Origin of the sequence: Actinomadura opuntiae (assembly GCF_030283205.1) — a bacterium.
Classification (GTDB): domain Bacteria; phylum Actinomycetota; class Actinomycetes; order Streptosporangiales; family Streptosporangiaceae; genus Spirillospora.
This window is the reverse complement of record NZ_JASNWF010000004.1, coordinates 285,911-343,581: the sequence shown is the minus strand read 5'-3', so window position 1 is coordinate 343,581 and position 57,671 is coordinate 285,911. Positions and strand designations below refer to the sequence as shown.

General features: G+C 72.7%; 49 protein-coding genes (2 of these 49 running past the window's edge). 31 read left to right on the top strand and 18 right to left on the bottom strand.

The window, feature by feature from the left end; genetic code table 11:
• From QP089_RS10410 to QP089_RS10390, 5 genes are all read left to right on the top strand, one after another.
• Window positions 1-524 carry the 3' end of a glycosyltransferase family 4 protein gene (locus QP089_RS10410; protein ID WP_285911281.1) on the top strand. The gene continues 646 nt to the left of window position 1, outside the view, so 524 of the gene's 1,170 nt are visible here — the last part of the coding sequence; its start codon lies beyond the left edge, outside the window; it ends in the stop codon at window positions 522-524.
• A gap of 37 nt (window positions 525-561) precedes the next feature.
• The gene (gene manB / locus QP089_RS10405; RefSeq protein ID WP_285911280.1) at window positions 562-1,629 is read left to right on the top strand and encodes a mannose-1-phosphate guanylyltransferase; all 1,068 of its coding nucleotides are present in this window, start codon (window positions 562-564) and stop codon (window positions 1,627-1,629) included.
• A complete protein-coding gene (locus QP089_RS10400) occupies window positions 1,622-2,593 on the top strand; it encodes a DNA-3-methyladenine glycosylase family protein (RefSeq protein ID WP_353070563.1) in 972 nt (323 codons plus the stop codon). Before manB ends, QP089_RS10400 begins: the two co-directional genes overlap by 8 nt.
• Before the next feature lie 394 nt (window positions 2,594-2,987).
• The gene (locus QP089_RS10395; protein WP_285911279.1) at window positions 2,988-5,540 is read left to right on the top strand and encodes a bifunctional FO biosynthesis protein CofGH; all 2,553 of its coding nucleotides are present in this window, start codon (window positions 2,988-2,990) and stop codon (window positions 5,538-5,540) included.
• A 90-nt stretch (window positions 5,541-5,630) separates the two neighbouring features.
• Window positions 5,631-6,650, top strand: a complete 1,020-nt coding sequence (locus QP089_RS10390) for a substrate-binding domain-containing protein (RefSeq protein ID WP_285911278.1) — start codon at window positions 5,631-5,633, stop codon at window positions 6,648-6,650.
• 6 nt (window positions 6,651-6,656) lie between these two features.
• On the opposite strand, the gene QP089_RS10385 is transcribed toward QP089_RS10390, so the two are convergent.
• Together QP089_RS10385 and cofD are read right to left on the bottom strand one after the other, a co-directional pair.
• On the bottom strand, window positions 6,657-7,943 hold the full coding sequence (locus QP089_RS10385) for a coenzyme F420-0:L-glutamate ligase (RefSeq protein WP_285911276.1): 1,287 nt from the start codon (window positions 7,941-7,943) through the stop codon (window positions 6,657-6,659).
• Window positions 7,940-8,890 carry a 2-phospho-L-lactate transferase gene (gene cofD, locus QP089_RS10380; protein ID WP_285911275.1) on the bottom strand — a complete coding sequence of 317 codons (951 nt, stop codon included), beginning with the start codon at window positions 8,888-8,890 and terminating at the stop codon, window positions 7,940-7,942. Before cofD ends, QP089_RS10385 begins: the two co-directional genes overlap by 4 nt.
• 180 nt (window positions 8,891-9,070) lie before the next feature.
• Between cofD and QP089_RS10375 the strand changes: the two genes are divergently transcribed.
• The 4 genes from QP089_RS10375 to QP089_RS10360 all read left to right on the top strand — a co-directional run bounded on the left by QP089_RS10375 (window position 9,071) and on the right by QP089_RS10360 (window position 15,524).
• A complete protein-coding gene (locus QP089_RS10375; protein WP_285911274.1) occupies window positions 9,071-10,015 on the top strand; it encodes a hypothetical protein in 945 nt (314 codons plus the stop codon).
• Between the two features lie 223 nt (window positions 10,016-10,238).
• Window positions 10,239-10,502 (top strand): WhiB family transcriptional regulator, encoded by a 264-nt coding sequence (locus tag QP089_RS10370; RefSeq protein WP_021594342.1) that lies wholly within the window; start codon window positions 10,239-10,241, stop codon window positions 10,500-10,502.
• A 263-nt stretch (window positions 10,503-10,765) separates the two neighbouring features.
• Window positions 10,766-14,074: a glycosyltransferase gene (locus tag QP089_RS10365; RefSeq protein WP_285911267.1), complete on the top strand. Its 3,309-nt coding sequence runs from the start codon at window positions 10,766-10,768 to the stop codon at window positions 14,072-14,074.
• Window position 14,075: 1 nt separating this feature from the next.
• On the top strand, window positions 14,076-15,524 hold the full coding sequence (locus QP089_RS10360; RefSeq protein ID WP_285911266.1) for a DUF5719 family protein: 1,449 nt from the start codon (window positions 14,076-14,078) through the stop codon (window positions 15,522-15,524).
• A gap of 8 nt (window positions 15,525-15,532) precedes the next feature.
• Here the strand turns inward: QP089_RS10360 and QP089_RS10355 are convergent, their stop codons facing one another.
• A complete protein-coding gene (locus tag QP089_RS10355) occupies window positions 15,533-15,961 on the bottom strand; it encodes a metallopeptidase family protein (protein WP_285911265.1) in 429 nt (142 codons plus the stop codon).
• A 219-nt stretch (window positions 15,962-16,180) separates the two neighbouring features.
• Between QP089_RS10355 and QP089_RS10350 the strand changes: the two genes are divergently transcribed.
• From QP089_RS10350 to QP089_RS10320, 7 genes are all read left to right on the top strand, one after another.
• Entirely contained in the window at window positions 16,181-16,558 is a 378-nt protein-coding gene (locus QP089_RS10350) for a DUF3499 domain-containing protein (protein ID WP_214618398.1), read from the top strand.
• Between the two features lie 108 nt (window positions 16,559-16,666).
• Window positions 16,667-18,022, top strand: a complete 1,356-nt coding sequence (locus tag QP089_RS10345) for a phosphomannomutase/phosphoglucomutase (RefSeq protein WP_285911264.1) — start codon at window positions 16,667-16,669, stop codon at window positions 18,020-18,022.
• Window positions 18,023-18,029: 7 nt separating this feature from the next.
• The gene (locus tag QP089_RS10340) at window positions 18,030-18,212 is read left to right on the top strand and encodes a Trm112 family protein (protein WP_285911263.1); all 183 of its coding nucleotides are present in this window, start codon (window positions 18,030-18,032) and stop codon (window positions 18,210-18,212) included.
• Window positions 18,209-19,345, top strand: a complete 1,137-nt coding sequence (locus tag QP089_RS10335) for a bifunctional phosphoglucose/phosphomannose isomerase (RefSeq protein ID WP_285911262.1) — start codon at window positions 18,209-18,211, stop codon at window positions 19,343-19,345. Before QP089_RS10340 ends, QP089_RS10335 begins: the two co-directional genes overlap by 4 nt.
• Window positions 19,346-20,308, top strand: coding sequence for a cation diffusion facilitator family transporter (locus tag QP089_RS10330; protein WP_285911261.1), 963 nt, complete (start codon window positions 19,346-19,348; stop codon window positions 20,306-20,308).
• 393 nt (window positions 20,309-20,701) lie between these two features.
• The gene (locus tag QP089_RS10325) at window positions 20,702-22,279 is read left to right on the top strand and encodes a sensor histidine kinase (protein ID WP_285911260.1); all 1,578 of its coding nucleotides are present in this window, start codon (window positions 20,702-20,704) and stop codon (window positions 22,277-22,279) included.
• 36 nt (window positions 22,280-22,315) lie between these two features.
• The gene (locus QP089_RS10320; RefSeq protein WP_285911259.1) at window positions 22,316-22,987 is read left to right on the top strand and encodes a response regulator; all 672 of its coding nucleotides are present in this window, start codon (window positions 22,316-22,318) and stop codon (window positions 22,985-22,987) included.
• A 34-nt stretch (window positions 22,988-23,021) separates the two neighbouring features.
• Here QP089_RS10320 and QP089_RS10315 read toward each other — a convergent pair whose 3' ends face one another.
• Both QP089_RS10315 and QP089_RS10310 read right to left on the bottom strand, forming a co-directional pair.
• Entirely contained in the window at window positions 23,022-23,411 is a 390-nt protein-coding gene (locus QP089_RS10315) for a hypothetical protein (RefSeq protein WP_285911258.1), read from the bottom strand.
• Between the two features lie 64 nt (window positions 23,412-23,475).
• Window positions 23,476-23,841, bottom strand: coding sequence for a MerR family DNA-binding transcriptional regulator (locus QP089_RS10310; protein WP_285911257.1), 366 nt, complete (start codon window positions 23,839-23,841; stop codon window positions 23,476-23,478).
• 231 nt (window positions 23,842-24,072) lie between these two features.
• Between QP089_RS10310 and ahcY (QP089_RS10305) the strand changes: the two genes are divergently transcribed.
• From ahcY (QP089_RS10305) to QP089_RS10295, 3 genes are all read left to right on the top strand, one after another.
• Window positions 24,073-25,503: an adenosylhomocysteinase gene (gene ahcY, locus QP089_RS10305; protein ID WP_285911256.1), complete on the top strand. Its 1,431-nt coding sequence runs from the start codon at window positions 24,073-24,075 to the stop codon at window positions 25,501-25,503.
• 265 nt (window positions 25,504-25,768) lie between these two features.
• A complete protein-coding gene (ahcY, locus tag QP089_RS10300) occupies window positions 25,769-27,025 on the top strand; it encodes an adenosylhomocysteinase (protein WP_285911254.1) in 1,257 nt (418 codons plus the stop codon).
• Window positions 27,026-27,028: 3 nt separating this feature from the next.
• Complete coding sequence (locus QP089_RS10295) at window positions 27,029-27,610, top strand: hypothetical protein (protein ID WP_285911252.1); 582 nt, start codon at window positions 27,029-27,031, stop codon at window positions 27,608-27,610.
• Here QP089_RS10295 and QP089_RS10290 read toward each other — a convergent pair whose 3' ends face one another.
• Entirely contained in the window at window positions 27,611-28,486 is an 876-nt protein-coding gene (locus QP089_RS10290) for a LysR family transcriptional regulator (protein ID WP_285911250.1), read from the bottom strand. It lies immediately after the preceding gene.
• Window positions 28,487-28,588: 102 nt separating this feature from the next.
• On the opposite strand from QP089_RS10290, the gene QP089_RS10285 reads away from it, so the two are divergent.
• The 3 genes from QP089_RS10285 to QP089_RS10275 all read left to right on the top strand — a co-directional run bounded on the left by QP089_RS10285 (window position 28,589) and on the right by QP089_RS10275 (window position 31,286).
• Window positions 28,589-29,845 carry an MFS transporter gene (locus tag QP089_RS10285; RefSeq protein WP_285911248.1) on the top strand — a complete coding sequence of 419 codons (1,257 nt, stop codon included), beginning with the start codon at window positions 28,589-28,591 and terminating at the stop codon, window positions 29,843-29,845.
• Window positions 29,846-29,875: 30 nt separating this feature from the next.
• Entirely contained in the window at window positions 29,876-30,340 is a 465-nt protein-coding gene (locus QP089_RS10280) for a winged helix-turn-helix transcriptional regulator (protein ID WP_285911246.1), read from the top strand.
• A 64-nt stretch (window positions 30,341-30,404) separates the two neighbouring features.
• Window positions 30,405-31,286, top strand: coding sequence for an MBL fold metallo-hydrolase (locus QP089_RS10275; protein WP_285911244.1), 882 nt, complete (start codon window positions 30,405-30,407; stop codon window positions 31,284-31,286).
• Window positions 31,287-31,299: 13 nt separating this feature from the next.
• Here QP089_RS10275 and QP089_RS10270 read toward each other — a convergent pair whose 3' ends face one another.
• The gene (locus QP089_RS10270) at window positions 31,300-32,718 is read right to left on the bottom strand and encodes a cellulase family glycosylhydrolase (protein WP_285911242.1); all 1,419 of its coding nucleotides are present in this window, start codon (window positions 32,716-32,718) and stop codon (window positions 31,300-31,302) included.
• Window positions 32,719-32,887: 169 nt separating this feature from the next.
• The gene (locus QP089_RS10265; RefSeq protein ID WP_285911240.1) at window positions 32,888-33,955 is read right to left on the bottom strand and encodes an RDD family protein; all 1,068 of its coding nucleotides are present in this window, start codon (window positions 33,953-33,955) and stop codon (window positions 32,888-32,890) included.
• Between the two features lie 71 nt (window positions 33,956-34,026).
• On the opposite strand from QP089_RS10265, the gene QP089_RS10260 reads away from it, so the two are divergent.
• Window positions 34,027-35,022: a stage II sporulation protein M gene (locus QP089_RS10260; RefSeq protein WP_285911238.1), complete on the top strand. Its 996-nt coding sequence runs from the start codon at window positions 34,027-34,029 to the stop codon at window positions 35,020-35,022.
• A gap of 128 nt (window positions 35,023-35,150) precedes the next feature.
• On the opposite strand, the gene QP089_RS10255 is transcribed toward QP089_RS10260, so the two are convergent.
• From QP089_RS10255 to QP089_RS10235, 5 genes are all read right to left on the bottom strand, one after another.
• Complete coding sequence (locus tag QP089_RS10255; protein ID WP_285911236.1) at window positions 35,151-36,443, bottom strand: DUF58 domain-containing protein; 1,293 nt, start codon at window positions 36,441-36,443, stop codon at window positions 35,151-35,153.
• Entirely contained in the window at window positions 36,443-37,411 is a 969-nt protein-coding gene (locus QP089_RS10250) for an AAA family ATPase (RefSeq protein ID WP_285911460.1), read from the bottom strand. The genes QP089_RS10255 and QP089_RS10250 overlap by 1 nt, the downstream gene beginning before the upstream one ends.
• Window positions 37,412-37,500: 89 nt before the next feature.
• The gene (locus QP089_RS10245; RefSeq protein WP_285911234.1) at window positions 37,501-38,697 is read right to left on the bottom strand and encodes a DUF4350 domain-containing protein; all 1,197 of its coding nucleotides are present in this window, start codon (window positions 38,695-38,697) and stop codon (window positions 37,501-37,503) included.
• Window positions 38,691-39,374 carry a DUF4129 domain-containing protein gene (locus QP089_RS10240; protein ID WP_285911232.1) on the bottom strand — a complete coding sequence of 228 codons (684 nt, stop codon included), beginning with the start codon at window positions 39,372-39,374 and terminating at the stop codon, window positions 38,691-38,693. Before QP089_RS10240 ends, QP089_RS10245 begins: the two co-directional genes overlap by 7 nt.
• Complete coding sequence (locus QP089_RS10235) at window positions 39,374-40,480, bottom strand: hypothetical protein (protein ID WP_285911230.1); 1,107 nt, start codon at window positions 40,478-40,480, stop codon at window positions 39,374-39,376. The genes QP089_RS10240 and QP089_RS10235 overlap by 1 nt, the downstream gene beginning before the upstream one ends.
• Window positions 40,481-40,917: 437 nt before the next feature.
• Here QP089_RS10235 and mtrA point away from each other — a divergent pair, with 437 nt between their 5' ends.
• The 7 genes from mtrA (at window position 40,918) to QP089_RS10200 (ending at window position 49,918) form a co-directional block, all read left to right on the top strand.
• Window positions 40,918-41,595: an MtrAB system response regulator MtrA gene (mtrA, locus tag QP089_RS10230; RefSeq protein ID WP_021598338.1), complete on the top strand. Its 678-nt coding sequence runs from the start codon at window positions 40,918-40,920 to the stop codon at window positions 41,593-41,595.
• A gap of 172 nt (window positions 41,596-41,767) precedes the next feature.
• Window positions 41,768-43,321, top strand: a complete 1,554-nt coding sequence (gene mtrB, locus QP089_RS10225; protein WP_285911459.1) for an MtrAB system histidine kinase MtrB — start codon at window positions 41,768-41,770, stop codon at window positions 43,319-43,321.
• 83 nt (window positions 43,322-43,404) lie between these two features.
• Window positions 43,405-45,138 carry an LpqB family beta-propeller domain-containing protein gene (locus QP089_RS10220; RefSeq protein WP_285911219.1) on the top strand — a complete coding sequence of 578 codons (1,734 nt, stop codon included), beginning with the start codon at window positions 43,405-43,407 and terminating at the stop codon, window positions 45,136-45,138.
• A gap of 129 nt (window positions 45,139-45,267) precedes the next feature.
• Window positions 45,268-45,996 (top strand): ComF family protein, encoded by a 729-nt coding sequence (locus tag QP089_RS10215; RefSeq protein WP_285911217.1) that lies wholly within the window; start codon window positions 45,268-45,270, stop codon window positions 45,994-45,996.
• A 693-nt stretch (window positions 45,997-46,689) separates the two neighbouring features.
• Complete coding sequence (hpf, locus tag QP089_RS10210) at window positions 46,690-47,340, top strand: ribosome hibernation-promoting factor, HPF/YfiA family (RefSeq protein ID WP_285911215.1); 651 nt, start codon at window positions 46,690-46,692, stop codon at window positions 47,338-47,340.
• Between the two features lie 314 nt (window positions 47,341-47,654).
• Window positions 47,655-48,380: a response regulator gene (locus QP089_RS10205; protein WP_353070567.1), complete on the top strand. Its 726-nt coding sequence runs from the start codon at window positions 47,655-47,657 to the stop codon at window positions 48,378-48,380.
• Window positions 48,381-48,724: 344 nt separating this feature from the next.
• The gene (locus QP089_RS10200) at window positions 48,725-49,918 is read left to right on the top strand and encodes a winged helix-turn-helix domain-containing protein (protein ID WP_285911213.1); all 1,194 of its coding nucleotides are present in this window, start codon (window positions 48,725-48,727) and stop codon (window positions 49,916-49,918) included.
• A 168-nt stretch (window positions 49,919-50,086) separates the two neighbouring features.
• On the opposite strand, the gene QP089_RS10195 is transcribed toward QP089_RS10200, so the two are convergent.
• Complete coding sequence (locus tag QP089_RS10195; RefSeq protein WP_285911211.1) at window positions 50,087-50,425, bottom strand: HGxxPAAW family protein; 339 nt, start codon at window positions 50,423-50,425, stop codon at window positions 50,087-50,089.
• A gap of 183 nt (window positions 50,426-50,608) precedes the next feature.
• Here QP089_RS10195 and secA point away from each other — a divergent pair, with 183 nt between their 5' ends.
• Window positions 50,609-53,476, top strand: coding sequence for a preprotein translocase subunit SecA (gene secA, locus QP089_RS10190; protein ID WP_285911209.1), 2,868 nt, complete (start codon window positions 50,609-50,611; stop codon window positions 53,474-53,476).
• Between the two features lie 54 nt (window positions 53,477-53,530).
• Here secA and QP089_RS10185 read toward each other — a convergent pair whose 3' ends face one another.
• The 4 genes from QP089_RS10185 to QP089_RS10170 all read right to left on the bottom strand — a co-directional run.
• Window positions 53,531-54,070: an Rv3235 family protein gene (locus tag QP089_RS10185; protein WP_285911207.1), complete on the bottom strand. Its 540-nt coding sequence runs from the start codon at window positions 54,068-54,070 to the stop codon at window positions 53,531-53,533.
• A 359-nt stretch (window positions 54,071-54,429) separates the two neighbouring features.
• Window positions 54,430-55,842: a PTS transporter subunit EIIC gene (locus tag QP089_RS10180; RefSeq protein ID WP_285911205.1), complete on the bottom strand. Its 1,413-nt coding sequence runs from the start codon at window positions 55,840-55,842 to the stop codon at window positions 54,430-54,432.
• A gap of 24 nt (window positions 55,843-55,866) precedes the next feature.
• Window positions 55,867-56,607 carry a GntR family transcriptional regulator gene (locus tag QP089_RS10175; protein ID WP_285911203.1) on the bottom strand — a complete coding sequence of 247 codons (741 nt, stop codon included), beginning with the start codon at window positions 56,605-56,607 and terminating at the stop codon, window positions 55,867-55,869.
• Between the two features lie 196 nt (window positions 56,608-56,803).
• Window positions 56,804-57,671 carry the 3' portion of a PTS transporter subunit EIIC gene (locus QP089_RS10170; protein WP_285911201.1) on the bottom strand. The gene runs 449 nt beyond the window's last position, so the window shows 868 of its 1,317 coding nt (coding positions 450-1,317); its start codon lies off the right edge, out of view; it ends in the stop codon at window positions 56,804-56,806.

The window sequence follows — 57,671 nt, the reverse complement described above, 5'->3', positions numbered from 1 at the left end:
TGATCCGCGGCTGGGTGCGCTCCTGCGCCGGGCTGGAGGACCCGCCCGCGCTGGTGCTGGCCGGCGGCGGGGGCTGGGACGACGAGGTCGACGCGGCGCTGGCGACGGTCCCGCCCCGGCTGCGGGTGATCCGCCCGGGATACCTGCGGGTGCCGTTGCTGCCCGGTTTTTTCGGCGGCGCGCTGGTGGTGGCGCTGCCGAGCCGCGGCGAGGGGTTCGGCCTGCCGGTGCTGGAGGCGATGGCGTGCGGCGCGCCCGTCCTGACGACCCGCCGCGGCTCGCTGCCGGAGGTCGGCGGCGACGCGGTCGCCTACACCGAGCCCGACCCGGAGGGGATCGCGACGGCGCTGACCGCGCTGATCGGCGACCCGTCCCGCCGTGCCGGGCTGGCCGCCGCGGCGTACACGCACTCGCAGGAGTTCAGCTGGGCCGCGTCGGCCGAGGCGCACCTGGCCTCCTACGAGCGCGCCGTCCGGCAGCACGCCGCTTCGCGCGGGCACGGCTCGGCGCCCGCCAACCACTAGGCTTCGTCTCCACGACCGTGGCGGAGAAAGGAACCCAGTGGAAGCGATCCTCCTGGTGGGGGGCCGGGGCACCCGCCTGCGCCCGCTGACGATCTCCACTCCGAAGCCGCTGCTCCCCACTGCCGGCGTGGCCTTCCTGGCGCACCAGCTCGCCCGCGCGCACGCCGCCGGGGTCGAGCGGATCGTGTTCGCGACGTCCTACCGGGCGGAGATGTTCGAGGCGGCGTTCGGCGCCCACGCGCACGGCGTCGACCTCGCCTATGTCAGCGAGGCGCAGCCGCTCGGCACGGGCGGCGCGATCCGCAACGCGGCCCGCGCGCTGACCTGCGGACCGGACGACCCGGTGCTGATCCTCAACGGCGACATCCTGTCCGGGCACGACGTGCCGGCGCAGGTGAAGCTGCACGAGGACGCGGGCGCGGCGGTGACGCTGCACCTCACCGAGGTCGACGACCCGTCCCGGTTCGGCTGCGTGCCGACCGACGACTCCGGGCGCGTCACCGCGTTCCTGGAGAAGACGTCCCATCCGGTGACGAACCAGATCAACGCGGGCTGCTACGTGTTCCGGCGTTCGGCGATCGACACGATCACCGAGGACGAGGTCGTCTCGGTCGAGCGGGAGACGTTCCCGTCGCTGATCGCGTCCGGCGCCGTCGTCATGGGGCACGTCGAGTCGGGCTACTGGCTGGACGTCGGCACGCCCGAGGCGTTCGTGCGCGGCTCGCGCGACCTGGTCCTCGGCCGGCTCGCCTCCCCGGCGATGCCAGGCGAGCCGGGCGAGCGCCTCACCCTCGCCGGGGCGACGGTGTCGCCGGGCGCGGTGGTGCGCGGCGGCACGACGGTCGGCCGCGGCGCGGTGGTCGAGGCCGGCGCCACCGTGATCGGCAGCGTGCTGCTGGACGACGCGTTCGTCGCGGAGGGCGCGACCGTCCGCGACTCGGTGCTGAGCCGCGGCGCCCGAGTGGGCCCCGGCGCGGTGCTCGACGGCGTCATCCTGGGCGACGGCGCGGTCGTGGGCCCGGGCAACGAACTGTGCTGCGGCCTGCGCGTCTGGCCGGGCATCGAGCTTCCCCCCACTGCGGTCCGCTTCTCCACCGATGCCTGACGTCCCGCCGGGCACGGCCGCCGACGGCGTGGCCGGGGAGAGGACCGCTGGGCTTCTCCCCGGCCACGGGTCCGGGGGGATGCGGCGGGAGTGGGCGCCGCCGTTCACGGTGGACGTGGGGGCGACGCTTCGGCCGCATCGGCGCGGGCCGCATGACCCGGCGTTCCGCGTGGAGCGGGACGGGACGGTCTGGCGCGCGTCGTACACGCCGGACGGTCCGGGCACGCTGCGGATCCGTGCGCGCGGGGACGCGGTGGTCGCGGACGCGTGGGGGCCGGGGGCCGCGTGGCTGCTCGACGGGCTGCCGGACCTGCTCGGCGCGTCGGACGAGCCCGGGGGGTTCGAGGCGCGGCACGAGATCGTCCGGCGGCAGGCGCTACTGCGGCCGGGCCTGCGGATCGGCCGGACGAACCGGGTGTTCGAGGCGCTCGTCCCGGCGGTGATGGAGCAGAAGGTCCTGGCGGAGGAGGCGTGGCGGGCCTGGGGGTACCTGGTGCGCCGGTTCGGGAGGCCGGCGCCGGGCGCGCCCGCCGCGCTGCGGCTGCGGGTCCCGCCGCCGCCCGCGGTGTGGGTGCGGATCCCGTCGTGGGAGTGGCACCGCTCGGGGCTGGAGGCGGTCCGGGCCCGGACGATCATCGGTGCGGCGCGGGTCGCCGCCCGGCTGGAGGACGACCCCGCCGAGGACCGGCTGCGCAGCCTGCCGGGCGTCGGGGTCTGGACGGCGGCGGAGGTCCGGCAGCGGGCGGCGGGCGATCCCGACGCCGTCTCCGTGGGCGACTACAACCTGCCCGGCCTGGTCGGCTGGGCGCTGGCGGGCCGCAAGGTCGACGACGACGGGATGCTCGAGCTGCTGGCTCCGTACGCGGGGCATCGGCACCGGGTCACCCGGCTGCTGGAATCGTCCGGCGCGCGGCCTCCGCGGCGCGGTCCGCGTCTGCCCGTCCGCGACTACCGGAGCTTCTGACCGTCTCCTTGCGAGCCTTGGCTGACCGGCGCGGTAGCCAGAAGTGGTTCGGGGTCCAGCTCAGGCCGTCGCGGGTGTCGGCGCCGAAGATCGGCGCGAGGACGGCGAGGGCGATCAGGATGGCGAGCATGACCAGCATGGCGGTCTCCTCCGGCGAGGGCCGTGCGGCGGTGGTACCGCCCGGGGGGACGACCCTCTCGCAGCTATAGTTTGACTCAGTCCAACATTGAGGACAAGCGACCATTTCTAGACGCATTCATTAAGCTTCACTACATCCTGGGAGGAGTGCCGCCGCCGGGGAATAGATCCGGGGCGCCTCCGGCTCTCGTAGGTGGACGGCATTCCGCGGGCCCCGCCGCGTCGCAAAATATGACGATTGGCATAGAGTGCCCGCATGGAGGCCACGCAGAACGCGATCAGGCGGGCTTTGGCCCGTGCGCGTGACGGGAAGACGCTCGACCACTCCGAGGCCACGACGCTGCTGCGGGCCCGCGGTCCGCAGCTGGACGATCTGCTCGCCTACGCGGCGAGGACCAGGGACGCCGGCCTCGCGGCGGCGGGCCGTCCCGGGACCATCACCTACAGCCGCAAGGTCTTCATCCCGCTGACCCGGCTCTGCCGGGACCGCTGCGGCTACTGCACGTTCGCGACCGTCCCGCACAAGCTGGACGCGCCGTACCTCAGCCCCGACGAGGTCCTGGAGATCGCGCGGCAGGGCGCCGCGATGGGCTGCAAGGAGGCGCTGTTCACGCTCGGGGACCGTCCCGAGGACCGGTGGAAGCAGGCCCGCGAGTGGCTCGACGCGCACGGCTACGACGACACCCTGTCGTACGTGCGGGCGATGGCGATCCGGGTGCTGGAGGAGACCGGGCTGCTGCCGCACCTGAACCCGGGCGTGCTGACCTGGCGCGACTTCCAGCGGCTCAAGCCGGTCGCGCCGTCGATGGGGATGATGCTGGAGACGACCGCGACGCGGCTGTTCAGCGAGCGCGGCGGCCCGCACTTCGGATCGCCGGACAAGGACCCGGCCGTCCGGCTGCGGGTACTGGAGGACGCGGGCCGCACGAACGTCCCGTTCACCACCGGCATCCTCATCGGCATCGGCGAGACGGTCGAGGAGCGCGCGGACGCGATCTTCGCGATCCGCAAGACGATGCGGGAGTACGGCGCGATCCAGGAAGTGATCGTGCAGAACTTCCGCGCCAAGCCCGACACCAAGATGCGCGACACGCCCGACGCCGAGCTGGAAGAGCTGGCCGCGACGATCGCGGTGACGCGGCTGGTACTGGGGCCGAAGGCGCGCATCCAGGCGCCGCCGAACCTCGTCGCCGACCAGTACTCGCTGATGCTGCGCGCCGGGATCGACGACTGGGGCGGCGTGTCGCCGCTGACGCCGGACCACGTGAACCCCGAGCGTCCGTGGCCGCAGATCGACGAGCTGGCCGCCAGGACCGCCGAGTCGGGCTTCGAACTGCGCGAACGGCTCACGATCTACCCCGAGTACGTCAAGCGCGGCGAGCCGTGGCTGGACCCGCGGCTGGTCGGGCACGTGTCCGCGCTGGCCGACCCGGCGACCGGGCTCGCGCGCGAGGACGCCGTCCTCGAAGGGCGCCCGTGGCAGGAGCCCGACGGCGGGTTCGCGGCGTCCGGGCGCACCGACCTGCACACCGAGATCGACACGACCGGGCGCACGTCCGACCGGCGCGACGACTTCGACGAGGTCTACGGCGACTGGGACGCGCTCAAGGACCGCATGAGCGCGCCGCAGCGGTTCGACGCCGACGTCAAGGCAGCGCTCGCCGCCGCCGAACGCGACCCCGCCGGGCTGTCCGACGACGAGGCGCTCGCACTGCTGCACGCCGACGGCCCCGAACTCGACGCGCTGGCGAAGCTGGCCGACGACCTGCGCCGCGAAGCCGTCGGCGACGAGGTCACCTACGTCGTCACCCGGAACATCAACTTCACCAACGTCTGCTACACCGGCTGCCGGTTCTGCGCGTTCGCGCAGCGCCGCACCGACGCCGACGCGTACACGCTGTCGCTCCAGCAGGTCGGCGACCGGGTGGACGAGGCGTGGGAGGCGGGCGCCACCGAGATCTGCATGCAGGGCGGCATCCATCCCGACCTGCCCGGCACCGCCTACTTCGACCTCGCCCGCGAGGTGAAGCGCCGCGCCCCGGACATCCACCTGCACTCCTACAGCCCGATGGAGGTCGTGAACGGCGCGTCCCGCAGCGACCTGTCCATCCGCGAATGGCTGGAGGCGGCGAAGGAGGCCGGCGTCGACTCGCTGCCCGGGACGGCCGCCGAGATCCTCGACGACGACGTCCGCTGGGTGCTGACCAAGGGCAAGCTGCCCACCGACCAGTGGGTCGAGGTCGTCACCACCGCGCACGAGATCGGCATCCCGACGACGTCCACGATGATGTACGGGCATGTCGACACCCCGTCGCACTGGGTCGCGCACATCAAGCTGCTGCGCTCCATCCAGGAGCGGACGGGCGGGTTCAGCGAGTTCGTGCTGCTGCCGTTCGTCCACCACAACTCGCCGATCTACCTGGCGGGACTCGCGCGGCCGGGGCCGACCGTACGGGAGAACATCGCCGTTCACGCGCTCGCGCGGATCCTGCTGCACGGCGCCATCGCCAACATCCAGACGTCCTGGGTGAAGCTGGGCGACGAGCTGTGCACGCGCGTCCTGCAAGGCGGCGTCAACGACCTCGGCGGAACGCTGATGGAGGAGACCATCAGCCGGATGGCCGGTTCGGAGAACGGCTCGTTCAAGCCCATCAGCGACCTGGAGAGGATCGCCGCCCTCGCGGGACGCCCCGCCCGGCAGCGCACGACCCTCTACGGCGAGGTCCCCGCCGAGCGCGTCGAGGCCGCCCGCAAGACCGACGGCATCGGCCACTTCGGCCGCCCGTCCCTCACCCTCACCCCACGTTGAGTTGCGGCGAGTCGTCGTTATGGCACCGCTCATAACGACGACTCGCCGCAAGTGAACGCACGTTCATCGTCGGTCCGGTATGACTGACGCGTGAGGTGGAAGGTCTGGGTGCCGGCGGCGGTGCTGCTCGTCACCGTCGTCGGGGGCGGGGCGTGGGCGTTCGGCCTGCTGCCCGGGCCCTCGCCGTGCCGGAGCGGGACGGTGGAGGTGCGGGTCGCCGCGCAACCGGAGATCGCGCCCGCGCTGCGGGACGTCGCGTCCCGGTTCACCGTGGAGCGGCACCGGGTCGGCGGACGCTGCGTCCGCGCGCGCGTGACGGCCGTCGCCCCCGCCGAGTTCGCGCGCCGTCCGGACCTGCGGCGGCGCACGGACGCCTGGGTGCCGGAGTCGTCGCTGTGGCTCGGCATCGTCCGCGACGCGGGGGACAAGGGCGTTCCGGGGAGCGGGACGTCGATCGCCGCCACGCCCGTCGTCTTCGCGACGACCCGTCCCGTGGCCGACGAGCTCGCCGCCGGCCACGTCGCCATGAGTTGGAAACTGCTGCTGAAGTCCAAGGTCGACGGCCTGGGCCTCGCCCGCAGGGCGGCGGACCCGGGCGTCGGCATCAGCGGGATGGTCGCGATGCTCGCCCTCGACCAGGTCGGCGGCAGGACCGGCGACGTGACCGGCGACCTGCGCAAATCCGCGCCGTCACCGGCGGACGACGCGGCCGGCGGCGCCGCGGCCGTGCTCGCCGGCCTCACCGCCGCCGAACGCTTCGACCGCCCCCTCGTCGTCACCACCGAGCAGGCGACCGTCGCCTACAACGACGGGCACCGCCCCAACCCGGTCACCCCGATCGTCCCGGACGAGGGCACCCTCATGCTCGACCACCCGTACGCGGTCACGGCCCGCGACCGGCGGCACCGCGACGCGGCGGCGGCCTTCGGCGACGCGCTCGGGACGCGGTCCGCCCGCGACACGCTCCAGCGGGCCGGGTTCCGCGCCCCCGACGGCGGCTTCGGCGACGCCGCCGCCCGCGAGCACGGGCTGCCCGCGACGGCGCCGCGGTCACTGCGCCTCCCGACCCGCAAGGAGATCGACCGGGCCCTGGCGTCCTGGAAGGCGTGAACCCGGCTACCGCACCTCGATGAAGGCGTCCGCGGTGCGCGGCGGGCGGTCGCGCGGCGGCGCGGCCGGGTGGCCGACGCCGACGGCGCCCATCGGGTCCCACTCGTCCGGCAGGTCCAGGGCCTCGCGGACGACGTCGCGGCAGAACATCGTGCTGGACACCCAGCACGACCCGAGGCCCTCCACCGCCAGCGCGACCAGCAGGTTCTGCACGCCCGCGCCGGTCGCCACGACGAACATCTCCCGCTCGGCGGCGGCGCGGCGCGCGTCGGGGTAGTCGTGCGAGCCCTCCATGACCAGGCACGGGACGACCAGGAACGGCGCGCGGCGCAGCACGTCGCCGCGCCGCAGCCGCTTGGTGATCGACTCCTCGGAGAAGCCGTCGCGGCGCAGGTCGCCCTCCCACGCGTCGCGCATCGCGTCCAGCAGCCGGGTCCGGGACTCCGCCGACTCCAGCAGGACGAACCGCCACGGCGTGGTGTGGTGCGGCGCCGGCGCGGTGATCGCGGCGGCGACGGCCCGCCGCACCGCCTCCGGATCGACCGGGGCGCCGGTGAACTCGCGGATGGTGCGGCGCGCGTGCAGGACGTCCGCCGACCCGTACCGGAACATGTCCTCGTCGGGCGGCCGGACGAGCTGCCGCGCCCCCGGCCCGTCGTCGGCCGTGACCAGGTGGGCCAGCCCGCGCACGACCGCGATCGGCACCCCGTCGAGCTTGCCCTTGACCAGCTCGCCCGCCGCCGCGATCTCGTCCGCGACGGCCGTGATGGTGGCTTCGAGCCGGTTTCCGTACGTGTCGTCGCGCCCGCGCAGGTCGCTGAGCGGCGCGAGGCCCGCAACGCCGATCGCCGCGTCGGTCAGCCCGTTGCGCCAGGGCCGGCCGAGCGTGTCGGAGACGATGACCGCGACGTCCCGGCCGGTGCGCTCCCGCACGCCCGCGCGGATGCGCCGCGCGGAGGCGTCGGAGTCCTCCGGCAGCAGCAGCACGGTGCCGGGCGCGGTGTTGGACGCGTCCACCCCGGCGGCGGCCAGCACCAGGCCCTGCCGCGTCTCCACGATCCGGGTCTCGCCGCGCGCGTGCCTGCGCCGCGCCACCACCCGGACCGTCTCGGCGTCGATCGCCTTCTCCCGGTCGTCGGCGACCAGGACCCGGCCCTCCGCCTTGCTGACGATCTTGGACGTGACGACCAGCACGTCCCCGTCCTCGACCGCGTCGGCGGGGACCAGGGCGGCGATGTCATCGCCCTCGCCGACCTCCGGCAGCCCGGGGATCCCGAACACCCGGAGGTTCACGGCGCCTCCTTCTTCAGCTCGAGCGCCAGGTCGAGCGCCGCGCGCGCGATCGCCGCCGTCGCCTCCGGATCGCTCATCAGCAGCGGGCGGGACCGCACCTCGATGCCCTCCACCCGCACGTCGCCGTCCGCCTCGTCGACCAGCCAGCCGTCCAGCAGCCCGAGCCCGTAGTACTCGGCCACCGCCTTCGCCGAGGTCTCCACCCCGATCGCGGCCAGGCACGCGTCCGCCATCCCGCGCACCGGGGCGCCGCCGATGATCGGCGACACGCCGACGACGGTGTTCGCCGCGACCGCCTCCCGGATGCCGGGGACCGCCAGGATCGTCCCGACGCTGACGACCGGGTTGGACGGCGGGAACAGCACCACGTCCGCCTCCTCGATCGCCTTCAGCACGCCCGGCGCCGGCTTGGCCTCGTCGGCGCCGACCGGCGCGATCGACAGCGCGGGCAGCGACGCCCGCAGCCGCACCCACCACTCCTGGAAGTGGATCGCGCGCCGGCCGCGCTCGGGGTCGTCGACGACCACGTGCGTCTCGACCTGGTCGTCGGTCATCGGGATCAGCCGCACGCCCGGCTTCCACCGGTCGCACAGCGCCTCGGTCACCGACGACAGCTTGTAGCCGGCCTCCAGCATCTGCGTCCGGACGATGTGGGTGGCGAAGTCGCGGTCGCCGAGCCCGAACCAGCCGGGCCCGACGCCGTAGGCGGCCAGCTCCTCCTTGACGGTGAACGTCTCGTCCGCCCGCCCCCAGCCCTGCTCCTCGTTGATCCCGCCGCCGAGGGTGTACATCACGGTGTCCAGGTCGGGGCAGACCCGCAGCCCGAACAGGGAGATGTCGTCCCCGGTGTTGCCGATGACGGTGATCTCCGCCTCGGGGGCGGCGGCCTGGAGCCCGCGCAGGAAGCGGGCTCCCCCGATGCCGCCCGCCAGCGCCACGATCCTCATGCCGCTCAGCCTAGGACTCCGGCGGCCGGCTCTCGACGCGTGGTGCGTTTTCGTGCCCGCGGACGGCGCCGTCGCGGGCCTTTCCGGCGGTTTGCGTGCCAGCGGGGGACAGAGACGAGGGCGGGCGGGATGTGCAAAGCTTTGCCTGTCATCCGATTGCCTCGGTCTGGAGAAGACACCGTGAACAAGGAAGCCGTCCAGCGCCTGCGCGAACCGGCCGCCTGGGTACTGCTCGCGTCCGCGGGCGTCCAACTCCTCGCCGGCATCATTCTGTTGCTCGGCGGCAGCGGTGCCTTCACCTACCGCGCGTTCGCGGCGGCCCAGGACACCCTGTTCACGCAGATCGTCTGCGTCGGGCTGGTCGTCCTGGCGGTGCTGCTGACGACCTGGGGCGCGGCGACCGCGCAGGCGCGCACCATCGCGATGGGCGGGCTCGGCGTGCTCGGCGTCACCGCGCTGTTCGCCGTCGTCTCCTGGCTGAGCGCGATGGCCGCCGACGGGGTGGGCGCGCTCAGCAAGCTCGCGGTGTTCCTGGCCGGGGGCGGCAAGATCGCGGTGATCGGCGTCGGCGCCTGGTTCGTGTTCACCGTCTTCCAGGGCCTGCAGCCGGCCCGCCCGCAGCCGCAGATGCAGCAGGGCTACCCCGACTACGGCTACCAGCAGGGTCAGCAGCAGTACGGGCAGCAGGGCTACGGCCAGCCGGGGCAGCAGGGGCAGCAGCCCTACCAGCAGTACCAGCAGTACGGCCAGCAGGGCGCCGAGGGCCAGCAGGCCGCCCAGCAGCAGTACGGGCAGCAGCAGCCCTACCAGCAGTACGGGCAGCAGCCCTACCAGCAGTACGGCCAGCCGCAGCCGGGCCAGCCCGGTCAGCCGCAGCCCGGCCAGCACGGTCAGCCTCAGGGCGGGCAGGGGCAGTCGGGCGAGCAGCCGCAGCCGCAGCCCCAGCAGCAGCCCGCCGACCAGCAGGAAGAGATGGGCGAGTGGACGCGGGCCTACGGCGGCGGCTCCGGGCAGGAGGGCGCGCAGGGCCCGCAGGGCACCCACCCCGGGCAGCCGCAGGGCGAGCAGCGGCCCGAGGAGGGCGGCGACTGGTACCGCGACGACCGGCCCCCGCCGCCGCAGTGATCGCGGGCCGTTCCGCGCCCTGACCCGCGGATTAACTGATCTTCATCTGAGGTTCGGCGAGCGGTTCACCCCATAACCCGCTATGTCGCCCTGGAAACTCGTTCCGCTTGACGGGGCGGGCGCTACACGCGTGTAATTTCGTCGGTGTAGTTTCGATGCCTTCTCGGGGGAGAGATCTTGAGGACGGCATTGACCAGGGGGTTCCACGGGCAGGAGGTGCGCTGTGAGCGAGGTCGTCATCCCGCTGGCGCACGGCACGGACGGCGAAGAGCTGGGCTGGCAGGAGCGCGCACTGTGCGCGCAGACGGACCCGGAGGCGTTTTTTCCGGAGAAGGGCGGCTCCACTCGGGAGGCCAAGAAGGTGTGCCGGGCATGCGAGGTGCGGACGGAGTGCTTGGAGTACGCGCTGCAGCACGATGAACGTTTCGGTATTTGGGGGGGACTGTCCGAACGCGAGCGCCGCAAGCTGAAGCGCCAGGCCGTCTGACGCGCACGACCCGCGGGTCACCGGCGGGCAGGGTTCGCGGGCGCCGAAGGGGAGCGGCGCCGCGCTGAGCCCCTCCCGGACGCCCGCGGCGGCCGCCGCTCCGCCCGGATCCGGGGGATCCGGAGCATGCGGCCCCGGCCGCGCGTACAGTAAGCAGCCGTGCCGGCCCAGGGGGCCGGCACGGCTGCTGCGTTACCGGCAACGGCTGCCGCGTTACCGGCAGGAGAACAGGAAGAACCGTCGTCCCACAGATCGAGCGATCCTTGGCCCCCACACTCGATCGCCACGTCGTCACCGCCGTCCTCGTCGCCCATGACGGCGCGCGCTGGCTGCCGGAGACCCTGAAGGCGCTGCTGACGCAGGCGCGGCCGGTGCAGCGCCTGGTGACCGTCGACACCGCGAGCCGCGACCGCGGGCCCGCGGTCCTCGCCGAGGTCGTCGGCGGGCGCGAGGTCCTCACGCTTCCCCGCACCACCGGGTACGGCGAGGCCGTCGCCGAGGCGCTCCGCCAGGACGCGGCGTCCGCCCCCGTCCCCGACGACGACCCGGGCAACCCCAGGACCGAGTGGGTCTGGCTGCTGCACGACGACTCGATGCCCGACCACGACGCGCTCGGCCACCTGCTGCGGACCGCCGAGGCCGACCCGAACATCGCCGTCCTCGGCCCCAAGCTCCGCGACTTCGGCGACCGGCGCGTGCTGCGCGAGGCCGGGACGTCGGTCGACGGGGCCGGGCGGCGCTGGACCGGCATCGACCGGCGCGAGTTCGACCAGGGCCAGCACGACGGCGTCCGCGACGTGCTGGCCGTCTCCAGCGCCGGGATGCTGGTGCGGCGCGACGTGTGGGACCGGCTCGGCGGCTTCGACGTCGAGTACGGCATCTTCCGCGACGACCTGGACTTCTGCTGGCGGGCGCACGCGGCCGGGCACCGGGTGGTCGTCGCGACCGACGCGGTCGTCTACCACGCCGAGGCCGCCCGCCGGGGGCTGCGCGAGATCGGCATGACGTCCGAGCACCCGCTGCGCCGCGACCGCCGCAACGCCCTGCACACGCTGCTGGCGAACCAGCCGTTCCGCGCCATGCTGCGGACGCTGCTGCGCAACATATGGGCGTCGCTGGTGCACGCGCTCGTCCTGACGGTCACCAAACGGCCCGCCGCCGCACGCGCGGAGCTCGCCGCGCTCGCCGACGTGCTGCGCGATCCCGGCCGGCTGCGGCGGGCCCGCGCCGCCCGCGCCGAGGGCCGGGCGCGGGTGCACCGCAGCGTCCGGCGGTTCCAGCCCCGGATGGTCGTGCTGCGCCGGATCGGCGAGGCGCTCTCGGAGTTCTTCGCCGCGCACGAGCACGACCGGGAGTCCGAGGACGAGATCACCGACGAGCCGGGGCCGATCCGGCGGCTGCTGGCCCGACCCGGCGTGCTCGTCGTGCTGGCGCTCGCCGCCGTCACCGTCGCGGCGGAGCGTTCGCTGATCACCGCGGCCGGACGGCTCGGCGGCGGCGCGCTCGTGCCCGCGTGGGGCGGCGCGAGCGACCTGTGGGAGCAGTACCTGGCCGGATTCCACCCGGTCGGGCTCGGCACCGACGCGGGAAGCCCCCCGTACGTCGGGTTCCTGGCGCTGCTGTCGACGGTCCTGTTCGGCAAGCCGTGGCTGGCGGTGTCGGTGCTGCTGCTCGGCAGCGTCCCGCTGGCCGGGCTGACCGCCTACCGCGCGTCCCGGCTGCTGGTGCTGGAGCCGCCGCGGACCGGGCGCCGCGCCCGCCGCAGCGGCCGCCGCATCCCCGTCTCCGCCGTCCGCGTGTGGTTCGCCGCCGTGTACGCGCTGCTGCCCGCCGCGACCGGCGCCATCGCTGGCGGGCGCCTCGGTACCGCGGTCGTCCTCGTCCTGCTCCCGCTGGTCGCGCTGCAGGTCGCCCGCATGTACGGGCTGCCGCGCTTCGCCGCCGACGCCGCCACGCTGCGCAAGCGCGCGGGACGCGCCGCCTGGGCGGTCGCGCTGCTGCTGACCGTCGCGATGGCGTTCGTCCCGCTCGCGTGGCCGCTGGCCCTGGCGGGCGGCGGGCTGGTCTGGGCGCTGTTCGACCGGCGCCGCCGGCAGGAGCGCCGCAACCTCGTCATCGCGCTGGGCGTGCCGCCGCTACTGCTGTTCCCGTGGACGATCGGACTGCTGGCGCACCCGTCCCGGTTCCTGTTGGAGTCGGGCCTGAACCGGTCGGCCGAGCCCGCGACCGCGACCGAGCTGCTCGCCCTGAACCCCGGCGGCCCGGGGACGCCCGCGTGGTGGACGCTCGCCGGGCTGCTCGCCGCCGCCGTCTGCGCGCTGCCGCTGCGTGGCCGCCGGACCGCCGTCCTCGCGGGCTGGCTGCTGGCCGTCGCGGGACTGCTCGTCGCGATCGTCACCAGCGCCGCCACCGTCACCAAGGGCGCGGACGCGGTACCGGCCTGGCCCGGCGTCGCGCTGCTCTTCGCGGGCGCCGGGGTGCTGCTGGCCGCGACCGCCGCCGTCCAGCGCGGCACCGAGGTCCTCGCCGGCGACCACCTGATCTACAAGGCGGGCGGCGCGGTGGTCGTCCTCGCCGCGCTCACCGCGCCGCTGCTGGCGGCGGGCGCGTGGGTCGCCCGGGGCGCGGACGGCCCGCTCGGGACGGTCGGCGCGGACACCGTCCCCGAGTTCGTCAAGGCGCCCGGCGGGCCGCGCACCCTCGTCCTGCGCGGCGGGCCGTCCGGAGGCGTCGCCTACACGCTGCTGCGCGGCGACCGCCCGATGCTCGGCGAGGCCGAGACCCAGGCGGACGGGCCCGGCGAACGGCGCCTGGACGGTCTGGTCGCCGGCCTGGCCGTCAACCGGGAGGGCGACGACGGGCCCGCGCTGTCGCGTATGGGCGTCCAGTACGTGCTGGTGCCGCACCCCGGTTCCGACCCCGTCACCAAGGTCCTGGACGCGGCGCCCGAACTGACCCGGCTCAGCCGGACGGGCACGTTCGCGGTGTGGCGCCTGCAAGCGAACTCCGCACGCATGATGCTGCTGCAAGGCTCCACCATCACGCCGCTGCGGGCGGGCAAGACCGACGCCCGCGTCCGCATACCGGCGGGCACCGGCGCCCGCACGCTGCTGCTGGCCGAACCGTCCGACGGCGGCTGGAAGGCCGAACTGAACGGCCGCGGCCTCAAGTCGCGGACCGTGGACGGCTGGGCGCAGGGCTACGACATCCCCGCGTCCGGCGGCGAGTTCACGCTGGCGCGCGGCATGCGGATGCGGCACGCGTGGGTCATCGTCCAGGGCGTGGCGGTGCTGCTCGTCGCCGTGCTGGCGCTTCCCGGCGCGCAGGCCGACGCCCTGATGGCGAGCGGCGAACGCCACCGCGAACGGCGCGAACGGCGCGAGGGGCGCGGCCGGCGTGCCAAGCGCGGCGGGCACCGGGCCCGCGTCCGCCACGAGCCGCCGCCCGCCGCCCCCGCGAAGCAGGAGCCCGCGAAGGAAGAGCCGGCGAAGGACGAGCCCGCGCAGGACGAGCCCCCGAAGCAGCCGGTGCCGGAAGCCGGGCCCGAACCCGTCGCGTCCGAGGAGAGCTGACATGGAGAAGGTGCTGAAGCTCCTCGGCATGCGCTACGCCATCGCCGCCCTCGTCCTGGTCGGCCTCGCCGCGCTCTATGGAGCCGCGTCCTTCTCCCGGCCGGGCAACGCCGAGGAGAAGGACCGGACCGAACCGGTCAACGCCGCGGTGATGGTCTGCCCGGGCCACGAGAGCGGCCGCGTCAGCGTCCAGTCCCTGCCGCAGAAGCGGACCGGCGGGCGCCTCGACGTGGCCGACACCCGCGGCGGTTCCCCGATCGCCTCCATGACCGCGCCGGGCCAGGGCTGGACCAAGGACACGGACACGACCGGGAACGCGTTCACCGTCCGCGCGAGCGGCGCCCTCGCCGCCGGGCTGGAGGCCGAGCAGACCACCTACTGGCCCCACGGCGACGACCGCGGCCTCGCCAACGCCCGCTGCGCCCGTCCCGGCACCGACCTGTGGTTCCTCGGCCCCGGGCCGCTCGCCGCCGACGGCCTCGACCTCTACCTCACCAACGTCGACGCCCAGCCGGCGTCCGTCGACCTCGCCGCGATGTCCGGCGAGGGGCCGCTCGACACCACCGACGGGCGCGCCACGCCCGTCGCCCCCTACGGCACCACCGTCATCAAGATCGGCGGGCAGCCGGAGGGGCTCGGCGACATCGTCAAGACCGCGCGCGACCTCGCCCTCAACGTGCACACCACCGCCGGACGCGTCGCCGCGTCGCTCCGCGTGCGGATCGGGAAGAAGAAGGGCGTCGAGTGGCTGCCGCTGTCGCCCGAGCCCGCCACGTCCCTGGTCGTGCCGGGCGTGCCCGGCGGCGACGGCCAGCGCCGGCTGCTGCTCGCGGTGCCCGGCGAGAACGACGCCCGGATCAAGGTGCGGGCCGTCACCGCCGACGGCGCGTTCGCCCCGCAGGGCCAGGACGAGGTGGACGCGCCCGCGCAGAGCGTCACCGCCATCGACCTCGCCGGCGTGCTGTCGGGCCGGGCCGCCGCCGTCCGGCTCGACTCCGACCAGCCGATCATCGGCGGCTTCTCCGCCGAGCGCGGCGCCGACGTCGCCTACGGCACCGCGACCGATCCGCTCGGCGGCGCGTCCGGCGCCTCCGCGGTGATCGCCGACGACCGGTACGACGCGTCCGTCGTCCTCACCGCGCCCGCCGGCGCCGCCACCGTCCGGATCACGACGATGGACGGCCAGGGCGCCGGCTCCCCGCAGGACGTCCGGATCGCCGCCGGACGCACCGTCGAGACGAAGCTCCCCCCGCCCCGCGACGGCGACGACGACAAGGGCTACGGCGCCGTCGTCACCGTCCAGCCCGGCTCGGCGCCGGTCTACGGGGCCCGGACCATCGCCAAGGGCAAGGGCGACGGCTACCTGTTCACCGTCCTGCCGCTGATGCCCGCGCCCACCGCCGTCAGGCTGCCGCCCACCGACGACAGCCACACCGCCCTCACGCCCTAGCCGGAGCGCTAGTCGTCGGGGGAGTCGTAGCTGGGGTCGACCGACTCGGGAGACAGGCCCAGCAGGTCGGCGACCTCCTCCACCAGCAGGTCGCGCACCAGCCGGCCGAGCTCCTGCTCGCCGGACGCGCGGGCCTCCACGGGCCGCCGGAACACCACGATCCGGACGGGCCGGCCGTTCTCGCCCGGGACGGTCCGGCCGAGCGGCACGGGACCGTCGAACCACGGCTCGACGTCCGGCACCTCCTCGACACCGAACTCCACCCGGGCCAGCTCCCGGCCCCAGCGCGCGCCGAGCCGCCGCACCTCGTCCTGGACGAGGTCGTCGAACCTCTCCGCGCGGGTCCGCGAGATCGGCGCCTGCGGGGGCGTCAGAGGGCCACGGAGGCCGCGACCGTGCCGATCGCGGCGCCGTACGCCTGCCACACGGGATCGCACCTCACCAGGGTACCTCCCGCCGCACGCGGATCCCGGCCCCGCACCGGGAACACCCGCCTCCACCCCCGGCACGGAGCCCTGGCGTCCCGGACATGTCCCGCACGGTCGGAGTTCGAGTCCATACGGTATGTAGTTGTTACCTCGGAAATCGGGCGGTAACGGCGACACGTGCGCCCGGGTGGTGGCGGAGGCGGCGGGAGCGAGGTACGGTCGGCCATCGTGAGCCCCGTCCGCACCTGCTCCCGCACCGCCTGCAAAGCGCCGGCAGTCTTCACGCTCACGTACGTCTACCGCGACTCGACCGCTGTCCTGGGGCCCCTCGCCACGTACGCCGAGCCGCACTGCTACGACCTGTGCGCGGAGCATTCGGAGCGGCTGACCGCTCCCATGGGCTGGGAGCTCGTCCGGCTCCCCGTCGAGGAGGAGTCCGAGCCGAGCGCCGACGACCTGGAGGCCCTCGCCGACGCCGTCCGCGAGGCCGCCCGGCCCGCGCCCGGCCCCGGCCAGGAGCCGGTCGGCCAGGGCACCGAGGTCGGCCGCCGCGGCCACCTGCGGGTGCTGCGCTCCGAACCCGCGGGCACCCAGCCGCAGGAGTGACCCCCCTCACGCGGGGCACCGGCACCGGATCGGGCCGCCGCCGCGCTTCCCGGTAGGCTCGGTGGCCCGCCACAAAACCGGTCATCACTTGCGTACAGGGGAGCAGGAGTGGGCGACCTCGCCAAGATATTCAAGGCGTACGACATCCGCGGTGTCGTGCCCGACGAGCTGGACGCCGCCGTCGCCGAGGCGGCCGGCGCCGCGTTCGTCCGGGTGACCGGGGCGGAAGCCGTCGTCACCGCGCACGACATGCGCGAGTCGTCGGTCCCGCTGGCCGCCGCGTTCGCCCGTGGCGCCACCTCCCAGGGCGCGGACGTGGTCGAGGCCGGCCTCGGCTCGACCGACATGCTCTACTACGCCAGCGGCGACCTCGGCATCCCCGGCGCGATGTTCACCGCGAGCCACAACCCGGCCAAGTACAACGGCATCAAGCTGTGCCGGGCGGGCGCGAAGCCGGTCGGCCGCGACACCGGGCTCACCGAGATCCGCGAGATGATCGAGAACGGCGTCCCGGCCTACGACGGCGAGCCCGGCACGGTGTCGCAGCGCGACGTCCTGCACGGCTACGCCGACCACCTCAAGACGCTGGTCGACCTGTCCTCGATCCGCCCGCTGAAGGTCGTCGTCGACGCCGGCAACGGCATGGGCGGCCACACCGTCCCGGTCGTCTTCGAGGGGCTGCCGATCGACCTCGTCTCGCTGTACTTCGAGCTGGACGGCACCTTCCCCAACCACGAGGCCAACCCGATCGAGCCGGAGAACCTGCGCGACCTGCAGGCCAAGGTCCGCGAGACCGGCGCCGACATCGGCCTGGCCTTCGACGGCGACGCCGACCGCTGCTTCGTGGTGGACGAGCGCGGCGAGATCGTCGCCCCGTCCGCGATCACCGCGCTGGTCGCGACCCGGGAGCTGGCCAAGCACCCCGGTGCCCCGATCGTGCACAACCTGATCACGTCCAAGGCCGTCCCGGAGATCGTCACCGAGAACGGCGGCACCCCGGTGCGGACCCGCGTCGGGCACTCGTTCATCAAGCAGACGATGGCCGAGACGGGCGCGGTGTTCGGCGGCGAGCACTCCGCCCACTTCTACTTCCGCGACTTCTGGTTCGCCGACTCCGGCATGCTCGCCGCCCTGCACGTCCTGGCCGCGCTCGGCGAGCAGGACGGGTCGCTGTCGGAGCTGCTCGCCGAGTACACCCGCTACGCCGCGTCCGGCGAGATCAACAGCGAGGTCGCCGACCAGGACGCCGCCGCCGGCAAGGTGCGCGAGGCGTTCGCGGGCCGCCCCGGCGTTACGATCGACGAGCTGGACGGCCTGACCGTCGGCGACGAGTCCGCCGGCTGGTGGTTCAACCTCCGGCCGTCCAACACCGAGCCGCTGCTGCGCCTCAACGCGGAGGCCGGCGACGAGGCGACCATGGCGGCGATCCGCGACGAGGTCCTGGCCATCGTGAGGGAGAAGTGACGCTGCTATGACCATGAAGCTGGACTCCTGGCTGCTGGAGATCCTGGCCTGCCCGAACTGCGGCGGCGAGCTGCGCGCCGACGACGCGGCCGCCGAGCTGGTGTGCACCGGCTCCTGCGGCTACGCCTACCCGGTCCGCGACGACATCCCCGTCCTCCTCGTCGACGAGGCCCGGGCGCCCGCTTCGTGAGCACGCTGGACCCCGGCCGGCTGGAGGACGCGCAGGACGTCGAGGCGTCGGACCCGGGCGGGATGCTGCGGCAGGTCGCCTCGTCGGCGGCGCAGATCAGGGAGGGGCGGCGCGCGGCGGCCGAGGCGGGCGTCAGGGCGCTCGCCGAGGACGGCCGGCCGCGCGCGATCGTCGTCACCGGCATGGGCGGCTCCGGGATCTCCGGGGACGTGCTGGCGGCGGTGTGCGGCCCCGGCTGCCCGATCCCGGTCGTCACGGTGCGCGGGTACCGGCTGCCCGGCTGGGTCGGCGCCGCCGACCTGGTGATCGCGGTGTCGTGCTCCGGCTCCACCGAGGAGACCCTGGAGGTCGCCGCGCAGGCGGCGCGGCGCGGCTGCCGGCTGCTGTGCGTCGGTGGCGCCGGCTCGCCGCTGGCCGAGCTCGCCGCCCGCAACCGCGGCCTGTTCGTCCCGGTGCGGTCGGTGGGGCAGCCGCGCTCCACGCTGTGGGGGCTGACGGTCCCGCTGCTCGTGGCGGCGCGCACGCTGCGCCTGGCGGACGTCCCCGACGAGGTGCTGGAGTCCACGGCGGTCCTGCTGGAGGACGTCGCGCACCGCTGCCGTCCGGACAGCGAGCCGTTCGTGAACCCGGCCAAGCGGATCGCCCTCGACCTCGCCGGGGACGTGCCGCTGGTGTGGGGGACGTCGCAGCTCGCCGAGACGGCCGCCTACCGCATGTGCTGCCAGCTCAACGAGAACGCCAAGTACCCGGGGGTCTTCGGCGCGCTGCCGGAGGCCGACCACAACCAGGTGATGGCGTTCGACGGCTTCTTCGCGGGCGGCGGCTCGCCGGCGGACCCGGACGACTTCTTCCGCGACCGCACTGAGGACGCCGAGCACGGGCTGCACCTGGTCGTTCTGCGCGACACCGAGGAGCATCCGCAGACGGCCAAGCGGCGCGCGGCGTCGGTGGAGATGGCCCGCGACCGGGGCGTCGCGGTGACCGAGATCCTCGCGGAGGGGGCCCACCCGCTGGAGAGGATCGCGACAATGATCGCGCTGGCGGACTATGTCACGGTTTACTTGGCCATCACACTGGGCGTCGACCCGACGCCCGTGCGGGCCATTCAAGAGCTCAAAGCGAGGATTGCCTAGATGAGTGCTGAGGGTGGGACGAAGGCCATCATCGCGGCCCTGGCCGCCAACCTCGGAATCGCCGCGTCGAAGTTCGTCGCGTTCGCGTTCACGGGGTCGTCGTCGATGCTGGCGGAGTCGATCCACTCGGTCGCCGACTCGGGGAACCAGGGCCTGCTGCTGCTCGGCCGCAAGCGCTCCGAGCGCGACCGCACGCCCGAGCATCCGTTCGGCTACGGGCGCGAGCGCTACTTCTACGCGTTCGTCGTCGCGGTCGTCCTGTTCACGGTCGGATCGGCGTTCTCGCTCTACGAGGGCTACCACAAGATCTCCCACCCGGAGGACGTCGAGTCGCCGATCTGGGCGTTCGCGGTGCTGATCGTCGCGATCGGGATGGAGGGCTTCTCCTTCCGCACCGCGATCAAGGAGTCGAACACGCTGCGCGGCGCCAACTCGTGGTGGGCGTTCATCCGCCGCGCGAAGGCGCCCGAGCTGCCCGTCGTCCTGCTGGAGGACGCGGCGGCGCTGATCGGCCTGATCCTGGCGCTGTTCGGCGTCTCGATGGCGGTCGCCACCGGCAACGGGCGCTGGGACGGCATCGGCACCGTGGCCATCGGCATCCTGCTCGGCCTGGTCGCCACGGTGCTGGCGATCGAGACCAAGAGCCTGCTGATCGGCGAGGGCGTCGACGCCGAGCAGGAGAAGCGGATCATCGCCGCGCTGGAGTCGGTGGAGCAGGTCGACCACGTCATGCACCTCCGCACCGAGTACATCGGCCCGGAGGAGCTGCTGATCGCCGCGAAGATCGCCGTCTACCACGACGACACCGCCGCCGAGGTGGCCCGGGGCATCGACGCCGCCGAGGCCAAGGTCCGCGCGGAGATCCCCGAGGCGGGGATGATCTACCTGGAGCCCGCGCTCGACGAGGCGGACCGCAAGAACGCCGCCAAGGCCGCCGGGAAGGCCGCCGGCGAGAACGTGTGAGGCCCCCGGGCGGCCCTTCGCGGGCCGTCGGGGGCGTCCGCACGGGATCCCTCGCCGGGCGTCCGCCACCGGATGCCGGCCGAACCCCAGCCCAGGCGAGACCGGCGAGTGCCTCCGCGGAGGCGGGCGGCGCGGCCGTCCGGCGAGGTGCTTCCCGTGCGTCCCCGCCCGGACCCCTGAAACCGGGCGGTTGGCGTGACCGCGGCGGCTCCGCCGAACCCCCTACGTCGGCGGCGCCGCCGTCCCGGTCACGGTTAAGACACTAGGTCTCCGACCGGGTCCCGCACGTCCCCCGCAAGGAGGGAACGGGGGTCGTCCTCCAGGGGGATTCCGGCCGTGCGCATACCTCCGCACGGTGAGGTGTCGGGCCCGACCAGCGGTCAGTATGGAGAGGTGACCAGCGATGACAAGGCCCGGTCCGGACCCGATCCCGCGGGGTTCGGCCCAGCCCTCGCCCACCAGGCGTGGCGGCTGTCCGGCCGGATCGTGGCGGGGGTGGGGCAGCTGCTGCTGTGGATCCTCACCGGTATCGGGCGGCTGCTGCGGCCCCTGGCCGTCCGGCTCGGCGCCCGGCTGAACGGCGGCGCCGCGCGCCCGGTCCCGGGGGCGCCGCCGCGCGCCGCCGGTGAGACGGCGCCGCTGCCCCGCTGGATCAACACCTGGACCGAGTTCACCGGGGCCTGGTACTTCGCGCCGCTGACCGGCCTCGCGCTGACGATCGCCGCGCTGGCCGAGCTGGCGCCGGGCACCGGGTCCCCGCTCAGCCTCGCCGGCGGCTTCGCGGTCGCCTCGACGCTCCCGCTCGTCTGGCGCCGGGAGAACCTGCGGCCCGTCGCGGCCGTGGTCCTCGGCGCGTTCGCGGCCGGGCTGCTCACCGGCCAGCAGCTGCTGATCACCACCACCTTCGCCGCGCTGTACACCCTGTACGCGCTCGGCCGGCAGCTGCCGCGGCAGTCGGCGGGCGTATTGGCGGCCGGCAGCGTCGCCACCGTCGCCGTCGTGTACCTCGCGACGGGCACGCTCGACGACGTCCCCTGGCCGGCCGCGGTCGTCGCCGTGCTGGCCGCCATCGGCCTCGGCGACGCGCGCCGCGCCGTCGAGTCCGCCGGACGCACCGAGGCCGAGGCCGAGGAGCGCACCAACGAGACCCTCACCCGGCTCACCGCCGTCCAGCGCGAGCAGGCCGTGATGCGGGAGCGCGCCCGGATCGCCCGCGAGCTGCACGACGTCGTCGCGCACTCCGTCTCGATGATCGCGGTGCAGGCCGAGACCGCCCCGTACACGATGGACGACCTGTCGCCCGAGGCCCGCGTCGGCTACACCGAGATCGCCAGGACGGCCCGCGAGGCGCTGGTGGAGATGCGCCGGCTGCTCAGCGTGCTGCGCGCCGACGCCCAGCCCGAGCCGGACGCCGCCAACTCCCCGCAGCCCCGCCTGGACCGGCTGCCCGACCTGATCGAGCAGCACCGCGGCGCCGGCGGCGCCGTCGACCTCGCCGTGCACGGCGACCCGCGCGCGCTGTCCACGACCGTGGAGCTGTCGGCGTACCGGATCGTCCAGGAGGCCCTGACGAACGCGCGGCGGCACGCTCCCGGCTCCGGGGTGCACGTCGACCTCACCTTCCTGCCCGACCGGCTCGCCGTCCGCGTCCGCGACGACGGTCCCGCCGCGCGCACCCGCGTGCTGAACCGCGACGACCCCTCCGCCCGTACCGCGGTACTGGACCCCGCGGCGGACCCCGCCGGGCCGACCCGGATCGAAGGCGCGCCGCCGCGGCCGGGCGGGCCGGGCGGGCCGGGCGGCGGACACGGTCTCGTCGGCATGCGGGAACGTGCGACCATGCTGGGCGGACGGTTCTCCGCCGGCCCGGCCACCGAGGGCGGGTTCCTGGTGGAGGCCGAGCTGCCGCTGACGAGGGAGGGGAATTCCACCGGTGGACACGGCTTCGAGGCGCCCCCCGGCCGCCGCTGACCGCGCTCCCGCCCGCCGCGGAACGGGGACCCGGCGGTGATCCGGGTGCTGGTGGCGGACGACCAGACGATCGTCCGCGCCGGGTTCGCCGCGCTGCTCGCCGCGCAGGACGACATCACCGTCGTCGGCGAGGCCGGCGACGGCCGGGAGGCGGTCCGGCTGGCCGGGCAGGGCCGTCCCGACGTCGTCGTCATGGACATCCGGATGCCCGGCATGGACGGCATCGAGGCGACCCGCCGCATCCTCGCGCAGCCCGGCTCGGAGGGCGTCCGCGTCCTGGTGCTGACGACCTTCGACGTGGACGAGTACGTCTACGAGGCGCTCGCGGTCGGCGCGTCCGGCTTCCTGCTCAAGGACGCGACCGCCGACGAGCTGGTGTCGGCCGTCCGGGTCGTCGCGCGCGGCGACTCGCTGCTGGCGCCGCAGGTCACCGGGCGGCTCATCCGCGAGTTCACCAAGCAGCGCCGCAACCGGCCGCAGGCGCCGTCGGAGCTGGCCACGCTGACGGCCCGCGAGAACGAGGTGCTCGTGCTGATCGCGGGCGGGCTGTCCAACGCCGAGATCGCCGCGCGCCTGGTGGTCAGCGAGCACACCGTCAAGACGCACGTGGCGAGGGTCTTCACCAAGCTCGGCCTGCGCGACCGCGCCCAGGCCGTCATGCTCGCCTACGAATCCGGCGTGGTCGTCCCGGGCGAGAACCAGAGCTGAACGCAGATCGGCCGGGGCGCCGCTATCGCGGCGGTCACGCGGGCGGGTAGGGGCCCGGCGGCGGGTGCGGAGAGGTGTGGCCGGGCGGGGGCGGCAGGTTGGCCGGGTGCGCGGTCGGCGGTGGCGGCTGATAGGCCGGGGCGCGGCGGCGCTTGAGGGACGGGCCGAGGAACACCACGCCGGAGCCGACTGCCAGCAGCGGACCGAGGATCATCAAGATGACGCTCTGCCGCCCGTCCTTGGACTTCTGCTCGTCGAACGACCGGTTGGTGGCGCGCCCGTGGCGGATCGTCGTGCACGTGTCGCCCCGCGACATCACGCGCCCGCCGCACTTCACCGTGTCTCCCGGCATGGTCATCAGGCCGAGCAGGAGCATGCCGATCCCGGCCACGAGGCCGAGCACCCCGTACAGCGAGATCTTCACGCGCCGCCTCCGTCCGTCCAGCGGGGATGGTAGCGGGTGGCGCCGACGGAACGCGGCGCGCCGGTCACCGGCGGCGCAGCAGCCGCAGCGCCTTCTCCTTCTCGAAGTCCAGCGCCCGGGTGGGCGGCGCGGACAGCCGTCCGATGCGTTCGCCCAGCTCGCGGACGCCCGCCTGCACCTGCGGCTCGGCCAGCACGCGCAGCCCGAACGCCAGCTCGGCGGGGCCGACGTCGTAGCGCTTCTCGAGCGCGAGCGCGAGCGCGACGGCGCGCAGCTCGGCGTCGCCGAACCGCCGGTGGCCGCCGCCCCGCCCGGTCCCGCCGGGGGCCGGCGCGGGGTCGCGGGTCGCGGGCAGCAGCCCGAGCGTCTCCCGGTAGCGGAGCATGCGGGGCGAGGTACCGAGCCGCCGGGCGGCCTCCGTGATGCGCATCCGTCGATTCTGACAAATCCGTGTCAGAAATGCCTCCCTGACCGTGCCTCCGGCACGCCCCCGCCCGTAGACTCGCTGAGTCGGCCGGCCCGCGGGGGCCGGCTCTCGCGGACGAACGACGCGCCCCGCGGGCAAAAGCGGACCTGCTGCGCGCGAGCGGACCTGCTGCAAGCAAGCAGACCCTGCTGCCACAAACCTGCTGCCACAAAGCAGACAAGGAGCAACGAAAGCATGGACTACAAGGTCGCCGACCTGTCGCTGGCGGACTTCGGGCGCCGGGAGATCCGGCTCGCCGAGCACGAGATGCCCGGCCTGATGGCGGTGCGCGAGGAGTACTCCGCCGCCAAGCCGCTGCGCGGCGCCAAGATCATGGGCTCGCTGCACATGACGATCCAGACCGCCGTGCTGATCGAGACGCTCGTCGAGCTCGGCGCCGACGTCCGCTGGGTGTCCTGCAACATCTTCTCCACCCAGGACCACGCCGCCGCCGCGATCGTCGTCGGCAAGGACGGCACCCCCGAGGACCCCAAGGGCGTCCCGGTGTTCGCCTGGAAGGGCGAGACGCTCGAAGAGTACTGGTGGTGCACCGACCAGGCCCTGCAGTGGCCGGACGGCACCGGCCCGAACATGATCCTGGACGACGGCGGCGACGCGACCCTGCTCGTCCACAAGGGCGCCGAGTACGAGAAGGCCGGCGCCGTCCCGCAGGCGACCGAGGACGACCCGGAGGAGTGGGGGATCATCCTCGAGACCCTCCGCCGCACCATCGCCGCTAAGCCGGGCCGCTGGACCGAGACCGCCGCCGCCATCAAGGGCGTCACCGAGGAGACCACCACCGGCGTCCACCGCCTGTACGAGATGGCGAAGGCCGGCACCCTCGCCTTCCCGGCGATCAACGTCAACGACTCGGTCACCAAGTCGAAGTTCGACAACAAGTACGGCTGCCGGCACTCGGTCATCGACGGCCTCAACCGCGCCACCGACGTGCTGATCGGCGGCAAGGTCGCCGTCGTCTGCGGCTACGGCGACGTCGGCAAGGGCTGCGCCGAGGCGCTGAAGGGCCAGGGCGCCCGCGTCATCGTCACCGAGATCGACCCCATCTGCGCCCTCCAGGCCGCGATGGACGGCTTCCAGGTCACCACCCTGGAGGACGTCGTCGAGATCGCCGACATCTTCGTCACGACGACCGGCAACTTCAACATCATCTCGGCCGCGCAGATGAGCCGGATGAAGCACCAGGCGATCGTCTCCAACATCGGCCACTTCGACAACGAGATCGACATGGCCGGCCTCGCCAAGATCGACGGCATCGAGAAGATCGAGATCAAGCCGCAGGTGCACGAGTGGCGGTTCCCGGACGGCCACTCGATCATCGTGCTGGCCGAGGGCCGCCTGATGAACCTCGGCTGCGCCACCGGCCACCCGTCGTTCGTCATGTCCAACTCGTTCACCAACCAGGTCATCGCGCAGATCGAGCTGTTCACCAAGACCGACGAGTACCCGGTCGGCGTGTACGTGCTGCCGAAGCACCTGGACGAGAAGGTCGCCCGCCTGCACCTCGACGCCCTCGGCGTCAAGCTGACCACCCTCACCAAGGAGCAGGCCGCCTACATCGGCGTCCACGTGGAGGGCCCCTACAAGCCCGACCACTACCGCTACTGAGTCTTATTGCAGTGCCCTTGGCGGTCAGGCGCTGGAGCGCCCTCCCTTCGGCGGGCACTGCGTGCGATCGCTGCATCGCTCCGGCTCGGCCCTGGGGGCCTCGCTGCGCGATCGGATTCTCGCTTCGCTCGAATCCGGCTTCGCACGCGATCGCGACGGGCGGGGTCTGCGAAGGTAGGGGCGAAGCAGGGCAGCGTACGGCCGGGCAGGCGATCTCGCCTGCCCGGCCGCCGGTGTCTGGCGCTGCAGGCAATCTAAGGAAGACATGAGCGATATCGCGGATGTGTCGCTGGCGTACGAGGGCGTCAAGCGGATCGAGTGGGCCGACCGGAGCATGCCCGTGCTGCGGCAGATCCGGGAGCGGTTCGCCAAGGAGCGCCCCCTGGACGGCCTGCGCGTCGCGGCGTGCATGCACGTCACGACGGAGACCGCCTGCCTGATCCGCACCCTGCAGGCGGGCGGGGCGAGCGTGGCGCTCGCGGCGTCCAACCCGCTCTCCACACAGGACGACACGGCCGCCGCGCTGGTTCAGGAGGACGGCGCGGAGGTGTTCGCGCGCGCGGGGATCGACCGCGAGGGCTACTACGCGCACATCCACCAGGTGCTGGAGACCGGGCCCGATCTGGTGCTGGACGACGGCTGCGACCTCGTCAACACGCTGCACATAGACCGCACCGATCTGCTGCCCACGGTGAAGGCGGGATGCGAGCAGACGACGACGGGCGTCATCCGCCTGCACCAGATGGCCCGTGAGGGGGCCCTGCGGTTCCCGATGGTCGCGGTCAACGACACCGATACGAAGCACATGTTCGACAACCGGTACGGCACCGGCCAGTCGACGCTGGACGGCATCATCCGCGCCACCAACACGCTGCTCGCCGGCAAGACGGTGGTGATCGCGGGCTTCGGCTACTGCGGACGGGGGCTCGCCGAGCGCGCGCGGGGGCTCGGCGCCCGCGTGGTCATCACCGAGATCGACCCCGTGAAGGCGCTCGACGCGGCGTTGCAGGGGTTCGCCGTCCAGCCGATGGCGGAGGCCGCCGTGAACGGTGACGTCTTCATCACCGTCACCGGCAACCGCGATGTCGTGAACGCCGGGCACCTCGCGGTCATGAAGGACGGCGCGATCCTCGCGAACTCCGGCCATTTCGACGTCGAGATCGACGTCCGGGCGCTGGAGGACATGGCGGTCGCCGTGCACCGCGGCGTGCGGCCGCAGGCGGACGAGTACGTCCTCGCCGACGGCCGCCGCCTCGTCCTGCTGGCGGAGGGCCGCCTGGTCAACCTGGCGGCCGCCGAGGGCCATCCCGCCGCGGTGATGGACATGTCGTTCGCCGACCAGGCGCTCACGTGCGCGTGGCTGGCGGAGTCCCACGGGTCGCTGGCCGCCGCCGTCCACGACGTCCCGAAGGAGATCGACACGGAGGTGGCGCGGCTCAAGCTGGCCTCCATGTCCATCGCCATCGACCGCCTCACGCCGGACCAGGAGGACTACCTGCATTCGTGGCGTCTGGGCTCCTGACCCATGCCGTCCGGTACCTACCTTCATCTGGACGACGGGATCGAGGAGCGCTTCCAATGCGCGCCCGGCCCCGGCGGCTGGCGGTACGTGTCCCAGCGCTCGGACGGTCGGCGCCTTGACCTCGTCGTCGACTCGCGTTGGCGGCAGATCAGGGTGGAGCTGGTGGCGTCCGACTGGTGGATCCGCGGGGGCGTGACCGGCCCCGACCTGACGTGGGTACGCGCCGCGTCCGGGGAGGGCTCCGAGCACTCCGAGCGGGCCTACGGGTTCCTGGGCGACTCGCCTGCGTTCTCCATAGCCGTCGCGCGTTCTCTCGCACTGGAGGAGCCGGGCGCGGAGGCGACGCTCCGCCTCGTGCGGGTGGGTGGTGCCTCGTTGTCGGCCCTCTCCGGTCTGTGGAGATGGCGGCTTACGGAGACGTCTGTGTACGAGACCGACACTGCGCCGTTGCCGGTCTCGGAGTATGAGATGACGGACCTCTCCACGGGGGAGTCGACCGCGATCCATGTTGCCGGTGACGTCCTGCTGTCCGGCCCGGACATGGAACTGACCGCGTTGGAATCACCGCCGAACTTCATTGCCTGACTAGGCGCGCGGGAGCAGCGCCAATAGGGCCTCTACCGCCGGCGATAAGGGACGGGTGGCGGGAGTGACAGCGACAAGGGCGCGGTGCAGCGGGGGATCGGTCGGGACCGCGGCGACGCGGTCGGCGGCGTTGCGCAGGGCTTGAGGCGGGAGCAGGGACACGCCGAGCCCGTGGCCGACGAGTTCCACCAGGTACTGGATGGTGTCGACCTCGGCGGCGACGCGGCGGTCGAGGCCGGCCCGGGCGCAGGCCGCGTCGATCTGGGCGCGCAGCGCGGAGTCGGCGCGGTACTCGACGAAGTCGCGGCCGGCGAGCACGGGATCGGCGAGGCGGACCGCGCCGCGCGCGGCCAGCGGGTCGTCGCGGGAGACGGCGAGGACGAGCCGGTCGCCGCCGAGTGGATGCTCGGCGAGCCCGGGCTCGCCGGTCGCCCCGTCCACGAACGCCAGGTCGAGCGTGCCGGCGGCGGTCTCGCGGGCGAGGGCGGCCGCGCCGGCGTGCCGCAACCGGACGGTGACGCCCGGGTGGCGGCGGTGGTAGCGGGCGAGCAGCGCGGGCAGGTCGAGGACGCCGAGGGTCTGGATGGCGCCGATGGTCAGCCGGCCGCGCACGAGGCCGCGGACCCCGGCGACGGCGTCGCGGCCGCTCTCGGCGGCGGCCAGGGCGCGGCGGGCGGACGGCAGCAGGGCGCGGCCCGCCTCGGTCAGCGCCACGCGCCGGTTCGTGCGGGTGAACAGCCGGGCGCCCAGCTCCCGTTCCAGGGCGCCGATCGAACTGGACAGGCTGGACTGGACGACGTGGACGCGTGCGGCGGCGCGGGTGAAGTGGAGCTCCTCCGCGACCGCGACGAAGTATTCGAGCTGGCGCAGCTCCATGGATCGACGGTACCGATGATGACCATCGAATTCATGTGTTGGACTGATGATGGTCGCCTCCGCCACCCTGGGAAGGGTGATTTGAGGGGTAGAGGAGGATTCATGGGGATTCGGGGGACGGGGTCGGGGCGGGACGTGCGGGCCGGCATCGGCCCGGCGTGCATGGCGTACGCCTTCTGGGCCGTCATGCTCGGCACGACGCTCGCGACGCCGCTGTACCCGATCTACCAGCAGCAGTTCGGGTTCGGGAGCCTGGTCACGACGGTCGTCTTCGCCGTCTACGCCGCCGGAGTGATCTTCGCGCTGCTGTTCGGGCGGTCGTCGGACGCGCTCGGCCGCCGCCGGGTGATGCTCGCGGGCGTCGCCGTGTCGATGACCGCGGCGGTGGTCTACCTGGTGGCCGGGGACGTGCCCGTGCTGCTCGCGGCGCGGGTGCTGTCGGGACTGTCGGCGGGCGTCGTCACGGCGACCGGAACGGTGACGCTGGTGGAGCTGGTCCGGCCCGAACGGCGGGGCGGTGCGGCACTGCTGGCGGCGGCCGTCAACATGTTCGGGCTCGGCTGCGGCCCGCTGCTCGCCGGGCTGCTCGCCGAGTACGCGCCCCATCCGCTGGCCATACCGTTCGTGGTCGACCTCGTCTTGCTGGCCCTTGCGTTCGTGGCCGTTCTGGTGGCACCGGAGACCGTGCGGGACCGCCGGACCATATGGCCGCGTGCGCAGCGTCCCGCCGTCCCCGCCGAGGTCCGGCCGGTGTTCGTCCCTGCGGCCATTGCGGCGTTCGCGGCCTTCGCGGTCTTCGGCCTCGTCACGGCGGTCGTCCCGGGGATCCTGGTCGGCGTGCTGCACCGCCCCGATCGGGCCCTTGCGGGACTGGTCGTGTTCGCCATGTTCGGCGCTTCCACGGCGGGACAGGTCATGTTCGCCAAGGTGCCGGAGCGGATCGCTCTGCCTGCGGGGTGCGCGGTGCTCGTCGTCGGGCTCGCCGCCATTGCCGGGGCGCTCCTGGCCGAGTCGCTCCCATTGCTCGTCACCGGCCCGATCGTGGTCGGCCTAGGGCAGAGCCTCGGTTTCCGTGCCGGCCTGGCCGCCGTTACCGCGGGCACTCCAGCCGCCCAGCGCGCGCAGACGGTGTCGAGTTTCTTCCTCACCGCCTATGCCGGCATCTCCCTGCCGGTGGTCCTCGTCGGTGTCGCCGCCAGCGCCTTCGGGCTGCGCAGCGCCGCCGTGGCGTTCACCGCAGCCGTCGCCGTGCTCGCGCTGGCCGCGCTGGTGGCCTTGCTCCGGCTCGAACGCCGCCATCCTGTCTCGCAGGGTCCGGAAACCGATCGGAGCCCGGCAGCGCATCACGCCGGCCGCTGAAGGACACTCTCTAATGGTTAGTGTGGCGGCATGCCGAGAACGCCGCGCACCCGCAGACCGCGTCCGGGAACGCCGGGACGCTCGCCCCTGGCTTGGCTTCCCAACGGCGAACCGGCCGACGTGTACAGCGCGCCGTGCCCGTCCCGTGCCGCGCTGGACCGGATCGCCGACAAGTGGACGGCGCTGATAGTCGGCGCCCTTTTCGAGGGGACACGGCGCTTCTCCGAGCTCCGCGCCGACATCGACGGCATCAGCGACAAGATGCTCACCCAGACGCTCCGCAGCATGGAGCGCGACGGGCTGGTGGTCCGGCACGTCCACCCGACGGTGCCGCCGAAGGTCGAGTACCGGCTGACCGACCTCGGCCGGACGCTGGAGGAACCGCTGGCCGCCGTGCGGAGCTGGGCGGAGAAGCACATCAACGAGGTGGAGCGGGCCCGGCTGGAGTTCGACTCCGGCAAGGGCGCGCACTTGCAAGTGCGTACTTCCCATTAGTTAGTGACTCTCCGATAGTGGGTGCAGCGGCCTCCGCCGGGGGCCGCCCCACGAGAGGATGGTCATGGTCCTACCGGCTTCCCGCGCACAGGTCCGCCTTGGCGGCACCACCGTCACCTTCCTGCCCGACGGCCACGCAAGAGTCGTCCCGACGGCGGTCTTCCCCGCGAGCGCCCCGACCGGATGGGCGACGCACAGCGAGTTCCTGGACGCTGATGGGCGGCTGCCCATCAGCATCGGCTCGTTCCTCGTACGCGCGCGCGACCGCGTCCTATTGGTGGACCTCGGCTTGGGTCAGGTGGACTTCGAGGTCCCCGACCTGGCGTCGTTCAAGGGCGGAACCCTGCTTCGCAGCCTCGCCAACGAAGGACTCGCCCCGGAGGACGTCGACACGGTCGTCTACACCCATCTCCACCACGACCACGTGGGCTGGACCACGGATGTGGCGCCCGGTCCCACGCTGCCTGAAGGAAGCGCCCCCAGCGGCTTGACGTTCCCGAACGCGCGCCACCTCGTCGCCGAGACGGAGTGGAAGCACTGGACGGGGACGGAGGAGGTCATAGGCCCGGACCCCGTCGCCGTACAGGGGCCCTTGTCGGGCCGCGTCGAGTTCGTCGAGAACGGTCAGGACATCGCGCCCGGAGTCCGCGTCCGCGCGACGCCCGGGCACACACCAGGACACCAGAGCCTCGTCGTCACCGACCCCGGCGACGACCGCCGCCTCATCATCCTGGGCGACGTGATGCACTGCCAGGTTCAGGTCACCGAGAGCGAGTGGGGGTTCGTTTTCGACGACGCCCCTGCGGAGGCCGCGGCCACCCGGGAGTCACTGCTCACCGAACTGGAGGACGAGCGGACGCTACTGGCCGGCGGCCACTTCGCGGGTCACGTCTTCGGTCGCGTCCTGCCGCCTGTGGCGCGCCGTGCCTGGAGCAGCGCCGCGTAAGGCCGTGTAGCGGCTACGGCGTGACGGTGACGGTGTGGGCGGGAGTGTCGGGGTCGGCCCACACGGACAGGATGTGGCGGTCGGCGTCCCAGGCCGTCCTCCACTTGCCGGCCGGATCGGTCGAGGTGACCTTGGGAGTGGACGGGAACCAGATCTCCGTGGGGCTCGTCACCCCGGCCTTGTTAAGCCACGACACCGTCAGGGTCTCCGAGGAGTACGCCATCTTTAGCGGGGTGCCCGCTATGGCCCTGGCATAGGGGCGCGCCAGGAGCTTGGCGAAAAGCGTCGGCCGGCCATTGCCGTCGGTCACGCCGGACGAGCCGGGATCGTTGGACCAGTAGGCCCAGCCGATGCCGAGGTCGTCCGCCATGGAGAGCCAGTCCCCGGTGAAGTCCGCCGCTCCCGGGGCCTCCTGCCCCATCCCGCCCACTTCTCCCAGCCACATCGGGGCGTTCAGGCGACGCGCCGCAGCGGGCATGTTGCGCTTCCACAAGGCGAACTGCGCCTGCACGAGCAGTTTCGTAGCGCCGTCATAGGAGCCGCCGAGGTCCACGCCGCCCGGATAGAAGTGCGGAGCCAGAACGATGCGCGGCGTGCCGGGACGCGGATCCTTGACCACGCCGATGGACGATTCGGCGCCCTCGTTGGACCCGAGCGCCTGCGGCTCCACGAACACCCAGTTGTCCGTGTCGACCTTTCGAATGGCGTTGACGACGCGCTGGTAGAAGGGGGTGAGGATGGGGCCTTCGAAGAACCCGAACTGCCTGGTCCCGCCGAACGGCTCGTTCATCAGGTCGTAGCCCAGGACGGCGGGGTCGCCGGCGAAGCGCTGCGCGACGTGCTGCCACATCGCCGCGTACCGTTCCATCAGCTCCGGGTGCTTGCCGGTGTTGTTCCAGAAGTTGTCGTACGCACGTAGGACGGCGGGCTGCAGGTAGGTGAGCACCCACGGGTCCTGCGGTGTGCAGGGCAGGCCGTCGGTGAAGGTGGCCCACGCCGGGGCGCCGTTACCGGCACCAGTGCACGCGGCGGGGCCGTAGATGTCCTGGTGCATGTCCAGGACGACGTGGATGCCCTGTTCCCGGTACCAGGCCACACGTTCGGCGACGTCGTCGAGATAGGCGTCGTCGTACTGGCCGGGCTCGGGTTCGACGTTCTTCCACTGGATCAGGTACCGGACGGAGTCGGTGCCCATATCGCGGGCCTCGCGGACGACATCGTCCTTGCCGATCCAGGGCAGGCCGCTGGGGCCTTTGGCGCTGCTCGCGGTGTTGAGCCCGTGCAGGATGAGCGTCCGGCCCTGGTCGTCGGTGATCGTGGGGAGCGGTGCGGTGCCCGCGCGCGCAGGGGCGTCGACCGCGGTGGCGGCGGCTCCGGCGAGGGTGAAGGCAGTGATGAGGGTGATCCGGCCGAGAGTAGTGCGGACGCGCATCCCCGCCTCCTGAACGTGAAATTTGTTCGGATATTAGGAGGCGGGAGGGAGCCGGGGAAGTCGGAGAAATGCACAACAAGCACGCCGGGTTACGGCGCTTGCTGACAAAACGCCGGTCTCGGTGCTGGTCGGACGGGGCGCCTGGAACGACCGGGCGCTGCGACGCTCGTTACCGGCCCGGCTGCATCCCCCCGGGCGGGTACGGGGCCGGAGGCACGCCCTGCGCCGGGTACGGGCCGGGAGCGTACGGGCCGCCGGGATTCGGGCCCATCGGATAGGCGCCGGTGGGGTAGCCGCCGGTGGGGTAGGCGCCGGTCGGCTGTGGGACCGGCGCGTAAGGGCCGGGCAGCGGAGCACCGGGAGGCGGTCCCTGCCATCCGGGCGGAGGAGCCTGGCCTGTACCGGCCATGGTCATCGCCGGCACCGGGACGGGAGCGGGGCCCTGCGCCCAGTTCGCCTGCCCGGTGCGGCGCAGGCGGCGGGCGCGGCGCTCGGCGAGCCGCCATTCCTCCCGGCGGCGGCGCTCGGCGAGCACGGCGGACAGCAGGATCTCGGGGCGGACCCCCGCAGGCGGCGGCGGGCTGACCACCTCCACGACCTGCGCCGCGATGCGCTGCCCCAGCGAGTCGCGCGCTTCCGGCAGCAGCTCCCAGAAGCGCGCCAGGTACTGGCGGGCCGTCATCGCCAGCTCGTCCGACAGCATCGACAGCTCCAGCGACTGCCCCCACCAGGCGAGCTGCGGCGGCATGACCGCGACGGGGCCGAGACGGCCGGACGCGGGGTTGCGCTCCTGGATGACGATCGTCCCGGCGAACAGGTCGCCCAGCCGCTTCCCGCGCCGGTTGCAGAACGAGGTGATCAGGGCGGGCGCCCCGTAGAGGGTCCAGAACTCCAGGAAGCCGGCCAGTGCGCGCACGAGCGCCTGCCGGAACCTGATCGGGCCCCCGTCGTCGGCCACGACCCTGATCCCGACGGCCATCTTGCCCAGCGTGCGCCCGCGCGACAGCGTCTCGAACGCGCACGGGTAGCCGACCATCACGGCGACGACGGCGATCAGCGACAGCCCGATCGTCCACGCCTCGTCCGCCACCAGGGCCGTCAGGCCCGTCACGTAGATGGCGAGGTTCAGCAGGATGAGCTGGATCAGCAGATCCAGCAGCAGGGCACAGCCCCGGCTGGCCAGGCGCGCGACCCGGATGTCGAGCGCGACGGCCTCGCCGGTGACGAGTTCGGCCATGTCCTGTTCCTCCAATGCCGGGGGCCGGTCCATTTTGCCGTCTTCGCGGGCCGAGGCGTTAGTCTCCCCGGGTGGACGTCGACGCCTATGTGGCCGCGCACAACGCCGACTGGCAACGGCTGGAGCACCTCATCAACCGCGGCCGCAGGCTGACCGGCGCGGAGGCCGACGAACTGGTCGAGCTCTACCAGCGGACGGCCACGCACCTGTCGGTCGTGCGATCGAGTTCGCCGGACCCGGACCTCGTGGGGCGGTTGTCGTCGCTCGTGGCGCGGGGCCGGGCCGCGGTGGCGGGCGCGCAGGCACCGATGTGGCGCGACGTCACCAGGTTCGCGACGGTGTCGTTCCCGGCGGCCGCCTACAGGATGCGGTGGTGGTGGCTGGGGAACGCGGTCCTCGGCAACCTGCTCGCGCTGGCCCTGGCGATCTGGGTCGTGCACAGCCCGCACGTGCAGTCGAGCATCGGCACGCCCAACGAGATCCGCGACCTGGTCGAGCATGACTTCGCGAACTACTACACCGAGCATTCGGCGTCGTCGTTCGCGTTCCAGGTATGGACGAACAACGCCTGGGTGTCGGCGGTGGCGCTCATCTTCGGCATCCTGCTGGGCATCCCGACGGTCTACGTGCTGCTGATGAACCAGATCAATCTCGGTGTCACCGGCGGGCTGATGTTCGCCTACGGCAAGGGCGACGTGTTCTTCGGGCTGATCCTGCCGCACGGCCTGCTGGAGCTGACCGCGGTGTATCTCGCGTGCGCGGGGGGACTGAAGCTCGGCTGGACGGTCGTGGACCCCGGGCGCCGCCGCCGCGGCCAGGCGCTCGCGGAGGAGGGCCGCGCCGCCATCAGCATCGCCATCGGCCTCGTCGGCGTGCTGCTGGTGTCCGGGCTCATCGAGGGCTTCGTCACCGGCTGGGTGCACATCACCTGGCTGCGCATCGCGATCGGCGTGGTCGCGGAGACGGCGTTCCTCAGCTACGTGATCGTGCTCGGGCGCCGCGCCACCCGCCGGGGCGAGACCGGCGACGCGGAGCTGCGCCCGGACCTCGTCCCGGTCGCCGGCTGAGCGAAGGACCCGCACGTCGGACGGCATTTCCGGCGAACCCCCATCAAACGGCACCCGCGCCTGTCGAGGCGGGTGGGCTGCTGCGACCTGTGTCCGTCCAGGCGCTTCTGAGAGCGCCGCTGAGCCGTTCAGAGACGTCCGGCGGCCTTGAGCGCGAGGTAGGCGTCCGCGAGCGCCGGAGCGATGTCCTGAGGCGGCGCGTCGACGACCTCGACCCCGTGCTTGCGGAGCTCGGCGGTGAGGCGGCGCCGCTCGGCCCGGGCCCGCTCGGCGGCGGCCGCGTCGTACACCGCCGCGAGATCGCCGCGGCCGTCGGCCATCTCGCCGACCCGCGGGTCGGCGACGGCGGCGATCATGACGAGGTGGCGGGCCGTCAGCAGCGGCAGGAGCGGCAGCAGCCCCTCCTCGATCGCGGCGGTGTTCAGCTCGGTCAGCAGCACGACCAGGCAGCGCTGCCGGACGCGCGCCATCAGCGTCGACACCATCCCCGCCGCGTCGAACTCCAGCAGCTCCGGCTCCAGCGGGGCCATCGCGTGCACCATCGCGGGCAGCAGGTCGGTCCGGGACGCGCCCTCGACGCGCGTACGGACGCGCCGGTCGTAGGCGAGGAGGTCGACCCGGTCGCCGGCCCGGGACGCCAGGGCGCCCAGCAGGAGCGCCGCGTCCATGGAGCAGTCCAGCCGCGGGATGTCCCCGACACGGCCCGCCGACGTGCGGCCGGTGTCGAGCACCAGATAGATCCTCCGGTCGCGTTCGGGACGCCACGTCCGGACCACCACGTCCGCGCGCCGGGCGGTGGCCCGCCAGTCGATGGAGCGGACGTCGTCGCCGTCGACATACTCGCGCAGGGAGTCGAACTCGGTGCCCTGGCCGCGGATGAGCGCGACGTGCGCGCCGGTCAGCTCCCGCAGGCGCGCCAGCTTCGCGGGCAGATGGCGGCGGGACGGGAACGCGGGCAGCGCCCGCACGGTCCAGGGCGCCGACCGCGACAGCTGCCTGGCGGCCAGCCCCAAGGGGCCCACCGAGCGCACCACGACGGTGACGGCGCGCCGGTCGCCGCGCCGGGTCGGCGTCAGGGTCATGTCCACGCGGCGGCGCTCCCCGGCCGGAACGTCCACGTGCACCATCCGGGGCGTGGCGGCGGCACTGGGCGGCCACACGTCCCGCAGCCGCGCCTTGAGCCGGCGCCGGCCGAGGTTCTCCACGACGAGCGTCACTTGGGCCGTCTCGCCGAGGCGGACGGCGGTGTCGCCCGACCTGTGGAACCGCAGCGCCCGCACGTTGCCGGCCAGCGCGAGGTCCGCCACGACGCCGAGCAGCAGGACGCCCCAGATCGCGAACAGCGTCCGCCAGCTCGGCAGCAGGATCGGCGCGACCGCGCCGAGCAGCGCCAGCAGCCCCAGGCGTCCGGTGAGCGCCATCAGCGCGGGGCGGGGACGTGGGCGAGGATGCCCTCCAGCACGCCGTCGGCGGTCGCGCCCTCCAGCTCGGCCTCGGGGCGCAGCTGCACGCGGTGGCGCAGCGTGGGCCGCGCCAGCGCCTTCACGTCGTCCGGCGTCACGTAGTCGCGGCCGGACAGCCACGCCCACGCGCGCGAGGTGGCCAGCAGCGCCGTGGCGCCGCGCGGGGAGACGCCCAGCTGGAGCGAGGGGGACTGGCGTGTGGCGCGGCACAGGTCCACGACATAGGCGGCCACCTTGGGATCCAGATGCACCGCCCGCACGGCGGCGCGCCCGGCCGCCAGCTCGTCGGCGCCCGCCACGGCCTTGACCTCCGACAGGTCGCGCGGGTCGAAACCTGCGGCGTGCCGCTGCAGCATCCTGATCTCCTCGTCCCGCGTGGGGACGGGGACGGTGAGCTTCACCAGGAACCGGTCGAGCTGCGCCTCCGGCAGCGGGTAGGTGCCCTCGTACTCGATCGGGTTCTGCGTCGCGCACACCACGAACGGGTCGGGCAGCGCGCGCGCAGCGCCCTCCACCGACACCTGCCGCTCCTCCATGGCCTCCAGCAGGGACGCCTGCGTCTTCGGCGGGGTCCGGTTGATCTCGTCGGCCAGCAGCAGGTTGGTGAAGACCGGGCCCTCGCGGAACTCGAACTCCGCGGTCCGGTTGTCGTACACCAGCGACCCGGTCACGTCGCCCGGCATCAGGTCGGGGGTGAACTGCACGCGCTTGAAGCCGAGGTCGAGGGCCCGCGACAGCGTCTTGATGAGCAGCGTCTTGGCGGTGCCGGGGACGCCCTCCAGCAGCACATGGCCGCGGCACAGGAGCGCGATGACGAGCCCGGTCACCACCGCGTCCTGGCCGACGACCGTCTTGGCCACCTCGACGCGCAACGCCGCGAGCGCCGCGCGGGCGGTCTCGGCCTGCCGCCGGGCCTCCTCCGGCAGGCCCTCGGCCCCCGGCGGGGTGTCGCTCGGTGCGGCGCCGCCCGGGGCGAGCCCGGGCCCGTCGTCCTTCCCGAGGTCAACAGGGTGGTTCACGACTGGCGTACCTGCCTTTCCAGGTCGTCGAGGACGGCGGTGAGGGCGATCAGCCCGGCGTCGTCCAGGGGGTCGGGACCGTACAGGGCCGCGCCGACGTACGCCTCGTCGTGGGCGGTCCGGCGGGCCACGGCCGTGACGATCTCCTGCGCGGCCGCGGGGTCCTGCGCGCTGGTGCGCGGCAGGCCGAGGAGCGGGACGAGGCGTTCGCGGGCGCCCGAGCGCAGCGCGCCCGCGGCCCGGTCCCGGGCACGGGCGGCCCGGTACAGGCGCGCGCGCCCCTCGACCGTCTCGGCGGAGCGGACGACCACGGGGAGCGCCTCCGCCACGACGGGGCCGAGCCGCCGGCCCCGCCACAGCGCCACGAGCACGACCGCGACGACCAGCTCCAGGAAGAACAGCTTGACGCCGAACGGCAGCAGGTCGGTCAGCGACTCCTGCCCCGCCCCGGCGCCCTCGGTGGGGATGTCGGGGGCCAGCCACACCACGGACTGGCGCGCCCCCGCGAGGTTCATCAGCAGCGCCGCGTTGCCCTCGTCCGCGAGATGCAGATTGGTCAGCGGCGCGCTGGAGCCCAGAACCGTGACGGTCCGGGGACCGTCCTGGACCTGGACGAGCCGCGCCTGCTCGTCCGCCCTGTAGCAGGCGACGGCGTTGCCGGGCGCCTCATAGGTCTGCGACTGGTCGAACGCCACCGCGCCCGCGAGCGTGGCGGCCTGGAGCGAGCATCCGGGTTCGGCCGCGTTAGCGAAGCTGGTGCCGTTCATCTCCACGCCCGGTGCGAGGGCCTCCAGTACGGGCGTCGTGGGTTCGACGAGCAGGAGGGCGCCTTGCGCACCCCTCATCCGGTCGATGTCGTTCTGCGTGAGCCGCTCGCTGCGCGTCACCACCATGACGGTGCCGGGGCCGGACCGGTCGACGGCCTGCTCGGCGTGCCTCGCCACCGTCACGGACGTCCCGTGCTGCTTGAGGATCTCCGCGAGCGCGCGCGAGCCGTCCTTCTTCGGGGAGGTCGGATCGAGCCGTTCCGGCGAGTCGGACGGGCGCAGCGCGGCCAGGACGACCGCGATCACGACCATGACGAACAGCGCCGCCACGACGCCGCGCGCCGACCGCCAGCGGCGTCCGGCGACTTGCCGGGCGGACGGCTCGCCCTGCTCCTGCCGTCCCTGGGGCGGCGACTGGATCACCATCGCGGGGCCCCGTCCGGGTCGTCGGCGCCGGCCGCCGCCGGGACGAGCCCGTCGGACTCCAGCGGCTTCGGACGCGCCGCGCGCAACCGCTCGTCCAGCTCCTTGACCTGCGCGTACCCGTCCGCGGTGCCAGGGCGGTCGCCGTACCAGACGTCATCGAAGATCCGTACGCCGGCGCGCAGCGCGTCCGCGAGGTCCGGCACCGCCTCGCCGGCCTCCGCCGCCAGCTCGTCCGCCGTACGGCCGGGACGCGGCGCGAGGACCGCCCGTTCCTCGAGATCGCGGGCGATGGCGCGGAGCCTTTCCCGGATGGCCTCGGCCCACTGGCCCTGACCGGCGAGCCGCTCCGCGGCCTCCCGGTGGTCGAGGGCGGTTGAGGGGTTGTCCTCCAGGAGCGGGTCCTTCCTGGAGCGCGGGTTGCGGCGGTCCCACATCAGCCACACGACCAGCGCCACAGCGATCAGGGCGATCACCACGATGACCGCTATCGAGATCCAGCCGCCGCCATTGCCGTGCGCGTTCGGCTGGGCGGCGTGGCTGAACAGGTCATGGATCCAGTCGGTGAAGCGGTCCCACATCCGCTCCAGCCAGGACGGCTTGTCCCGCTGGTAGATCTGCTTGTCCAGCTCCCGGCGGGCCATGTCGCGGGCCTCGTCGCGGCCGATCGGATCGAGCATCACGGACGCGCCCCCGCTTCCGGACCGGTGCCCCTCCACGCGCCCACGGGGCGCGGCCGCCACAGGTCGATGAAGCCCTCACCATCGCCGTCGCCATCGTTAGCGGGGCCGGACGCAGGGCCGGAGTCGGCGCCGTCACGGCCGGAACCGGCCGCGACCGCGGCGGCGGATCGTCCTCTCGTACGCAAGTCCAAGTCGAGTCCCTCGCGGCGCATCCGGCGGTCCATGTACAGCAGTGCGATGACGCCGGCGTCGAACGGCAGCACCACCGCCCAGCTGATGATGCGCCCTACCGTGTCGACCGCGAGCTCGCCCATCGTCGACCCGTCATCGGAGCCGATGCCGAAGAAGACCAGCTGGATGACCAGGAACGGGATCCGCAGGGCGAAGAAACCCATGAACACCGTGATGAGGATCGCCAGCAGCAGGGTTCCGCACGTGCGGAACCACCGGCCCTTGGAGAGCACCCGGGCCCGGCGCAGCGCGCCCCCGACCGTCGTACGCTCCAGCACCACGGCGGGTACGGCCTGCACCAGCAGGATGTACGACCACACCATCAGCCCTATGCCGATGGGGAAGCCGACGATCGCCGCCAGCGCTCCAAGCGCCGGATGGGCGCCGGAGGCCACCAGGAGGATGAACGGGAGGATCGGCACCGTCATCCCCAGGAGCGGCACCAGCAGCACCACCGCCGCCGTAGCGGCGAGGCGGCCCAGACGTGGCCGGGCATCCCGCCAGGCCTGGCGCGGCGCGATCGGCAGGCCGACCAGCTCGCGGCCCAGGATCGGCGCGAGCAACCCCGACAGGACCAGGATCCCGTAGGCCGACAGCACCAGGCCCATGAGCGCGAGGGTCAACTGCGCCCCGAAGGACCGGATGAGCAGACCCGGCGTCACCTCGTCGCGCGCCTCGTTGCCGATGAAGAAGTACGCCGCCAGGGAGCTCGCCACCTGGATGACCGTGCTGAACGCCAGGGAGATGCCCAGCGCCGTACGGGGACGGCGCCGGATCCCGGCGATGGCGCCGTCGAGCATCTCCGAGATGGACATGGGGCGGAACGGGACGTCGGTGTCCGCGTCGTCGTCCCAGCCGTCCGGTCCCGGCATGTCGGCTCCCTGCGATTTTCGGCGGGGGTTGTCCCGGCGTGGACGGTCCAGGGTGGCCGCGGCCGCCGGTCAGGTCATCCTGTCACGGGCGAGCCGTCGTAAATGCCGTCACCGGGCCGGTCGATGGCGATCTGTGCCCGGCCGGCCCCGCGTACCGGACGAAAGCTGCCGATCCCGGTCAACCCGGCATGGGTTTCGGGAGTCCCGTTTACAATTCCGCCCTTGTATGGGGCGCCGCATAAGGCGCGCGTAAGGTGGCCCGCCTGTCATGCGGCGCCCTGGCGCGCGCCAGGGGCCGCCCCCCGGACGCCTGGAGGAGTCATGTACGAGGCAAACGCAGGTAACCTTGCACGCCAAGGCATATCTCTCCCTGGCGAGGTGGGGCCGGAGCGTCTCACCCCACTCCACCGAACCCCGACTTTGTGACGATGAGGGCCATGAGAGGACGTGTACTGGTCGTCGACGACGATCTCGCGCTCGCCGAGATGCTCGGCATCGTGCTGAGGGGCGAGGGCTTCGAGCCGTCGTTCGTCCACGACGGCGACAAGGCACTCGAGGCGTTCCGGGAGACTCGGCCCGACCTGGTGCTGCTGGACCTGATGCTGCCGGGCGCCGACGGCATCGACGTCTGCCGGCAGATCCGCGCCGAGTCGGGCGTGCCGATCGTCATGCTGACCGCCAAGAGCGACACCGTCGACGTGGTCCTCGGCCTGGAATCGGGCGCCGACGACTACATCGTCAAGCCGTTCAAGCCCAAGGAGCTGGTCGCTCGTGTGCGCGCGCGCCTGCGCCGCACCGACGAGCCCGCCCCCGAGACCCTGCAGATCGGCGACATCACGATCGACGTGGCCGGGCACTCGGTGAAGCGCGGCGACCGCCACATCCCCCTCACCCCGCTGGAGTTCGACCTGCTCGTCGCGCTGGCCCGCAAGCCGCGCCAGGTGTTCACCCGCGAGGTCCTGCTGGAGCAGGTCTGGGGCTACCGGCACGCCGCCGACACCCGGCTGGTGAACGTCCACGTGCAGCGGCTCCGCGCCAAGATCGAGAAGGATCCCGAGCGGCCCGAGATCGTCGTCACCGTGCGCGGCGTCGGCTACAAGGCCGGTCCCGCCTGACCTCGCGGTACCGCACCCCTCGTGACAGCCGGAACGGCACGCCGATGACCGAGAGCACTCCCCGCCGCAAGGACCCGTCGTGAAGGCCGGCACGACGAGGGCCAGGCGTCTGGCGCGGTACGGCCTGGTGACGCTGCGGCGGGTCCTGCGCGGCACGGCGCGCCGCGGCTACATGCGCTGGCGGCGCTCCATCCAGGTGCGCGTGGTCACCTCGACGCTGTTCATCTCGGCGATCGTGGTGGCGATCCTGGGCGCCTTCCTGATGCAGCAGGTGTCGTCCGCCCTGATGGACGGGAAGGTCAAGGCCGCCCGGCTTCAACTGGACGAGGGCCTGGCGCAGGTACAGCGGGACCTGGGGAACACGTCAGCCGCCTCGGAGGACGGCACCCGCCTCAACGCCGTGGTGAACCGGCTGAAGGCGCGCAGCGGCCCGTCCGGCCTGTACGAGGTGTACATCCGCGACACCACCGCCGAGTACTTCGACGGGTACGCGACCAACGAACTCCGCAAGGAGAGCGTCCCGAAGCGCCTTAGGGAGGAGCTCAAGCACGCCCCTGCGGGGGCGCGCGCCTACACCTACGGCAAGCTCACCTATGTAGGGGGCCATCCGTCCGAGCGCGGCCTCATCGTGGGCGGCAAGGCCGGGCAGTTCGAGCTGTACTACCTGTTCCCCCTGGAGCAGGAGCAGCGGACCCTCACCAACGTGAGCCGCTCCATGGTCGGCGTAGGCGTCGTCCTGGTGCTGCTCTTGGCCGCCATCGCCTCCCTGGTGACGCGCCAGGTCGTCATCCCGGTGCGGCTGGCCGCGCAAGGAGCGCAGAGGCTCGCCGCAGGACGGCTGGAAGAGCGCATGCGGGTGCGCGGTGAGGACGATCTGGCGCGCCTGGCCCGCTCCTTCAACGACATGGCCGCCAACCTCCAGGAGAAGATCGGCGAGCTGGAGGACCTGTCGCAGTTGCAGCGCCAGTTCGTCTCCGACGTCTCCCATGAGCTCCGCACGCCCCTGACCACCATCAGGATCGCGGCCGACATGCTCTATGAGAACCGCGACACCTTCGACGACCCTGCCGTGGGCCGCTCGGCCGAACTGCTGCAGAGCCAGCTCGAACGCTTCGAGTCCCTGCTCGCCGACCTGCTGGAGATCAGCCGCCACGACGCTGGCGCCGCGACGCTCGACGCCGAGTCACTCGACATGCGCGACCTGGTGCTGCGGGTCGTCGGCGATATCCAGGGCCTGGCAGAACGCAAGGGCAGCAAGGTCGTCCTGCAGCTGCCCGGCGAGCCGTGCATGGCCGAAGTGGACCGCCGCAGGGTGGAGCGCATTTTGCGCAACCTCGTCGTCAACGCCGTCGAGCACGGCGAGGGCGAGGACATCGTGGTGTCGGTCGCCGCCGACCGCGACGCCGTCGCCGTCGCCGTGCGCGACCACGGTGTCGGCCTCAAACCGGGGGAGGGGCAGATGGTCTTCGACCGCTTCTGGCGCGCGGACCCCGCGCGCGCACGCACCACCGGCGGCACCGGGCTGGGACTGTCCATCTCCAGGGAGGACGCCCAGCTCCACGGCGGATGGCTGCAGGCATGGGGCGAACCCGGTGTCGGCTCCCAGTTCCGCCTGTCGCTGCCACGCGTCGCCGGAACCGAGCTACGGGGATCGCCCCTTCCGCTGGTCCCGCCCGGAGCGGGCGACGCGCGGCCCCTCTTCGCCGAACTGGAGGCAGGGGATTGACCGGCGACCGCCGCGCAACGCACCGCCTCCACGCCGGGCGGGTACGGCCCGCCGTCGCCGTCGCGGTCGTTCTCGTCCTCTGCATGACCGGCTGCGCCAACGTGCCCACCGGCGGCCAGGTGGTCACGGGCAAGCCCGCGGAGAAGGCCGAGCGCGTGGACGACCCGTACGTCCGCCTGATCCCCGTCAACCCCCAGCCGGACTGGACGCCCACCCAGGTCGTCTCCGGCTTCCTCACGGCCTCCGCGAGCTTCGACGACGGCCACAAGGTCGCCAAGGAGTACCTCAGCACCCCCAACGCCTGGGACCCCGGCCTCAGGCCGTACGTGGACGTCCTGTCCAGCCGGCTGGTCGACCCGCACGTCGAGCAGACGTCCGCCAACGAGGCCACCGTTCACGTCACCGGCGACCAGCTCGGCACCATCGCCTCCGACGGGCAGTACACGGCGTCCCCGAAAAGCTTCGACGCCAGCTTCCAGCTTGCCAAGACCCAGCAGGGCGTATGGCGCATCACCGGGCTGCCCGGAAACGACAAGGCGGGCCTGTTCCTGACCAAGGACGACGTCGAACGCGCTATGCGCACCGTCAACCTGTACTTCTTCGCGCCTGACCAACACACGCTCGTCCCCAACGGCATCTTCCTGCCTGTAGTGGACCGTGAGACGTTGCCTACCCAGCTCGTCCAAGCGCTGCTGTCCGGGCCCACCTCGTGGCTGGACGGTGCGGTGCGGAGTGCGTTCCCCGAAGGGACGAGGCTGCGCGGCGGCAACGTCCACATCGACAAGGACCTCGCCACCGTCGACCTCACCCAGGAGGCCCGCGGCGGCAACGTGGAGCGCATGTCCGCACAGCTCAGCTGGACGCTGCGGCAGCTCTCGGAGATCAAGCGCTGGCGACTGCAGATCGGCGGCGAAACCGTCACGCCCGACGGCACGGACTCCACCCAGTCGGTGCACGCCTGGGACGGCAACTCGCCCGACGGGCAGGACCCGGACGAGCAGATCCGCCAGACCGCCTATGTCGCCGGAACGGCAGGCTTTATCGGCACCCTCCAAGGCGACCGTGCCCAGCCCGTCGTGACGGGCCCTGCCGGGCGGCTGTCCCACCCCGCCGTATCGCCGAACTACCAGGAACTCGCCGGGCTCAGCGCCGAGGGCGACCAGCTCATCACCGCCGCGCCCGTCGCCGGGGGCCCGCCCGCGCGCGTGCTGCTGAACGCCCACCGCGGCGCCCGTTTCACGGCCCCCTCATGGAGCCGCGACGGCAGCCTGTGGGCCGTGGAGAGCACGCCGAAGGCCTCCTGGCTGTGGGTGCGGCGTCCCGGCAAGGCGCCCGTGCGCGCCGCCCACTGGGGGCTCGGCGGACGGCAGGTGCTCGCCTTCCACGTGGCCCGCGACGGGGTCCGCGCCGCCGTCATCGTCCGCATCGACGGACGTCCCGAAGTGCAGATTGGGCGGATCGCCGTCGGGACCGACGGTTCCGTGGACGTGGGCTCGTTCCTGCCCGTCTCGTCGGAGCTGCAGACCGCCGTCGATCTGGCATGGCGCGACTACGACACCCTCGCCGTGCTCGGCCGCGCCAAGCGCGACTCCCAGACGCTGCCGTATCTGATGCCGGTGAGCGGCAGCGCCATAACGTCCCTTGGCGTCGGTGCCCTGGGCGAGCCGCGCACCATCGCGGCCGCCCCCGGAGCGCCGGTACTGATCGGCACCAGCTCGTCCGGCAAGGACCAGGTGTGCCGCCAGCGCCCGCCGATCACCTCCTACAGCCCCTGGATCTGCCCGACCCCGGCCCGGGACCCCAGCTACGCCCGCTGAGCCGGCCAGGAGCGGCTCAGGCGGCTCCGCGGAGGCCGAACGCGGAGATGTGGATAACTTCGCGGCGGGGTTATCCACATTTCGGCGGAGGGTTTTCGGCGGCCGGGCGGGGCGGGCATCGTCGAGGTCATGAGCTTCCTCGGCGACCTCATCGACTTCCTGCTCCCCGAGCACTGCGCGGGGTGCGGCGGCCAGCCCGTCCTGCTGTGCGGCGGATGCGCGGCCGCGCTGTCCGGTCCCGCCCGGCCCGCGCGTCCGGCGCCCGCCGGCCTCCCGCCCCCGTGGACGGTCGCGGCGTACGAGGGCCCGGTCCAGAAGATCTTCTCGGCCTACAAGGAGCACGGCCGGACGGCGCTCGCCGTCCCGCTCGGGCAGGCGCTGGCGCGGGCGGTGGACGCGGCGCTGCCGGGGCTGTGGGACGGCGGCCCGCCGGGCGGGCCCGGCCCGCCTCCGGGCGCCTCAGGGGCGTCGCAGGGGGAGATGCCGGTCGTGTGGGTGCCGTCGCGGCGGGGCGCAGCGCGGCGGCGGGGCCACGATCCCATGCGGCAGGCCGTGGCGGTCGCGGTGCGCCGGCTGCGGGCCGCCGGGGTCCCGGTGGTCGCGCTCGACGGGCTGCGCCAGTGCCGGCGGGTCGCCGACCAGGCGGGCCTCGGCGCCGCGGCGCGCAGGGTCAACCTGCGCGGCGCGCTGGAGGCGGCGCCCCGCGCGGGCCTCGCCGGCCGGCGGGTCGTCCTGGTCGACGACGTGGTCACGACGGGCGCCTCGCTGGCCGAGGCGGCACGGGCACTGCGAGCGGCGGGCGCGGAGGTGACGGCGGCCGCGACCGTGGCGGCCACGCCGCTGCGCCGGGCATGGTGACTTTCTTCACGTCGGCGGGCCGGAAGGGCAGGTAGCTACCATGCGTAGCCACCCCGGTCGACGCATGGGCGACGTCGGCCGACATACGCGGGTAATTCGGGTCACATCAGCTCCCGGGGCGAGGAGAGATTTCCTCAAACTCACTGGTCGGCCACACGGGTCTGACCTGGGCGCCGTGGCGGCGCACACCGCCCCGGGCCAGGGGCCTCCGCGTCATTCGGGCCGTCTCCCGGACGCGGCGGGCGGCACCGCTGCGAGGGCTCTCGATGACGGTCCGTGAGTTTTTCCTCGCCGCACCCCCCTGACATTCGAGGCGTAAGGGGTTAGCGTTCCTGACATGGCACCCGCCCGGGTCCGTGGTTGCGTCGGATCGCAGTGCTCGTCAGGAGCACGGAAGGCGGTCCGGCTAGCCGATGCCAGGCGCAGGCGAAACGGCCCACGTAAGGCGACTTCTCGTCGACCGATCACGGTGCGCCTTAGAGGTAAGTCCTGCCCCGTCGAGGGATCCGACATCCCCCGAACCGGGAGAAGGGCAGTAGTGGCGAGAGCGCCGCGAGCCCCTCAGCAGGCGGATGTGGGGACGAAGACCAGGTCGGCCGGGCGGGTGCGACCCACCGAGCTGTGGTGCGCGGACGGGGCCGTCAGGGGCCTCGTACCGGGCGCGGAACGCAACCGGGAGAAGGGGGGTCCCGCGTGGACATCATCGTGAGGGGCCGGCACACCGAGATCAACGACCGGTTCCGGCGGCACGTCGACAGCAAACTCGCCAAGATCGAGCGGCTCGACCAGAAGGTCATCCGCGTGGATGTGGAGGTGTCCGAGGAACGCAACCCGCGGCTCGCCGACCAGCGCGAACGAGTGGAGCTCACGATCCGCTCCCGGGGTCCGGTGATCCGGGCCGAAGCCGCCGCCGACGACCGCTACGGAGCCCTCGACCTGGCGCTCGACAAGCTTGAGTCGCGGCTGCGCCGCGACGGCGGGCGCCGCAAGGCCCACGGCGGCAAGGGCCGCGCGAAGCTCGCCACGATGGAACCGGTCCCCGAGCCGGTGCCGTCGCCCGCGCCGGCGAGCACGGCCACGGCGGTCGCCGAGGAGGAGACCGCGGCCGCGCAGGCGCCGGCGGACGAGGGCATCGTGCCGATCCCGATGGAGGGCGACGGCCCCGTCGTCGTCCGCGAGAAGTTCCACGAGGCCGAGCCGATGGGCATCGAGCAGGCGCTCTTCGAGATGGAGCTCGTGGGGCACGACTTCTTCCTGTACCGCGACAAGGCGACCGGGCATCCCTCGGTCGTCTACCGCCGAAGGGGCTGGGACTACGGAGTGATCAGGCTCGTCGAGGACTGAGACGCGGCACCGGATCGGCGCGGCACCGGCCGGCCCGGGGGTGGCCGTCGCATGACGGACGTCCGGGCCGGCCGGTGCCCTCGGAATTTTGTCGGCCGCGCGAGACGCGGGAAACGGCGGAAGACCCCGTAACGTAGGGGCTGAGGGGCACCGCGGCGCATCACGCCGGGGCAGCCTCGCAAGTCCTCCGGGGGCGACCCCGGAGCCCGACCCTCCGGTAGTTTCAGATCACTGACAGTGAAGGGGGGAAGCGGCGTCTCCTCCACGCCGCGACTCAGGTGAGCGAGAATCCCGAGGCTCGCGAAGCCGTGGCGGTGCCCCGGCAGGGCGGCGCCGCCCCCGCCGATCGGCGGGCCGCGCGGCCGGGCGACGCGGCCGACCCGATCCGCGTCCTCATCGTCGACGACCACGCGCTGTTCCGCCGAGGCCTGGAGATGGTGCTGCAGGCCGAGGACGACATCGAGGTCATCGGCGAGGGCGGCGACGGCCACGAGGCGGTCGAGATGGCCGGCGACCTGCTGCCGGACGTGGTGCTGATGGACATCCGGATGCCCCGCCGCAGCGGCATCGAGGCGTGCACGGCGATCAAGGACGCCGCGCCCAGCGCCAAGATCGTCATGCTCACGATCAGCGACGAGGAGGAGGACCTCTTCGAGGCCATCAAGGCCGGGGCCAGCGGCTACCTGCTCAAGGAGATCTCGATCGACGAGGTCCCGCAGGCGGTCCGCGCCGTGCACGGCGGGCAGTCGCTGATCAGCCCGTCCATGGCGTCCAAGCTGATCACCGAGTTCGCGTCGCTGGCCAAGCGCAGCGAGGAGCGCACCCAGCAGGTCCCCGCGCCCCGCCTCACCGAACGCGAGATGGAGGTCCTGCGCCTCGTCGCCCGCGGCCTCGGCAACCGCGAGATCGCCCGCGAGCTGTTCATCTCCGAGAACACGGTGAAGAACCACGTCCGCAACATCCTCGAGAAGCTCCAGCTCCACTCGCGCATGGAAGCCGTCGTCTACGCCGTCCGGGAAAAACTCCTAGAAATCACCTAACCCAAACCCCCTGCCCCGCCCGGTGGACCACCACGTCCCCGGTTGCCGGATCACCATGCCACCGGCCAGCGGGTCACGGGCGCGGGCTGACGGGCCGTCAACTCCCAGCCACCGACCACTGCGGCAGCGGGCCCGGCGGCTGACCAACCAGCGGACCACCGGCCACCAGACCACTGGCGTCCGGGTGGTGGGCGACCAGCCACGGGGCCCACCAAGTCCCGGCTACAGGTCAACGGACAGGCGGGTGGTCCGCTGTTGAGTTGTCTGGGAAGTGGTCGGGAGGTGCGGGCGGTGGGGTTACCGGCAATGTGGTTTTGTCGGTGTTGTGCCCTAGCATCGCGGGCGTGGTCGAGGCAGAGCTGAGTGCGGACGAGGTACGACGGCTCCAGCTGCGTGCCCAGGGCTTCCTGGGGGCGCGGCCGAAGGGCGGAGTCACGGGCATGCTGGAGCGGCTGGGCGCCGTCCAGCTGGACACGATCTCCGTGCTGGCGCGTTCCCATGAGCTGGTGCCGTACGCGCGGCTGGGACCGGTGGAGCGGAGCGCGATCGAGGCCGCCTACTGGGGGAACGGCACGCCCGGCGCTTTCGAGTACTGGGCGCACGCCGCGTCGGTGCTGCCGATGCGCGACTGGCCGCTGTTCGCGTTCCGGCGCCGCGCCTACCTGCGGCGGGGCTGGCGCTGGCACAAGGTGCCCGAGGGGGTGTGCGAGGAGATCCGGGCCCGGCTGCGCGCCGACGGTCCGCTGACCACCAAGGAACTCGGCGGGGCGAAGGCCAGCGCCGAGTGGTGGGACTGGAGCGAGCACAAGATCGGCATCGAGTGGCTGCTGGACGTCGGCGAGGTCGTCTGCGTCGAGCGGGTGGGCTGGCGACGGGTCTATGACCTGGCCGAAAGGGCGGTCCCGGCAGACCTGCTCGCACAGGACCCGGACGACGAGGCCTGCCTCACGGCCCTCGTCGCGCGGGCCGGACGGGCGCTCGGCGTGGCGACACGGGCCGATCTCGCCGACTACTACCGTCTCAAGCAGGACCAAGTGGCCGGGGTCGTCGAGGCGGCCGGGCTCGTCCCGGTGAAGGTGGACGGCTGGACGCAGCCGGCCTGGGCCGCCCCCGAGGCCCTCACCGCACCCCCGCGCGGGCGGCACGCCACCACGCTGCTGTCGCCGTTCGACTCCCTGGTGTGGGACCGCGCCCGCACGTCGCGGGTGTTCGGGTTCGACCACCGGCTGGAGGCGTACGTCCCGAAGGCCAAGCGCGTCCACGGGTACTTCGCGATGCCGCTCCTGTCCGGTGGGCGGCTGCTTGGCCGAGTCGACCCGGCGCGGGAGGGCCGCACCCTGATCGCCCGCCAGGTGTCGTTCGAACCATGGGCGACCCGAACCGCCGGCCGGGCCGAGGCGTCCGCGGCGGCACTGGCCACGGCGCTGTGGCGGGCGGCGGGCTGTGTCGGCTGCACGGACGTCCGCGTGGAACGGATCGTCCCCGACGGACTGGACCGCGCCCTCGTCGACGCCGCGCTCAAGGCCGGGCCCGCCTGACCGCAAGCCTGCGCTGCACCTGATCCCCGCGTGCCGCGTCTGTGGCCTGCTGTCCCACGGGCCTCGCTCTGCTTCGGCGTGGCTTGCAGCGGGCTTTCGTCGGATTGTGTTGCGGGGCCGGACGCGGACGCGCCCGGCTCCCAAGAGCCGGGCGCGTCCGCGGAGGTGTCAGCCGTGCGGGGTCTGCTGGGGGTCGGTGGCGGTGGGGCGGTCGAGGATCTCGCCCGACTCGCCGCCGCGGCGCTTGGACGAGCGCGAGCCGAAGAGCGTGTAGTCGACGATCTCCGGGATCACCCGCGGCGCGTCCAGCACCACGTCGGAGAACAGGTGGACGGCCCAGCTGGCCAGCATGCCGAGGACGATGATCCCGACGCCGACCCAGAACATGATCCACATGGGTCCGTTGCAGAGCGCGACACCGCCCACCGCGAAGCCGATGAAGATGATCGTGACGGCCACCCACGAACTCGGCCGCCCGGCGTGGGACCCGTGCGACTCGTCGGACATTGCGCCTCCCCTCCGATGGTGCATGAGATCTTCTCCCGGACCCGGTGCGTCAAACGGGGCCGGGCGTGGATTGCGCTGCGGAGTGACCTAGACCATTCTGGGTCTCGCCTACGATGGGCATCGTACGAGTGGTGTGCGTGCCGCCAGGAGCGGTGAACCACGATCTGCAAGGAGCCTTCGAGAGTGCCGCCAGTCATCGACAAGATCCTTCGTGCGGGCGAGGGAAAAATTCTGCGCAAGCTCAAGAAGCTCGCGGATCAGGTCAACTCGATCGAAGAAGACTTCGTCGACATGACCGACGCCGAGTTGCGTGAGCTGACCGACAAGTACCGCGAGCGCATCGCCGAGGGGGAGTCCCTCGACGACCTGCTCCCCGAGGCGTTCGCGACCGCCCGGGAGGCCGCCAAGCGGGTCCTCGGGCAGCGGCACTACGACGTCCAGATCATGGGCGGGGCGGCGCTGCACCTGGGCAACATCGCGGAGATGAAGACGGGCGAGGGCAAGACCCTCACCTGCGTGCTCCCGGCGTACCTGAACGCGCTGGCCGGCGACGGCGTGCACGTGGTCACGGTGAACGACTACCTGGCCAAGCGCGACGCCGAGTGGATGGGCCGCGTCCACCAGTTCCTCGGCCTCGAGGTCGGCGTCATCCTCCCGCAGATGACCCCGGACGAGCGCCGTGTGGCCTACAACGCCGACATCACCTACGGCACGAACAACGAGTTCGGCTTCGACTACCTGCGCGACAACATGGCGTGGAGCCTCGAGGAGTGCGTCCAGCGCGGGCACAACTACGCGATCGTGGACGAGGTCGACTCGATCCTGATCGACGAGGCCCGGACGCCGCTGATCATCTCGGGTCCGGCCGAGCAGAACTCCAAGTGGTACTCCGAGTTCGCCAAGATCGTCCCGCGGCTGAAGCGGGCGGAGCTGGTCAGCACCGCCGGGCAGGTCGACGAGTACGGCCCCGGCGACTACGAGGTCAACGAGAAGAAGCGCACGGTCGGCATCACCGAGTCCGGCGTGGAGAAGGTCGAGGACTACCTCGGCATCGACAACCTCTACGACTCGGTGAACACGCCGCTGGTGAGCTTCCTCAACAACGCGCTGAAGGCCAAGGAGCTGTACAAGCGCGACAAGGACTACGTCGTGATGAACGGCGAGGTCCTGATCGTCGACGAGTTCACCGGCCGCATCCTGCACGGCCGCCGCTACAACGAGGGCATGCACCAGGCCATCGAGGCCAAAGAGGGCGTGGCGATCAAGGACGAGAACCAGACGCTCGCCACGATCACCCTGCAGAACTACTTCCGCCTCTACGGCAAGCTGTCCGGCATGACCGGCACCGCCGAGACCGAGGCGGCGGAGTTCAACAAGACCTACAAGATCGGCGTGGTGCCGATCCCGACGAACAAGCCGATGATCCGCGATGACGTGGCGGACGTCGTCTACAAGACCGAGCAGGCCAAGTTCGAGGCCGTGGTCGACGACATCGCCGAGCGGCACGAGAAGGGCCAGCCGGTCCTGGTCGGCACGACGTCGGTGGAGAAGTCCGAGAAGCTGAGCAAGATGCTCAAGCGGCGCGGCATCCCGCACCAGGTACTGAACGCCAAGCACCACGAGCAGGAGTCGGCGATCGTCGCGGAGGCGGGCCGCAAGGGCGGCGTCACCGTCGCGACGAACATGGCGGGCCGCGGCACCGACATCATGCTGGGCGGCAACCCCGACTTCCGCGCCGACCTGGAGCTGCACCAGCGCGGGCTGTCGCCGCTGGAGACTCCGGAGGAGTACGAGGCGGCCTGGCCGGAGGCGCTGGAGAAGGCCAAGGAGGCCGTGAAGGGCGAGCACGAGGAGGTCGTCGAGGCCGGCGGCCTGTACGTCCTCGCCACCGAGCGGCACGAGTCGCGGCGCATCGACAACCAGCTGCGCGGCCGGTCCGGCCGGCAGGGCGACCCGGGCGAGTCCCGGTTCTACCTGTCGCTGGAGGACGACCTGATGCGGCTGTTCAACTCGGCCCGCGTCGAGGCGATCATGACGCGGCTGAACATCCCGGACGACGTCCCGATCGAGTCCAAGATCGTCTCGAACGCGATCCGCTCGGCGCAGAGCCAGGTCGAGCAGCAGAACTTCGAGATGCGCAAGAACGTCCTGAAGTACGACGAGGTGCTCAACCGGCAGCGCAAGGTCATCTACGCCGAGCGCCGCAAGGTGCTCGAGGGCGAGGACCTGCACGAGCAGGTCCGCCGGATGATCGACGAGGTCGTCGCGGGCTACGTCGCGGGCGCGACCAACGAGGGCTTCGCCGAGGACTGGGACCTCGAGAAGCTCTGGAAGGCGTTCAAGCAGCTGTACCCGATCAGCCTCACCGTCGACGAGCTGGTCGAGGAGGAGGCGGGCGGCGACATCTCGGGCCTGGACGCCGAGACCCTCGCCGGGAAGATCCGCGACGACGCGCAGGCGGCCTACGACAAGCGCGAGGAGGAGCTCGGCCCCGAGGTGATGCGGGAGCTGGAGCGCCGGGTCGTGCTGTCGGTGCTGGACCGCAAGTGGCGCGAGCACCTCTACGAGATGGACTACCTGCAGGAGGGCATCGGCCTGCGGGCCATGGCGCAGCGCGACCCGCTGGTGGAGTACCAGCGCGAGGGCTACGACATGTTCAACGCGATGCTCGACGCCATCAAGGAGGAGTCGGTCGGCTACCTGTTCAACCTCGAGGTCGAGGTGGAGGAGCAGCCGGAGGCCCCGCAGGTCGGCGCCGCGCCGGTGTCGGTCGCCAAGTCCGCCCCGTCCGCCGAGGAGGCGGAGCCGGTGGACGACGTGCCGGTGGAGGCCGAGGAGGAGCCGGTCATCCACGCCAAGGGCCTCGACGAGCCGAAGCGTCCGAAGAAGCTGGACTACTCGGCCCCGACCGTCGACGGCGAGGGCGGCGTGGAGCACCACACCGAGGAGACCGACGACGAGTACGCGGGCGTGTCCCGCAACGACCCGTGCCCGTGCGGTTCCGGCAAGAAGTTCAAGCGCTGCCACGGCGACCCGCGCAACAAGAAGTAGGCCACCGCGGTAACGAGGCGGCCTCCCGGCTCCGGGAGGCCGCCTCGTCGCACGTCAGGGGGCCGTGGTCTCGACCGCGGTGCAGCGCCATCGTCCGCGCGTGTGCTCCAGGCGGAGGGCGACGGCGTGGGCGCGCCCGGCCACGAGCACGACGGCGGACGCCTCGGCGATGCGGGGCGAGGGCCGCTGGACGCGGCTCGACAGCACCTGCGGCGGGACGATCCGGCGCCCGCCGGGGACGGTCCGGCGGTGCGGTGCCAGGCCGCGGCACACCGCCGGCACCGCGACGAGCGCCAGTTGGTGCGGCGGACGCGTCCCGGCGAGCACCTCGACGACGATCCGGAGCGTCGCGTCCGCGACGGCCCGGACCTCCGCGTCCACCCCGTCGCCGGGCCGCACCACCCGCAGCCTTCTCCCCGGTGGGGCGGCCGTCCTGCGTTTCGCGGGCGACGGCTCCGCGGCCTGACGTGATGGTGCCCGGAGGGCCGCGGCCTGGACGGGGGTGAGGGCCAGCGCACCGTCCGTCCGCTGCGACGGAACGGCGCGGTACCGGACGATCCGGACAGCGGGGCGCTTGGCTGGACGACGACCCATGGGAACCTCCCGACTCGTTTTTGAACAGGAGTCGCGAGGCCGCGAAGAAATACATCCATGGCCACGTGCGGCCACTTTTCGCTGAGCCGACCGTCCGCCTTGTGCCGCTCTGCGCCCGTTCCGGCCTCCCTGGGCGGCTGCCTGGCCCGGGGTTATCCACAGAACGGGGTTCTATGGGCGAGGGGGCCGGGCGCGGGGTTGACTTGGGCGGTAGCGCGGTCCGCCCCCGGGTGGGTGGGGCGTCTTTTCAGAGGGTGGGGCGTCTTTTCAGTGCGTGGGCGTCTTTTCAGAGGGACGGCGGCGGGACGCCTGGTGGGGCGTCCCGCCGCCGTGTGCGAGCGGGGTGACGAAACCGCTGGTCAGGTGGTCGTGGTCGTCGTCGAGGAGTCGGGGGCCTCGGCGGGCTCGGCGGCCTCGGCGGGCTCGGGGGCCGGCTTGCTGCGGCGCCGGGTCTTCTTCTCCCCGCCCGCCAGTTCCGGGTTGGAACCCGGGTCGGCGGCGACCGACTCCACGTCCTCCGGTTCCCGGCCCGGGGTCGCGAAATCGAACTTCACGATCAGGAACTTGAACAGGAAGTAGTAGATGACGAAGTACAGGATCCCCATGCCGATGATCAGCGGCAGGCCCTTGGTGTTGTCCTTCGAGGCGTTCAGCAGCATGTCGATGCCGCCCGCCGAGAAACCGAAACCGAGTTGGGCGCCCGCGGCGTTGAGGACGGCCATCGAGATGCCGGTGAGGACGACGTGCACGCCGTACAGGACGGGCGCGACGAACATGAACGCGAACTCGATCGGCTCGGTGACGCCGGTGACGAACGCGGTGAGCGCGGCGGAGATCATGATGCCGCCGACCGCGGAGCGGCGGTGCGGGGGAGCGGCGCGCCAGATCGCGAGGGCCGCGCCGGGCAGGCCGAACATCAGCACCGGGAAGAACCCGGCCAGGAAGCCGCCCGAGTGCGGGTCGCCCGCGAGGTAGCGGTTGATCTCGCCGTGCACGACGCCGTCGGGGCCGTTGTAGGAGCCGAACACGAACCAGATGAGCGAGTTCGGGATGTGGTGCAGGCCGAACGGCAGCAGCAGCCGGTTGACGACGCCGTAGATGCCGGCGCCGGCGGCGCCCGCGCCGGTGATCCAGTCGCCGAAGTCGGTGAGCCAGCCGCCGAACACCGGCCAGATGAAGCCGATCAGCACGCCGAGCACCAGCGCGGCGAGCGCGGTGACGATCGGGACGAACCGGCGGCCGCCGAAGAACGCCAGGTAGGTCGGCAGCTTGACCCGGTAGAAGCGCTGGTAGAGCAGCGCGGCGACGACGCCGATGAGGATGCCGCCGAGCACGTCGGTCGGGTTCTTGGCGCCGAAGTCGATGGCCGGCGCGGCGGCGCCGTCGGTCACCTTGGTGATCAGCACCTGGCCCTTGAGGTCGCCGGAGTGCGAGAACATGATCTTGGTGACGTGGTCGAAGACCAGGTACCCGACCACGGCGGCGAGCGCGGTGGAGCCGTCGGACTTCTTGGCGAAGCCGATCGCGACGCCGACCGCGAACAGCAGCGGGAGGTTGTCGAACAGGGCCTGGCCGGCGCCGCCGACGACCTCGGCGACGCGGATCCAGCCGAGGCCGTCCTTGCCGAGCATGTCCGGCTGGCCGAAGCGCAGCAGCAGGGCCGCGGCGGGCAGCACGGCGATCGGCAGCATGAGGCTGCGGCCGATCCGCTGCAGCACCGCGAGGGCGCGCGACCCCCGCCGCGGCGCGGCGTCCACGGTGGTCGAAGTCATCGGGAGGTCCCTCCTCAGGGGAGTTCAGGAGTGCGGCGGGGGATTTCCGAGTGCCGTGTGGATCTGGTAGCGGTCCGCCCGGTAGGTGGACACGCCCAGCTCGGCGCAGACGCCTCCGGTGTAGGAGCGGCGCTGCAGGAGCAGCACGGCGCTGCCCTTGGGGATCTGCAGGTGCTTGGCGTCGGCCGCGTCCGCCAGACTGGCGTCGATGGTCTGGTCGCCGGCGTCGAAGACCAGCCCGTACACCGCTTCGAGGACGCCGTACAGGGAGCGGTCGGCGAGGCGGCGGTCCAGCAGGTCGGGGGCGAGCGAGGCAAGGATATGCGCGCGTTCGAGTGCCATGGGCTCCCCGTCGGCGGTGCGCAGCCGCTCGATGACGTGGATCTGCGTGCCGGGCTCGACCTCGAAGATCCGGGCCAGCCGGGCGTCCGCGGGGACGGTGCGGCGGTCCAGGTCGACGGCGCCGGGCCGCAGCCCGCGCGCGAGCATGTCCTCGGTGAACGAGACCAGCCGCAGCGGCATCTCGATCTTGGGGCGGGCGACGAACGTCCCCTTGCCGGGGACGCGGTACAGCCGTCCCTCCGACACGAGGTGGTCGACGCCCTGGCGGACGGTCATGCGGGACAGCCCGTACCGTACGCACAGCTCGCGCTCCGAGGGGATCGGGGCGTCGACGGGCAGCTCGGCGCTCTCGATGAGGTCGAGCAGGATGGCGCGCAGCTGGAAGTACTTCGGTACGGGGCTGTGCGGATCGATGGTCGTCACTGGGGGTGTCCTCGATGGCCTCTGGGCCGTATCGACGGGATTGACGGGATCAGCAGGATGACGCGTGATTCGACTTGTTCGTACTGGTCTAGGCCGGACTAGACCACATCATAGAAAGTCGTGTCAATGCACGAAACCGTAACGGCCGAGTCACCCGCAAACGACCGCAAGATCAGATGAACGCGCAGGTCAGGGCTCATGCGGCGGGGTCCGGCGGGGTGCCCGGGCGGGGCCGCGGCGGGGCGTCCTCGGCCGGCTCGCGGCCCGGCGTCGCCAGCCCGAACCTCTTGATCACGAAGCTGAAGACCAGGTAGTAGACGAAGAAGTAGACCACGCCGAGCCCGACGACGTACCACAGATGCCGGGTGTTGCTCTTGGTGGCGTTCAGCAGCAGGTCGATCAGCCCGGCGGAGAAGCTGAACCCGAGCTGCGCGTGCGCCGCCGCGAGCAGGTACATCGAGACGCCGGTCAGCACGACGTGGATCCCGTACAGCAGCGGCGCGACGAACATGAACGAGAACTCGATCGGCTCGGTCACCCCGCAGACGAACGCGGTCAGCGCCGCGGAGACCATCAGCCCGCCGACGGCGCCGCGCCGGTCCGGCTCGGCGCACCGCCAGATCGCCAGCGCCGCGCCCGGCAGCCCGAACATCAGCACGGGGAAGAATCCGGCGAGGAACGTCCCGGCGTGCGGGTCGCCCGCGAGGTACCGGTTGATCTCGCCGTGCACGACGCCGTCGGGGCCCTGGTAGGAGCCGAACACGAACCAGATCAGCGAGTTGAGGATGTGGTGCAGGCCGAACGGCAGCAGCAGCCGGTTGGCCACCCCGTACACGCCGGCGCCGGCCGCGCCCGCGCCGGTGATCCAGCCGCCGAAGTCGTTGATCCAGCCGCCGAGCGTCGGCCAGACGAGTCCGACCACGACGCCGAGGACGAGCGCGGCGGCGGCGCTGACGATCGGGACGAACCGGCGCCCGCCGAAGAACGCCAGCCAGGACGGCAGCTTGATCCGGTAGAAGCGCTGGTAGAGCAGCGCGACCATCAGCCCGACCGCGATGCCGCCG

What these genes read in the sequence shown, in the direction of transcription:
- QP089_RS10400 (WP_353070563.1), top strand. Translation starts at nt 1,622, where the DNA reads ATGCCTGACGTCCCGCCGGGCACGGCCGCCGACGGCGTGGCCGGGGAG.
- QP089_RS10395 (WP_285911279.1), top strand. Translation starts at nt 2,988, where the DNA reads ATGGAGGCCACGCAGAACGCGATCAGGCGGGCTTTGGCCCGTGCGCGT.
- cofD (WP_285911275.1), bottom strand. Translation starts at nt 8,890, where the DNA reads ATGAGGATCGTGGCGCTGGCGGGCGGCATCGGGGGAGCCCGCTTCCTG.
- QP089_RS10360 (WP_285911266.1), top strand. Translation starts at nt 14,076, where the DNA reads ATGGAGAAGGTGCTGAAGCTCCTCGGCATGCGCTACGCCATCGCCGCC.
- QP089_RS10340 (WP_285911263.1), top strand. Translation starts at nt 18,030, where the DNA reads ATGACCATGAAGCTGGACTCCTGGCTGCTGGAGATCCTGGCCTGCCCG.
- QP089_RS10330 (WP_285911261.1), top strand. Translation starts at nt 19,346, where the DNA reads ATGAGTGCTGAGGGTGGGACGAAGGCCATCATCGCGGCCCTGGCCGCC.
- QP089_RS10310 (WP_285911257.1), bottom strand. Translation starts at nt 23,841, where the DNA reads ATGCGCATCACGGAGGCCGCCCGGCGGCTCGGTACCTCGCCCCGCATG.
- ahcY (WP_285911256.1), top strand. Translation starts at nt 24,073, where the DNA reads ATGGACTACAAGGTCGCCGACCTGTCGCTGGCGGACTTCGGGCGCCGG.
- ahcY (WP_285911254.1), top strand. Translation starts at nt 25,769, where the DNA reads ATGAGCGATATCGCGGATGTGTCGCTGGCGTACGAGGGCGTCAAGCGG.
- QP089_RS10295 (WP_285911252.1), top strand. Translation starts at nt 27,029, where the DNA reads ATGCCGTCCGGTACCTACCTTCATCTGGACGACGGGATCGAGGAGCGC.
- QP089_RS10290 (WP_285911250.1), bottom strand. Translation starts at nt 28,486, where the DNA reads ATGGAGCTGCGCCAGCTCGAATACTTCGTCGCGGTCGCGGAGGAGCTC.
- QP089_RS10285 (WP_285911248.1), top strand. Translation starts at nt 28,589, where the DNA reads ATGGGGATTCGGGGGACGGGGTCGGGGCGGGACGTGCGGGCCGGCATC.
- QP089_RS10280 (WP_285911246.1), top strand. Translation starts at nt 29,876, where the DNA reads ATGCCGAGAACGCCGCGCACCCGCAGACCGCGTCCGGGAACGCCGGGA.
- QP089_RS10275 (WP_285911244.1), top strand. Translation starts at nt 30,405, where the DNA reads ATGGTCCTACCGGCTTCCCGCGCACAGGTCCGCCTTGGCGGCACCACC.
- QP089_RS10270 (WP_285911242.1), bottom strand. Translation starts at nt 32,718, where the DNA reads ATGCGCGTCCGCACTACTCTCGGCCGGATCACCCTCATCACTGCCTTC.
- QP089_RS10265 (WP_285911240.1), bottom strand. Translation starts at nt 33,955, where the DNA reads ATGGCCGAACTCGTCACCGGCGAGGCCGTCGCGCTCGACATCCGGGTC.
- QP089_RS10255 (WP_285911236.1), bottom strand. Translation starts at nt 36,443, where the DNA reads ATGGCGCTCACCGGACGCCTGGGGCTGCTGGCGCTGCTCGGCGCGGTC.
- QP089_RS10245 (WP_285911234.1), bottom strand. Translation starts at nt 38,697, where the DNA reads ATGGTGATCCAGTCGCCGCCCCAGGGACGGCAGGAGCAGGGCGAGCCG.
- QP089_RS10240 (WP_285911232.1), bottom strand. Translation starts at nt 39,374, where the DNA reads ATGCTCGATCCGATCGGCCGCGACGAGGCCCGCGACATGGCCCGCCGG.
- QP089_RS10235 (WP_285911230.1), bottom strand. Translation starts at nt 40,480, where the DNA reads ATGCCGGGACCGGACGGCTGGGACGACGACGCGGACACCGACGTCCCG.
- mtrA (WP_021598338.1), top strand. Translation starts at nt 40,918, where the DNA reads ATGAGAGGACGTGTACTGGTCGTCGACGACGATCTCGCGCTCGCCGAG.
- mtrB (WP_285911459.1), top strand. Translation starts at nt 41,768, where the DNA reads ATGCGCTGGCGGCGCTCCATCCAGGTGCGCGTGGTCACCTCGACGCTG.
- QP089_RS10220 (WP_285911219.1), top strand. Translation starts at nt 43,405, where the DNA reads ATGACCGGCTGCGCCAACGTGCCCACCGGCGGCCAGGTGGTCACGGGC.
- QP089_RS10215 (WP_285911217.1), top strand. Translation starts at nt 45,268, where the DNA reads ATGAGCTTCCTCGGCGACCTCATCGACTTCCTGCTCCCCGAGCACTGC.
- QP089_RS10195 (WP_285911211.1), bottom strand. Translation starts at nt 50,425, where the DNA reads ATGTCCGACGAGTCGCACGGGTCCCACGCCGGGCGGCCGAGTTCGTGG.
- QP089_RS10185 (WP_285911207.1), bottom strand. Translation starts at nt 54,070, where the DNA reads ATGGGTCGTCGTCCAGCCAAGCGCCCCGCTGTCCGGATCGTCCGGTAC.
- QP089_RS10180 (WP_285911205.1), bottom strand. Translation starts at nt 55,842, where the DNA reads ATGACTTCGACCACCGTGGACGCCGCGCCGCGGCGGGGGTCGCGCGCC.